This is a genomic window from Streptomyces sp. NPDC045021, assembly GCF_056432645.1.
Map to the genome: position 1 here is coordinate 1 of NZ_JBWKIQ010000004.1, position 56,806 is coordinate 56,806.

General features: G+C 70.2%; 51 protein-coding genes and 3 pseudogenes (1 of these 54 cut by a window edge). 30 read left to right on the plus strand and 24 right to left on the minus strand.

Translation table 11 applies throughout. The features are described 5' to 3' along the window. The first annotated feature begins 583 nt into the window (after nt 1-583). Both AC07DC_RS14115 and AC07DC_RS14120 read left to right on the plus strand, forming a co-directional pair. Nucleotides 584-1,666: a S1 family peptidase gene (locus AC07DC_RS14115; RefSeq protein WP_478914651.1), complete on the plus strand. Its 1,083-nt coding sequence runs from the start codon at nt 584-586 to the stop codon at nt 1,664-1,666. 150 nt (nt 1,667-1,816) lie between these two features. After that, complete coding sequence (locus AC07DC_RS14120) at nt 1,817-2,464, plus strand: hypothetical protein (protein ID WP_478914652.1); 648 nt, start codon at nt 1,817-1,819, stop codon at nt 2,462-2,464. A 21-nt stretch (nt 2,465-2,485) separates the two neighbouring features. Here AC07DC_RS14120 and AC07DC_RS14125 read toward each other — a convergent pair whose 3' ends face one another. Beyond that, nucleotides 2,486-3,112 carry a TetR/AcrR family transcriptional regulator gene (locus AC07DC_RS14125; protein WP_478914653.1) on the minus strand — a complete coding sequence of 209 codons (627 nt, stop codon included), beginning with the start codon at nt 3,110-3,112 and terminating at the stop codon, nt 2,486-2,488. Nucleotides 3,113-3,206: 94 nt separating this feature from the next. Here AC07DC_RS14125 and AC07DC_RS14130 point away from each other — a divergent pair, with 94 nt between their 5' ends. Next, nucleotides 3,207-4,514 (plus strand): MFS transporter, encoded by a 1,308-nt coding sequence (locus AC07DC_RS14130; protein WP_478914654.1) that lies wholly within the window; start codon nt 3,207-3,209, stop codon nt 4,512-4,514. 101 nt (nt 4,515-4,615) lie between these two features. Here AC07DC_RS14130 and AC07DC_RS14135 read toward each other — a convergent pair whose 3' ends face one another. Then, nucleotides 4,616-5,659 carry an NAD(P)-dependent alcohol dehydrogenase gene (locus AC07DC_RS14135; RefSeq protein ID WP_478914655.1) on the minus strand — a complete coding sequence of 348 codons (1,044 nt, stop codon included), beginning with the start codon at nt 5,657-5,659 and terminating at the stop codon, nt 4,616-4,618. Beyond that, complete coding sequence (locus AC07DC_RS14140; RefSeq protein WP_478914656.1) at nt 5,656-6,582, minus strand: helix-turn-helix domain-containing protein; 927 nt, start codon at nt 6,580-6,582, stop codon at nt 5,656-5,658. Before AC07DC_RS14140 ends, AC07DC_RS14135 begins: the two co-directional genes overlap by 4 nt. A gap of 151 nt (nt 6,583-6,733) precedes the next feature. Between AC07DC_RS14140 and AC07DC_RS14145 the strand changes: the two genes are divergently transcribed. Continuing rightward, complete coding sequence (locus AC07DC_RS14145; RefSeq protein WP_478914657.1) at nt 6,734-7,480, plus strand: type 1 glutamine amidotransferase domain-containing protein; 747 nt, start codon at nt 6,734-6,736, stop codon at nt 7,478-7,480. Nucleotides 7,481-7,492: 12 nt separating this feature from the next. On the opposite strand, the gene AC07DC_RS14150 is transcribed toward AC07DC_RS14145, so the two are convergent. The 8 genes from AC07DC_RS14150 to AC07DC_RS14185 form a co-directional block, all read right to left on the minus strand. Continuing rightward, nucleotides 7,493-8,506, minus strand: a complete 1,014-nt coding sequence (locus AC07DC_RS14150) for a LacI family DNA-binding transcriptional regulator (RefSeq protein WP_478915120.1) — start codon at nt 8,504-8,506, stop codon at nt 7,493-7,495. A 77-nt stretch (nt 8,507-8,583) separates the two neighbouring features. Next, nucleotides 8,584-9,615, minus strand: a complete 1,032-nt coding sequence (locus tag AC07DC_RS14155; protein WP_478914658.1) for a LacI family DNA-binding transcriptional regulator — start codon at nt 9,613-9,615, stop codon at nt 8,584-8,586. Nucleotides 9,616-9,695: 80 nt separating this feature from the next. Then, nucleotides 9,696-11,114, minus strand: a complete 1,419-nt coding sequence (locus AC07DC_RS14160) for an arabinose isomerase (RefSeq protein ID WP_478914659.1) — start codon at nt 11,112-11,114, stop codon at nt 9,696-9,698. Nucleotides 11,115-11,172: 58 nt separating this feature from the next. Next, entirely contained in the window at nt 11,173-11,508 is a 336-nt protein-coding gene (locus AC07DC_RS14165; RefSeq protein ID WP_478914660.1) for an L-rhamnose mutarotase, read from the minus strand. Nucleotides 11,509-11,579: 71 nt separating this feature from the next. Continuing rightward, nucleotides 11,580-12,665, minus strand: coding sequence for a rhamnose ABC transporter substrate-binding protein (rhaS, locus tag AC07DC_RS14170; protein ID WP_478914661.1), 1,086 nt, complete (start codon nt 12,663-12,665; stop codon nt 11,580-11,582). A gap of 66 nt (nt 12,666-12,731) precedes the next feature. Then, on the minus strand, nt 12,732-13,721 hold the full coding sequence (locus AC07DC_RS14175) for an ABC transporter permease (protein WP_478914662.1): 990 nt from the start codon (nt 13,719-13,721) through the stop codon (nt 12,732-12,734). Next, entirely contained in the window at nt 13,705-14,757 is a 1,053-nt protein-coding gene (locus AC07DC_RS14180) for an ABC transporter permease (protein ID WP_478914663.1), read from the minus strand. Before AC07DC_RS14180 ends, AC07DC_RS14175 begins: the two co-directional genes overlap by 17 nt. After that, entirely contained in the window at nt 14,757-16,286 is a 1,530-nt protein-coding gene (locus AC07DC_RS14185) for a sugar ABC transporter ATP-binding protein (RefSeq protein WP_478914664.1), read from the minus strand. The genes AC07DC_RS14180 and AC07DC_RS14185 overlap by 1 nt, the downstream gene beginning before the upstream one ends. Before the next feature lie 199 nt (nt 16,287-16,485). Here AC07DC_RS14185 and rhaI point away from each other — a divergent pair, with 199 nt between their 5' ends. From rhaI to AC07DC_RS14230, 9 genes and pseudogenes are all read left to right on the plus strand, one after another. Further along, nucleotides 16,486-17,652, plus strand: coding sequence for an L-rhamnose isomerase (rhaI, locus tag AC07DC_RS14190; protein ID WP_478914665.1), 1,167 nt, complete (start codon nt 16,486-16,488; stop codon nt 17,650-17,652). Between the two features lie 62 nt (nt 17,653-17,714). Next, nucleotides 17,715-19,760 (plus strand): bifunctional aldolase/short-chain dehydrogenase, encoded by a 2,046-nt coding sequence (locus tag AC07DC_RS14195; RefSeq protein ID WP_478914666.1) that lies wholly within the window; start codon nt 17,715-17,717, stop codon nt 19,758-19,760. Between the two features lie 80 nt (nt 19,761-19,840). Continuing rightward, entirely contained in the window at nt 19,841-21,325 is a 1,485-nt protein-coding gene (locus AC07DC_RS14200) for a rhamnulokinase (RefSeq protein WP_478914667.1), read from the plus strand. A 307-nt stretch (nt 21,326-21,632) separates the two neighbouring features. Beyond that, nucleotides 21,633-22,394, plus strand: coding sequence for a DeoR/GlpR family DNA-binding transcription regulator (locus AC07DC_RS14205; protein WP_478914668.1), 762 nt, complete (start codon nt 21,633-21,635; stop codon nt 22,392-22,394). 119 nt (nt 22,395-22,513) lie between these two features. Then, nucleotides 22,514-23,878 carry an ABC transporter substrate-binding protein gene (locus AC07DC_RS14210; RefSeq protein ID WP_478914669.1) on the plus strand — a complete coding sequence of 455 codons (1,365 nt, stop codon included), beginning with the start codon at nt 22,514-22,516 and terminating at the stop codon, nt 23,876-23,878. Between the two features lie 120 nt (nt 23,879-23,998). Continuing rightward, nucleotides 23,999-24,592: pseudogene (locus AC07DC_RS14215) on the plus strand (carbohydrate ABC transporter permease); the annotation flags it as partial. 25 nt (nt 24,593-24,617) lie between these two features. Continuing rightward, complete coding sequence (locus AC07DC_RS14220) at nt 24,618-25,439, plus strand: carbohydrate ABC transporter permease (RefSeq protein ID WP_478915121.1); 822 nt, start codon at nt 24,618-24,620, stop codon at nt 25,437-25,439. Beyond that, nucleotides 25,436-26,425, plus strand: coding sequence for a zinc-dependent alcohol dehydrogenase family protein (locus AC07DC_RS14225; RefSeq protein WP_478915122.1), 990 nt, complete (start codon nt 25,436-25,438; stop codon nt 26,423-26,425). Before AC07DC_RS14220 ends, AC07DC_RS14225 begins: the two co-directional genes overlap by 4 nt. 52 nt (nt 26,426-26,477) lie before the next feature. After that, complete coding sequence (locus AC07DC_RS14230; RefSeq protein WP_478914670.1) at nt 26,478-27,500, plus strand: carbohydrate kinase family protein; 1,023 nt, start codon at nt 26,478-26,480, stop codon at nt 27,498-27,500. Here the strand turns inward: AC07DC_RS14230 and AC07DC_RS14235 are convergent. Continuing rightward, nucleotides 27,479-27,736 carry a hypothetical protein gene (locus AC07DC_RS14235; protein WP_478914671.1) on the minus strand — a complete coding sequence of 86 codons (258 nt, stop codon included), beginning with the start codon at nt 27,734-27,736 and terminating at the stop codon, nt 27,479-27,481. The two genes, AC07DC_RS14230 and AC07DC_RS14235, sit on opposite strands and share 22 nt — an antisense overlap. Before the next feature lie 224 nt (nt 27,737-27,960). On the opposite strand from AC07DC_RS14235, the gene AC07DC_RS14240 reads away from it, so the two are divergent. From AC07DC_RS14240 to AC07DC_RS14265, 6 genes are all read left to right on the plus strand, one after another. After that, nucleotides 27,961-28,890: an ABC transporter ATP-binding protein gene (locus AC07DC_RS14240; protein WP_478914672.1), complete on the plus strand. Its 930-nt coding sequence runs from the start codon at nt 27,961-27,963 to the stop codon at nt 28,888-28,890. Next, nucleotides 28,887-29,735 carry an ABC transporter permease gene (locus AC07DC_RS14245; protein ID WP_478914673.1) on the plus strand — a complete coding sequence of 283 codons (849 nt, stop codon included), beginning with the start codon at nt 28,887-28,889 and terminating at the stop codon, nt 29,733-29,735. Before AC07DC_RS14240 ends, AC07DC_RS14245 begins: the two co-directional genes overlap by 4 nt. Before the next feature lie 229 nt (nt 29,736-29,964). Next, a complete protein-coding gene (locus tag AC07DC_RS14250) occupies nt 29,965-31,236 on the plus strand; it encodes a sensor histidine kinase (protein ID WP_478915123.1) in 1,272 nt (423 codons plus the stop codon). After that, entirely contained in the window at nt 31,233-31,910 is a 678-nt protein-coding gene (locus AC07DC_RS14255; protein WP_478914674.1) for a response regulator, read from the plus strand. The genes AC07DC_RS14250 and AC07DC_RS14255 overlap by 4 nt, the downstream gene beginning before the upstream one ends. A 105-nt stretch (nt 31,911-32,015) precedes the next feature. Next, nucleotides 32,016-32,156 (plus strand): hypothetical protein, encoded by a 141-nt coding sequence (locus AC07DC_RS14260; RefSeq protein WP_478914675.1) that lies wholly within the window; start codon nt 32,016-32,018, stop codon nt 32,154-32,156. Nucleotides 32,157-32,293: 137 nt separating this feature from the next. Continuing rightward, nucleotides 32,294-32,986 (plus strand): RraA family protein, encoded by a 693-nt coding sequence (locus AC07DC_RS14265; RefSeq protein WP_478914676.1) that lies wholly within the window; start codon nt 32,294-32,296, stop codon nt 32,984-32,986. An 81-nt stretch (nt 32,987-33,067) separates the two neighbouring features. Here AC07DC_RS14265 and AC07DC_RS14270 read toward each other — a convergent pair whose 3' ends face one another. The 3 genes and pseudogenes from AC07DC_RS14270 to AC07DC_RS14280 all read right to left on the minus strand — a co-directional run bounded on the left by AC07DC_RS14270 (nt 33,068) and on the right by AC07DC_RS14280 (nt 37,495). After that, entirely contained in the window at nt 33,068-35,215 is a 2,148-nt protein-coding gene (locus AC07DC_RS14270; protein WP_478915124.1) for a glycoside hydrolase family 3 C-terminal domain-containing protein, read from the minus strand. A 27-nt stretch (nt 35,216-35,242) separates the two neighbouring features. Continuing rightward, nucleotides 35,243-36,571: pseudogene (locus AC07DC_RS14275) on the minus strand (discoidin domain-containing protein); the annotation flags it as partial. Between the two features lie 288 nt (nt 36,572-36,859). After that, nucleotides 36,860-37,495 carry a DedA family protein gene (locus tag AC07DC_RS14280; protein ID WP_478914677.1) on the minus strand — a complete coding sequence of 212 codons (636 nt, stop codon included), beginning with the start codon at nt 37,493-37,495 and terminating at the stop codon, nt 36,860-36,862. 307 nt (nt 37,496-37,802) lie between these two features. Here AC07DC_RS14280 and AC07DC_RS14285 point away from each other — a divergent pair, with 307 nt between their 5' ends. Further along, entirely contained in the window at nt 37,803-38,564 is a 762-nt protein-coding gene (locus AC07DC_RS14285; protein WP_478914678.1) for a GNAT family N-acetyltransferase, read from the plus strand. Nucleotides 38,565-38,701: 137 nt separating this feature from the next. Continuing rightward, the gene (locus AC07DC_RS14290; RefSeq protein ID WP_478914679.1) at nt 38,702-39,538 is read left to right on the plus strand and encodes an SMP-30/gluconolactonase/LRE family protein; all 837 of its coding nucleotides are present in this window, start codon (nt 38,702-38,704) and stop codon (nt 39,536-39,538) included. Between the two features lie 117 nt (nt 39,539-39,655). On the opposite strand, the gene AC07DC_RS14295 is transcribed toward AC07DC_RS14290, so the two are convergent. The 3 genes from AC07DC_RS14295 to AC07DC_RS14305 form a co-directional block, all read right to left on the minus strand. Continuing rightward, a complete protein-coding gene (locus tag AC07DC_RS14295) occupies nt 39,656-39,901 on the minus strand; it encodes a hypothetical protein (protein ID WP_478914680.1) in 246 nt (81 codons plus the stop codon). An 82-nt stretch (nt 39,902-39,983) separates the two neighbouring features. After that, complete coding sequence (locus AC07DC_RS14300) at nt 39,984-40,565, minus strand: GNAT family N-acetyltransferase (RefSeq protein WP_478914681.1); 582 nt, start codon at nt 40,563-40,565, stop codon at nt 39,984-39,986. Between the two features lie 13 nt (nt 40,566-40,578). Further along, complete coding sequence (locus AC07DC_RS14305) at nt 40,579-40,863, minus strand: hypothetical protein (protein ID WP_478914682.1); 285 nt, start codon at nt 40,861-40,863, stop codon at nt 40,579-40,581. 170 nt (nt 40,864-41,033) lie between these two features. Here AC07DC_RS14305 and AC07DC_RS14310 point away from each other — a divergent pair, with 170 nt between their 5' ends. Next, nucleotides 41,034-44,462: a DUF3376 domain-containing protein gene (locus AC07DC_RS14310; RefSeq protein WP_478914683.1), complete on the plus strand. Its 3,429-nt coding sequence runs from the start codon at nt 41,034-41,036 to the stop codon at nt 44,460-44,462. Between the two features lie 16 nt (nt 44,463-44,478). On the opposite strand, the gene AC07DC_RS14315 is transcribed toward AC07DC_RS14310, so the two are convergent. Together AC07DC_RS14315 and AC07DC_RS14320 are read right to left on the minus strand one after the other, a co-directional pair. Beyond that, on the minus strand, nt 44,479-44,919 hold the full coding sequence (locus tag AC07DC_RS14315) for a GNAT family N-acetyltransferase (protein ID WP_478914684.1): 441 nt from the start codon (nt 44,917-44,919) through the stop codon (nt 44,479-44,481). A gap of 154 nt (nt 44,920-45,073) precedes the next feature. Then, nucleotides 45,074-46,597 carry a chitinase gene (locus AC07DC_RS14320; RefSeq protein ID WP_478914685.1) on the minus strand — a complete coding sequence of 508 codons (1,524 nt, stop codon included), beginning with the start codon at nt 46,595-46,597 and terminating at the stop codon, nt 45,074-45,076. 220 nt (nt 46,598-46,817) lie between these two features. Here AC07DC_RS14320 and AC07DC_RS14325 point away from each other — a divergent pair. The 4 genes and pseudogenes from AC07DC_RS14325 to AC07DC_RS14340 form a co-directional block, all read left to right on the plus strand. Next, nucleotides 46,818-46,970 (plus strand): annotated as a pseudogene (locus AC07DC_RS14325) (steroid 3-ketoacyl-CoA thiolase); the annotation flags it as partial. 90 nt (nt 46,971-47,060) lie between these two features. After that, a complete protein-coding gene (locus AC07DC_RS14330; RefSeq protein WP_478914686.1) occupies nt 47,061-47,747 on the plus strand; it encodes a hypothetical protein in 687 nt (228 codons plus the stop codon). A gap of 59 nt (nt 47,748-47,806) precedes the next feature. Then, a complete protein-coding gene (locus AC07DC_RS14335) occupies nt 47,807-48,886 on the plus strand; it encodes an NAD(P)H-dependent amine dehydrogenase family protein (protein ID WP_478914687.1) in 1,080 nt (359 codons plus the stop codon). Next, nucleotides 48,883-49,362 carry a carboxymuconolactone decarboxylase family protein gene (locus AC07DC_RS14340; protein ID WP_478914688.1) on the plus strand — a complete coding sequence of 160 codons (480 nt, stop codon included), beginning with the start codon at nt 48,883-48,885 and terminating at the stop codon, nt 49,360-49,362. Before AC07DC_RS14335 ends, AC07DC_RS14340 begins: the two co-directional genes overlap by 4 nt. A 109-nt stretch (nt 49,363-49,471) precedes the next feature. Here AC07DC_RS14340 and AC07DC_RS14345 read toward each other — a convergent pair whose 3' ends face one another. After that, nucleotides 49,472-51,100: a GMC oxidoreductase gene (locus AC07DC_RS14345; protein WP_478915125.1), complete on the minus strand. Its 1,629-nt coding sequence runs from the start codon at nt 51,098-51,100 to the stop codon at nt 49,472-49,474. A gap of 234 nt (nt 51,101-51,334) precedes the next feature. On the opposite strand from AC07DC_RS14345, the gene AC07DC_RS14350 reads away from it, so the two are divergent. The 3 genes from AC07DC_RS14350 (at nt 51,335) to AC07DC_RS14360 (ending at nt 53,902) form a co-directional block, all read left to right on the plus strand. Beyond that, nucleotides 51,335-51,964, plus strand: a complete 630-nt coding sequence (locus tag AC07DC_RS14350) for a TetR/AcrR family transcriptional regulator (RefSeq protein WP_478914689.1) — start codon at nt 51,335-51,337, stop codon at nt 51,962-51,964. Between the two features lie 130 nt (nt 51,965-52,094). After that, nucleotides 52,095-53,048, plus strand: coding sequence for an alpha/beta hydrolase (locus AC07DC_RS14355; protein ID WP_478914690.1), 954 nt, complete (start codon nt 52,095-52,097; stop codon nt 53,046-53,048). A 5-nt stretch (nt 53,049-53,053) separates the two neighbouring features. Further along, nucleotides 53,054-53,902, plus strand: a complete 849-nt coding sequence (locus AC07DC_RS14360; RefSeq protein ID WP_478914691.1) for an alpha/beta fold hydrolase — start codon at nt 53,054-53,056, stop codon at nt 53,900-53,902. Nucleotides 53,903-53,937: 35 nt separating this feature from the next. Here AC07DC_RS14360 and AC07DC_RS14365 read toward each other — a convergent pair whose 3' ends face one another. After that, on the minus strand, nt 53,938-54,801 hold the full coding sequence (locus AC07DC_RS14365; protein ID WP_478914692.1) for an alpha/beta fold hydrolase: 864 nt from the start codon (nt 54,799-54,801) through the stop codon (nt 53,938-53,940). 136 nt (nt 54,802-54,937) lie between these two features. Between AC07DC_RS14365 and AC07DC_RS14370 the strand changes: the two genes are divergently transcribed. Then, nucleotides 54,938-55,852, plus strand: coding sequence for a hypothetical protein (locus AC07DC_RS14370; RefSeq protein ID WP_478914693.1), 915 nt, complete (start codon nt 54,938-54,940; stop codon nt 55,850-55,852). 84 nt (nt 55,853-55,936) lie between these two features. Here the strand turns inward: AC07DC_RS14370 and AC07DC_RS14375 are convergent, their stop codons facing one another. Continuing rightward, entirely contained in the window at nt 55,937-56,521 is a 585-nt protein-coding gene (locus AC07DC_RS14375; protein WP_478914694.1) for a DUF6817 domain-containing protein, read from the minus strand. 150 nt (nt 56,522-56,671) lie between these two features. Beyond that, nucleotides 56,672-56,806, minus strand: partial view of a response regulator gene (locus AC07DC_RS14380; RefSeq protein WP_478914695.1) — the final stretch only. 255 nt of this gene lie beyond the right edge of the window; the window shows 135 of its 390 coding nt (coding positions 256-390); its start codon lies beyond the right edge, outside the window; the stop codon is at nt 56,672-56,674.

The following is a 56,806-nucleotide window of genomic DNA, read 5'->3' on the forward strand; positions in this document are numbered from 1 at the left end:
GGGGTTGGACCGTTCTATGGGTCCACCCCCCCCCCCACGGCGTCTCAAAACCCCCCGCCGGGGGGGGGGGGCCCCCGCGCGGGGGGGGGGGGCCCCCCCCCCCCCCCGGGCCGGGGGGCCCCCCCCCGGCGGGTCCATGAGGGAAGGCCCGGCGGGCCCTTGGGGGAAGAACGGAAACCAGCCGGGTGACCCTGAGCGGGCGGCGTCTTCGAGGTCGCCGATCAGGCTTCGTGCGCAAGGACTTTGCTCCGACGGATCGGACAAATCGGTCTCCACAAACGGAATCCGAGCGTCGGTTCTCGGACAGGTGTAGTCCTCACCCCGGGCACACAGGCCGTCGCACCGCGCTCCGGTAACCCCCGATCGGGGCCGTCAATGGGGAGGGTTGCGAGGTATATCCGCCCTGTTCACAGATGTGCAGACGGGGCTTGATCATGACCTTGCAGGATACCGGCGGGTATCGGGATACTCGCCGCACCAACTGGCACGGACGAGCAATCCTTGCTGTTTCGCCCGTTCGTGACCGCACATCCTGCGGGCCCGCTGTTGACTGCCGGGCCCACCCCCCACAGGAGGCACTGAGTTGAAGCACCGTCGGATAACCAGGCGTCGTATCGCGATCGCCGGGACAAGCGCCGCCGCCGTAGTCGCCGCGGCCGTTCTCCTTCCCCACGCCAACGCCGCCCAGCCGACCGCACCGACCCCCAAGGCGTTCGCCCCTGCCGCAGCGGCCCAGCTCGCGGGCGACCTCACCTCCCGTCTGGGTGACCGCACCGCGGGCTCGTACTACGACGCGAAGACCAAGCAGCTCGTTGTCAACGTGCTGGACGCCACCGCCGACCAGAAGGTGCAGGACGCGGGAGCCGTTCCCCGGACCGTTCAGCACACCATGGCCGAACTGCACCGCTCGACGCAGACGTTGCGGGCCCAGCCCCGTATCCCCGGCACCTCATGGGCGATCGATCCACGCACCAATCAGGTGGTGGTGACCGCCGACCGGACCGTCAAGGGCGCCCAGCTCGACAGCCTCACCAAGTCCGTCAAGGCACTCGGCGGCACCGCGCAACTGCGGCGCTCGGCCGGCCGGTTCACCCCGTTCATCGCCGGTGGGGACGCGATCTTCGCCAACGGTGCGCGCTGCTCCCTCGGCTTCAACGTGGTCAAGGACGGTCAGCCCTACTTCCTGACCGCGGGCCACTGCGGCGTGGCGTTCAAGAGCTGGTCGGCGTCGTCCGGCGGGCAGGAGATCGGCAACGTCGAGGCCGCCACCTTCCCCGGCCATGACTTCGCGCTGGTCAAGTACACCGACACGAGCGTGGCCCACCCGAGCACCGTGGACCTGTACAACGGCAGCACGCAGGCGATCACCAAGGCCGGCGATCCGACGGTCGGCCAGGCGGTGCAGCGCAGCGGCAGCACCACGCAGGTGCACGACGGCACCGTCACCGGACTCGACGCCACCGTCAACTACGAGGAGGGATCGGTCACCGGACTGATCCAGACCAACGTCTGCGCCGAACCCGGCGACAGCGGCGGTGCGCTCTTCTCCGGGGACACCGCGGTGGGTCTTACCTCCGGCGGCAGCGGCGACTGCACCAACGGCGGAGAGACGTTCTTCCAGCCGGTAACGGCCGCGCTCACTGAGTACGGCGCGCAGATCGGCTGATTCTCCCGCTCGTGCACGTGCTGAGGGGCGGTCCTGCCACGGGGCCGCCCCTCGGTGCGTGCACCGCCTCGGCCGGCAGGGTGGGTGGGGGTCCGGCGCCGTAGAATTGGGGGCGACCAACGTACTGCGGGGGGTAGTAGGAGGTCCCCCATGCGATACGTACCGCTCACCGGTCTGGTGGCCGTGGTGCTCACAGTCGTCGGTTTCCTCGTGGGAGGCGATACGCCCGGGATCAATTCCTCCGGAGTCGCCGTCAGGTCGTTCTACGACGACCATCGCGCCCAGCAGGCGGTGAGCCTGTATCTGCTGGTCATCGCCGGCGTGCTCTTCGTCTTCTTCGCCGCCTACCTGGCGCGGACCCTTCGCGACGCCGCGGACGGCAGCGGCTGGCTGCATCATGTGGTCCTCGCGGGCGGTGTGCTGATCGCCGCGGGCTTCTGGACCGGCGCGACCGTTGTCCTGGCGCTGCTGGACCTCTCGGACGAGGCGGTGGCGGGAAACCAGGCACTGCAGGCTCTGAACGCGGTCACTGAGGACTTCTTCATCCCGTTCGTCGCCGGGCTGGGCCTGCTGCTGCTGGCGGCGGGCGTGTCCGGGGTCCGCACCGCGGCCGGTGTCCTGCCGCGTTGGCTGAGCTGGGTCGCTGTCGGCCTCGGCGTGCTGGCCTTCATTCCCTGGGTCGGCTTCTTCGCCTTCATGGCCGCGGGGCTGTGGGTGATCGTCGTCAGCGTGCTGCTGACGCGCCGTCCGCAGACCGCTCAGCCGGTGACCGGGACGGCTCCGGCCCCTGGCGTGTGACGGCTCGACCGGCTCCGGTTGCTACTTCGTCGCCACGTCGACGTGCGCTGTGTCGCCGAGCGCTGCGTCGATGAGTGCGGTGGCGACCGACCGGGCCTCGGCGGCGGCGCCGGGGTTGCGGTCCATCCGGGCGGCGACACCCGCGCCGTCGTAGAGCAGCACCAGCCGACCGGCCAGCTGCTGCGGGTCGGGCGCTCCGGCGGCCCGGGAGAGGTCGGTGAACAGGGAGCGCACCCATCCGCGGTACGCGTCGGTGGCCTGGATGACCGGGCTGTCGGGACCGACCTCGGCGCTGGCGTTGAGGAAGGCGCAGCCGCGGTACGTGGGCTCGGCGAAGGCTTCGCCGAGCGCGTCGAAGATGGCGAGCAGCTGCTCCCGCGGTGCGTCATGGCGGGCGATGGCCGCGGTCACCCGGCGGCGGCGGATCTCGTGCCGGCCGGCCAGATAGGCGCTGATGAGCCCGTCCTTGTTCCCGTACGCGCTGTAGAGGGTCGCTTTGGCGACACCGGCGCGTTCGATCACCCGGTCGATGCCGACGACATGGATGCCCTCCTCGTAGAAGAGCTCGTTGGCGGCGGCCAGCAGACGCTCGCGTGCCGTGGGGCGCCCGGGGGTGGCGGGGCGGTCTGCGATCGCTTTCGTAGCCATGACTTGACAGTACCAGACCGGTCTGTCTACCGTAAGGCGACTAGACAGACCGGTCTGATCGGACTGGCGCCCGCTAGGCGAAAGAAGTCCTCCGATGTCCTTGCCGCCGACGTTCCCCGTGACCGACCCCTTCGTCCGCAGAACCTGGCGGCTCGGCTCCGGCGCCGCCTTCTACCTCCAGGCGTCGATCGTGGTGGCCTTCCTCGCCGCCTCCAGCGCCCCCACCCCGCTCTACGCCGTCTACCAGGGCGAATGGGGTTTCTCCCCGATCACCACGACCGTGGTCTTCGGCATCTACGCGCTCGCCGTGCTCGCCGCACTGCTCACCGTCGGATCGCTGTCGGACCACATAGGACGGCGTCCCGTCCTGCTCGCGGCGATCGTGCTGCAGGTCGTCGCGATGATCGTGCTCACCACGGCGGGCGGGGTGAGCGAGCTGATGATCGCCCGGGTCGTCCAGGGGCTGTCGACCGGCGCGGCCGTCGGCGCGGTCGGCGCGGGGATGCTCGACCTCGACAAGGTCAAGGGCACCATCGCCAACGCGATCGCCCCCATGACCGGCACCGCCACCGGGGCTCTCGCCTCCGGCCTGCTGGTCCAGTTCCTGCCCGCACCGACCCACCTCGTCTACGTGGCTCTGCTCGCCGTGTTCGTCCTGCAGGGAATCGGTGTCGCCCTGATGCGGGAGACCTCCGAGCCCAAGCCGGGCGCGCTCGCCTCGCTCCGCCCCCGCTTCGGCGTCCCGAAGGCGGCCCGCGGACCACTGCTGGTGGCCGCCCCCGTCCTGGTCGCGGTCTGGGCGCTGGCCGGACTCTACGGATCCGTCATCCCGGCGGTCGTCCGCAGCGTGGTCGGTTCCGACTCGCTGCTGCTCGGCGGCCTGGCGCTGTTCGCCCTCGCCGGAAGCGGCGCGATATCGGTGCTGCTGCTCCGCAACGCCGCCCCGGCCCGGGTGATGCTGCTCGGCATCGTCGCCCTCATCGTGGGCGTCGGCGTCACCCTGCTCGCGATCGACCACAACGCGACGGCCGCCTTCTTCCTCGGGACGGTAATGGCGGGCGTCGGCTTCGGCGGCGGCTTCCAGGGCGCGATCCGCACCATCGTCCCGCTGGCCGCGCCGCACGAGCGGTCCGGACTGCTGTCCACCATCTACGTGCTGTCCTACCTGGCCATGGGCCTGCCCGCGGTGATCGGCGGCTTCCTGGTCGTGCACGGCGGGGGACTGCTGCCGACGACGCGGGAGTACGGGATCGCCGTGATGGCGCTCGGGGTGCTCGCGCTGCTGGGGCTGGCGGTACCGCGCCGGGTAACCCGCGGATCGCAGGAGTCCCTCGTGGTGAGCAGCGGTGTTCCGGCGCTGCGGAAGGTTGCCGTCCAGGAAGCGGAGTACGCGAAGCGTTAGCCGAGGACGGTGCCCGGAGGTCGTTCGGGCGCTGACGACAAAGGCCCTGCCGCCCCGCCGAAGCGGGGCGGCAGGGCCTTTGTCGCAGCCGTGAGCTGCCGTCAGATGGTGGCGGTGTCGATGACGAACCGGTACCGGACGTCGCTGGCGACGACACGGTCGTACGCCTCGTTGATCCGGTCGGCCGAGATCACCTCGATCTCGGCGCCCAGGCCGTGCTCGGCGCAGAAGTCCAGCATCTCCTGCGTCTGCCGGATGCCGCCGATCATCGAACCGGCCAGGCTGCGCCGGCCCCCGATCAGCGAGAAGACGTTCAGCGAGACGGGGTGCTCGGGCGCGCCGACATTGACCAGGGTGCCGTCCACCCGCAGCAGCGACAGGTACGCGTCCAGGTCGAGGTTGGCCGAGACGGTGTTCACGATCAGGTCGAATGTCCCGGCGAGCTGCTGGAACGTCGACTCGTCGTTGGTGGCGTAGTAGCGCTCGGCGCCGAACCGCTTGGCGTCGTCCTGCTTGCGCAAGCTCTGGCTGAGAACGGTGACCTCGGCGCCCAGAGCGGCGGCGATCTTGACGCCCATGTGGCCGAGACCGCCCATACCGACGATGGCGACCTTCTTGCCGGGGCCGGCGTTCCAGTGCTTCAGCGGTGAGTAGAGGGTGATCCCGGCGCACAGCAGCGGGGCGGCGACATCGAGCTCGACGCCCTCGGGAATGCGCAGGACGAAGTTCTCGTCCACGACGACGTGGGTGCTGTAGCCGCCGTAGGTGGGCTCGCCGTCCCGGCCGATGGCGTTGTAGGTGCCGGTGCCGCCGTTCAGGCAGTACTGCTCGTCACCGGCCAGGCAGTTCTCGCACTCGCGGCAGGAGTCGACGAAGCAGCCCACGCCGACCCGGTCGCCGACGGCGTACTTGGTGACGCCCGGGCCGACCTCGCTGACGATGCCGGCGATCTCGTGGCCCGGCACCATGGGGAACTTCGCGCCACCCCACTCGTCGCGGACCTGGTGGATGTCGGAGTGGCAGATGCCGGCGAACTTGATGTCGATCAGCACGTCGTGTTCACGCACGGCGCGGCGGGGGATCGTGGTGCGCTCCAGCGGCGCCTTGGCGGAGGGAGCGGCGTAAGCGGAGACGGTGGTCGTCATCGTGCGGATTTCTCCAGAGAATCGTCGGGGTCGGCGGGCGCGGGCCGTGCCGCGGCCGCCTTCGGTGAGCTCAGGGGTGCGGTGGTGAGGTGGGCGAGCAGCCGCAGTGCGGTCTCGGAGGGCGAACCCGGCTCGGTGGTGTAGACGAAGAGGGTCTGGTCCGCGTCGCCCGGCGGTGTGAGGGCCTCGTACGCGACGGTGAGCTCCCCGACCTGGGGGTGGCGGTAGCGCTTGGTGCCGTGCGTCCGGCGGCTCACGTCGTGCGCGGCCCACGCGGTACGGAACTCCTCGCTCTTGACCGCGAGCTCGCCGATCAGCTCGCAGAAGGACCGGTCCTCGCAGTTGCGCCCCGCGTCGAGACGCAGCACGGCAGCGGTCTCCGCGGCGATCTGCTCCCAGTCCGGATACAGCTGCCGGGCGGACTCGTCCAGGAAGATGAACCGGGCCAGATTCCGCTCCCGGTGCGGCAGCGCCTCGAAATCGGAGACCAAGGAGCGGGCCAGTCGATTGCTGGCCAGCACCTGCAAACCGCGGCCGACGATGAAAGCCGGTGTCAGTCCGTCCAGCGTCTCCAGCATTCTGTGCAGCCCCGGCCGCACCCGCTGCGGGCGGGCCGACGGACGCCGTGCGGCGCGCGGCTGCGGGCGGGCGAGCTGTATCAGATAGATGTGCTCGACCTCGTTGAGCTGGAGCGCGCGGGCGACGGAGTCCAGCACGCTTCCGGAGACGTTGCGGTGCCGCCCCTGCTCCAGCCGCGCGTAGTAGTCGGTACTGACTCCGGCCAGCCGGGCCAGCTCCTCCCGGCGCAGCCCCGGCACCCGGCGGGCGGATCCATTGACGGCGACCCCCGCCTCCCCGGGACCCAGCCGGGCCCTGCGGGAGCGGAGGAACTCGCCCAGTTCGACGTTCTGGTCCAGACCCATGACTCAAGTATTGACGCAGTCGGAGCTCTTTCAGGGCCCCAAGGTAGGTCTGCCAGACCCACCCCTCGTCCTCGGCGGACAGCCTCGGTGCCACTGACCGGCTGGGAGCCATCGCGTAGGGTGGCGCGGGCATCGGCATGAGGGAGACTCCGTGGCTCGTATCCTGCTACCCCTGCCCGACCGGGACTTCGACGTCACCGAGGTCGCGGTCCCCTGGCGGCTGCTGACCGACGCGGGCCATGACGTGGTGTTCGCCACCGAACGTGCGGGTACCGTCCCGGCCGCGGACCCCCGGCTGCTGTCCGGAGTCGTCTTCGGCAAGCTCGGGGCCGAGGCTGACGCCAAGCGCTGTTACGCGCAGCTGGTCGAGGACGACGCCTTCCGTGCCACGGTCGCCTGGCAGGACCTCGACCCGGCGGCGTACGACGCGTTGCTGCTTCCGGGCGGTCACGCCCCGGCCATGCGCCAGTACCTGGGCTCGGAGCTGCTGCAGAGCAAGGTCGCCGCGTTCTGGGCGACCGGCCGACCGGTCGCCGCCATCTGCCACGGAGTGCTGGTGCTGGCGCGCGCCCAGGACCCGGCGACCGGCCGCAGCGTGCTGCACGGCCGCCGGACCACCTGCCTGCCCGCCTACATGGAGCGCTCCGCGTACTTCGCCACCGCGTGGCGGCTGGGCACGTACTACCGGACGTATCCGGTCTACGTGGAGGCGGAGGTACGCGGGGCGCTGGCGCGGCCGGATGATTTCGAACGGGGTCCGTTCACGCTCTCCCGGCGGGGCACCGCCACGGACGACACCGCCGCTTTCACCGTTGTCGACGGCTCGTACCTGTCGGCCCGTTGGCCGGGCGACGCGTATCTGCTCGCCCGCAGGTTGATCGCGCTCCTCGACGACTGACCCCCGCAGGCGTCAGCGCTGCTTGCCCAGCGTCGAACCCCGGACCACCAGCTCCGGCTGCAGCACGATCTGCTGGTGTTGGTGCTCGCCGGCGCGGTCGCCGGTCTCCGCGATGAGCAGCTCGGCGGCGGCCCGGCCCATGCGGTGGGCGGGCTGGCGCACCGAGGTCAGCGGGACCGCGGCCGCCGCCGCGAACTCGATGTCGTCATAGCCGACGAGCGCCAGCTCCTGCGGCACGGCGATCCCCGCCGCGTACAAGGCCTGCAGCACGCCCAGGGCGAGAAGGTCGTTCGCGCAGAACACCGCCGTGGGCCGGCCGGCCATGCCCAGCAACCGGGCGCCCGCGTCCCGACCGGCGGCGACGTCCAGCCGGTCCGTCTCGATGTGGGACAGCGCCTCTGGTGGCAGTCCCGCCGCGGCCAGCGCGTCGAGCGCCCCGGTCCGCCGGTCCCGGCACTGGGTGAGATGCATCGGGCCGCTGACGTACACCAGCCGCTGGTGGCCCTGGTCCAGGAGGTGGCCGGCGGCCAGCCGCCCGCCGGCGATGTCGTCGACCGACACCGAGCACGCCGACGCGCTCGGCACGACACGGTCGACGAAGACGAAGGGGATGTCATGGCGCCGGAAGGAGTCGAGATTGCGCCCCGTGGTGTCGGCGGGCGTCACCAGCACCCCGCGAACCCGGTGCTCGGCGAAGAGGCTCAGATACTCCGCCTCCTCCGCCGCGCTTCCGGCGCTGTTGCAGAGCATCACGCCGAGCCCCGCCTCGCGGGCGGCGCGCTCGGCGCCCGACGCGACGTCGACGAAGAACGGATTGGCCATGTCCAGCACGAGCAGGGCGATGATCCGGCTGTGACCGGCGCGCAGCTGGCGCGCCGACTCACTGCGCACGTAACCGAGTTGGTCTATCACCTCGAGCACCCGGATGCGGGTCTGCTCCGAGACCATGTCAGGGCGGTTGATCACGTTCGATACGGTGCCGACGGAGACCCCGGCCTCCCGTGCGACGTCCTTGATGCCCATCATGCGCGCCACGAGCTCCGAACCACCGTCTTCCGCGGCTCTCCGCGGCCGCGGTCTCATGCTACGCACATCTTGTGTGATCAGCCTCCGCCACGAACACCGAGCGAGGACGTCCTGACGACCAGTTCCGGCTGGAACACGATCTTCCGGTGCACATGGGTGCCGGGACGCCCGTCCGTCTCCTCGATCAGCAGCTCCGCGGCGGTGCGGCCGATCCTGAACGAGGGCTGGCGCACGGAGCTGAGCGGGACCGCGGCGCCCGAAGCGAACTCGATGTCGTCATAGCCGACGAGAGCGATGTCGGCCGGGACCCGGACGCCGGCCGCGTAGAGGGTCTGCAGTACGCCGAGGGCGAGCAGGTCGTTCGCGCAGAACACGGCGGAGGGACGGTCGGTGGCGTCCAGCAGACGAGCCCCCGCCTCGCGGCCGGCGGCGACGTCGAACCGCGGTGCCCCGATCTCGGTCAGGTTCTCCCGTGCGACCCGCGCCTCGTCGAGGGCGTGCAGTGCGCCCTGAAACCGGTCCCGGGACTGGGCCAGGCGCGGGGGACCGCTGACGTAGGCGATGCGGCGATGGCCCGCGGCGAGCAGATGCCGCACGGCGAGGCTGCCGCCGGCCACGTCGTCGACCGACACCGAGCACGCCTCGGCGGCGGACCATTCCCGGTCGGCGACGACGAAGGAGATGCCCCGGCCGCGCAGCGCCCGCAGATTGCGGCGGGTGGTGTCGGTGGGGGTGACCAACACCCCGCGGACCCGTTGCTCGGCGAACATCCCCAGGTACTCGGCCTCCTGCGACGGGTCACCCGCGCTGGTGCACACCATGACGGCGAGTCCCGCCTCGCGGGCGGCCTGCTGGGCTCCACGGGCCAGTTCGGAGAAGAAGGGGTTGGCGAGATCCAGGACCAGGAGCGCCAGCATCCTGCTGCGGCCGGCCCGCAACTGGCGGGCCGACTCGCTGCGGACGTAACCGAGCCGGTCGATCACCGCGAGCACCCGCCGTCGCGTGGGCTCTGCCACCGTGTCGGGCCGGTTGAGGACGTTCGAGACCGTGCCGAGCGAGACGCCCGACTCTTCGGCGACGTCCTTGATGCCGACGGCGCTGCGCTTCACCCGGCTTCCCGGCGCGCGCCCGAGGCGTCGGACGGATCCGCCGGCGCCGTCCGCGGGACCGGGGAGCGACCGCTCCCCGGTCAAGAGACCTCGACCAGTTCCAGGCCCGTGAGGTCGGCCACCGCGCGCAGTTCGGGCACGATGTGACCGGTGGCCAGCGCCCAGTGGTGGGCGACACCGGTGGCGCTCCAGGCGTCGGTCCACTCGCCGGGATCGGTGCCGAAGTCCACCCGGGAGGTGGTGTTGCCGATCTTCAGCAGCGGGCCGCCGACCACCTCGCCCTGGGAGGTGACCAGCTTGTAGCGGCCGTCGCGGGTCTGGCCGAGACCGACCAGGGTGACCGGGCCGTGCCGCACGTCGAACTCCACGGACACACCCCAGCCACGTTTGCCGTGGAAGACCCCGAGGCCGCGCAGGAGCGGCCGGTGCTGGCTGATGCCCAGGTGCGCGGGCCCGTCGTGGCCCATCTCCACCACGCCGTCACGGAAGTTGAGCGCCTGCAGCTCGGTGAAGGAACCGCCCGCGCCGAGCCGGTCGGCGATGAGCATCGCCAGCGACGTACGCAGCTCGTACTCGCCCGCGGCCGGGACCCCGCGGGCGGTGAGCAGCGACGCGCCGAGGATCATGCCGGCGCCCAGCCGCTCGTGGATCTCGCCGTCCAGGCCCCGGTGGTAGTACGCGAGGCTGTCGAGGTCGAAGTCGGCCACCAGTCGGTCGAGCCCGGCGGACACCCGGGCCGCCCACTCCACATCGTCCGCGACGACGGAATCGTCGAACTCGAAGGTTTCCCTGGCCTCGGCGAGCTTGTCGGCGACCTCCGCCTCGGTGACGCTGTCCACCCGCACGCGCAGGTCGTCGAACTCCAACACCTCCACATGGCCGCCGAGGTTGCCGGAGACCATCGCCAGGTCGGTCGAGACGTCGTACATACCGGGGTAGAGGTGGCCCATCAGGCCGTGCCGGCCGTGGCGGAGCACCGACCGCACCCCGGCCGCGCGAATCCACCGGCCGATCCGGGCCCAGGCCCGGTCGTCCTCCAGATAGCCGGACACGGAGCGGAACGGGACACCGGCGCGCTCGAAGGAGTTGGCCATCTCGGGCAGCGGGCAGGCGCCGCAGTACGCGAGCCACTGACCGGTGTCGAACGTGGCGTGGTCCATGGCCTCATTGGGCTGCAGATTGATCAGCAGGACCGGGGCGCCCGAACGCTGGGCCACCGGTGCCAGCATCGTCGCGGTCATGTACGTGGTCAGGAATCCGACGATGAGGTCGCATCCGGCGGCCCGCAGCTTCTCCGCGGCCGCCGCGCCCTCCTGGGCGTCCGAGATGAAGCCGACGTCGACGACCTCGGCGTCGAACTCCTTCATGCGTTCGGTGACGCGTGCGGCGGAGCGGCGCAACTGGGGCAGCAGGTCGGGGAACTGGGGCCAGTAGGCGCCCAGTCCCCCCGCCACGAGACCGATCTTCGGCCTGCGCGCGGTCGCGGGGGTGCGGGTCATGGCGGGTGTCTCCGTTCACGGGGTCGGCCGGGGTGGGGGTCGGCCGGATAGCCGGCCGTCACACGAGGTGGAAGATTTCGGTGAGGGGTCGTATGCCCTGGTCGGGCCGGTCCGGCCGATCGGTGTCGGTGTCGGAGTCTTCGAAGAACTCGGCCATCTCCGTCTGCCAGCGGGTGTTGACCTCGGTGCCGGCCATGGCGCTCCGGGCCGCGGTGAAGTCGTCGGTCTCCAGATAGCCCACCAGCAGCCCGTCCTCGCGGAGGAAGAGCGAGTAGTTGTGCCAGCCGCAGGCGGACAGCGCGGCGGTCATCTCCGGCCACACCGCGGCGTGCCGGCGGCGGTATTCGTCGATCCGGTCCTGGCGGACCTTGAGCAGGAAGCAGACACGCCGCATGTTCTCGGGCCTTTCGCCGTTGACGGCCGGCCGTGCCGCGCGCGGACGGCGGGCCGGGATGCCGGCAGCTGTCAGAAGTCGAACGCATCGATGTTGGCCGCGTCGAAGACGGTGGGCTTGCCGAGGATGACCTCACCGTTCTTACCGACCGTGAAGGTGCCCAGGTCGCCGGCCTTGAAGGACTGCCCCTCCGCGCCGGTGATCTGGCCGGAGCACAGCGCGGACGCGGCGTACGCGGCGAGGCGGCCGAGCTTCTTGGGGTCCCACAGGGAGAACTGCGCGACGGTTCCGTCCTTGACGTACTTGCGCATCTGGTTGGGGGTGCCCAGCCCGTTCACCACCACCTTGCCCTTGTACGACGAGGAGCTGATGTAGCGGGCGGACGCCGCGATGCCGACGGTGGTCGGGGCGATGATGCCCTTGAGGTCCGGGTAGGCCTGCAGCAGCCCCTGCGTCTGCTGGAAGGACTTCTGGTCGTCGTCGTCCCCGTAGGCGACCTTGACCAGCTCCATCCCCTTGTACGCCGGAAGCGCCAGTTCCTTCTTCATGAAGTCGATCCAGGTGTTCTGGTTCGTGGCGTTCTGGGTGGCGGACAGAATCGCGATCTTGCCCTTGAAGCCGAGCTGCTTGCCGAGGTTCTGCACCAGGCTGCGGCCGATCTGTTCGGAGCTCGCCTGGTTGATGAAGAGCTGGCGGCACTCCTTGGCGGTGTCGGAGTCGTAGGCGACGACCTTGATGCCCTTGCCCATCGCCTGCTTGAGCGGACCGCACACCGCGTTGGGGTCGTTGGCGGCCAGCAGGATGGCGTCCTGCTGCTGCTGGATGAGCGTGTTGATGTAGGAGACCTGCGAGGACGCGCTGGCGTCGGAGGGCCCGACCTCCTTGGCGGTGCTGCCGAGCTCCTTCGCGGTCGCGATGCCGGAGTTGTCGACGATGGTCTCGTAGGGGTTGTTGATCTGCTTGGGGAGGAACGCGAGCTTCAGACCCTTCTTCAGCGCGGCGCCCGGGTCGGCCGAGGCCGTCGAGGCCGTGCCGGGGCCCTGGTCCGCGTTGGACTTCTTCGTCGTGCCACCGCAGGCGGTCGCGGTGAGGGCGAGAGCGCAGACGGCGGTCACCGCGGTGAGCGCGCGCACCGTGGCGGTGGAGGGGAGGGACATGGCGAAGCCCTTCTTCGGGGAGATGTTCGGGAGGAACGGTGGTGCGGTGGAGTGCGGTGCGCGCCGTCAGGCCGTCGCGGCTGCGCGCCGGTGGCGCCGTTCGAGTGCCGCGGCGATCACCCGCGGGGTCAGTACCGAGGCCACCAGCAGGAGTCCGGTGACGATCACCTGGACCTCGTTGGCCACGTCGTTGAGGATGAGCAGGTTCTTGAGCAGGCCGATCAGCAGCACCCCGGCGACGGCGCCGAAGAGGGTGCCCTTGCCGCCGTCGAAGTCGACGCCCCCCAGCAGCACGGAGGCGATGACGAGCATCTCGAAGCCCTGGCCGTTGTCGGCGCGGGCGCTGCCGTAGCGCAGGGTGAACACGATGCCCGCGAAGGCCGACAGCAGACCGGTGAGGACGAACAGCAGCAGCTTGATCCGCTTGACCCGGATACCGGAGAAGTAGGCGGCCTCCTCCTGGGCTCCGGTGGCGAACAGCGAGCGGCCCAACCCGGTGGCGTGCAGCACCACGCCGGTGACGGCCGCCAGGACGATGAACAGGGCGAAGGGGTAGGGCAGGATCCCGAGCACGGTGTCGGTGTCCGACGTCCATCGGGCGTACGTCTCGGGGAAGTCGGTGACCGCGTTGCTTCCCAGCGCCACCGACGCCAGGCCCCGGTAGAGCGTCAGCGTGCCGATGGTGACGGCCAGCGAGGGCAGCCCGACCCGGGTGACCAGCCAGCCATTGAGCAGGCCGCCGAGGATGCCGATGGCCAGCACCACCGGAATGATGGTCTCGAACGCCCAGCCCGATTCCCACAGTTTGCCGCTGACCGCGCTGGCCAGGCCCAGCATGGAGGCGACCGACAGATCGATCTCGCCGGCCACGACCAGCAGCGTCATCGGCAGCGCGATGATCGCGACCTCGGCGATGTCATTGAGGGCGAAGGACAGGTTGCCGGCGGTGGCGAACCCCTCGGTGGTACCGGCGCCGGTGGCGAAGACCGCCACCAGCAGGACGCCGACCGCGACGTCCCAGCGCAGGAACCTGCTCAGTTCAGGCTTGGTGGACATGGCGCGCGTTCCTCTTCCTCAGGGCGCTGGTCATGCGCAGGGTCACGATCCGGTCGACGCTGATGGCCGCGAGGAGCAGGGCTCCGGTGATGGCGCTCTGCCAGAAGGAGCCGACCTTCAGGACGACCAGGACGCTTCCGACGGTGGTGAGCAGCAGCGCGCCGAGGGCCGCACCCCAGACGCTGCCGGTGCCGCCGGTGATGGCGACGCCGCCGACCACCACCGCGCTGACCACCGTCAGTTCCCAGCCGTGGGCGTTGTCGGCGACCACGGTGCCGAAGCGGGCCAGCCACAGGGCGCCGGCGAATCCCGCGACCGCGCCGGAGAAGACGTAGGCGGCCAGGATCCGGCGGCGGATCGGGATGCCCGCCAGCCGGGCGGCCTCCGGGCTGGAGCCGATGGCGTACAGCTCCCGCCCGCTGCGGTAGGACCGCAGGTAGTACGAGGCCGCGGCCAGTACGGCAACGGCGATCAGCGCCAGGTACGGGACGCCGAGGACGCTTCCGCTGCCCAGGTCGAGGACGGAGGCGGGGACGTCGGCGGCGTTGATCTGCTCACCGTGCGCCCACCAGTAGTCGGTGCCCTGGATGATGTAGAGCATCCCCAGCGTGACCACGAGCGCCGGTACCCGCCCGAAGCTGACGAGCACTCCGCTGATGAGGCCGCAGAGGGCGCCGACGCCGATCCCGAGCAGCAGGGCGAGGACGGCGTTGCGGTCGGTGCCGGAGACGAACTTTCCGCAGGCGAAGGCGGACAGCCCGACCACCGAGCCGACCGAGAGGTCGATGTTGCGGGTGAGGACCACGACCGACTGGCCGACGGCCAGCAGGATCAGGATCGACGCGTTGAGGAGCAGGTCCTTGATGCCCTGCTCCGACAGGAAGCGGTGATTGGCCGCCCAGGTGCCGAGGACGAGCAGCACCAGGCACCCGGCGATGCTGATCTCCCGGGCCCGGAAGACGGTCTCGGTGAGCGAACGCGCCGTCACCTTGCGGGCGTCGGGCGCCGCCGTGGGCTGTTCCACTGTCGCTGTCATCAGGCTGCCTTCTCTCCGCCGGCTTTCCGGCCGGTGGCCGCGGCCATGACCGATTCCTCGGTGGCCAGTGCGCGCGGGAGCTCCGCGGTGATGCGTCCCTCGTGCATGACCAGCACCCGGTCGGCCATGGCGAGAACTTCGGGCAGGTCGGAGGAGACCATGAGGACGGCGAGTCCTTCCGCGGCGAGCGAGGACAGCAATCGGTGGACCTCGGCCTTGGTGCCGATGTCGATGCCCCGGGTCGGCTCGTCGACGATCAGCACCCCGGGTTCGGTGGCCAGCCATTTGGCCAGCACGACCTTCTGCTGGTTGCCTCCGGAGAGCACCCCGACCGGGTCGGAGAGCCGGTTGTACTTCAGTTGGAGTCGCACCGCCCAGTCCGCGGCCCGGCCGCGCTCCAGCGTTCTGCGGACCAGGCCGCCGCGGCCGAGCCGGTCGAGTCCGGTCAGGCCGATGTTCCGTTCGATGGACAGTTCCATCACCAGCCCCTGCTGGCGCCGGTCCTCCGGGACCAGGGCGACGCCGGCGGCCATCGCGGCGGAGGGCGAGCCGGCCGGAAGTCTGGTGCCCGACACGTGCACGTCGCCGGCGTCGGCCCGGTCGACACCGAAGACGGCGCGGACGACCTCGCTGCGGCCGGCGCCCACCAGGCCGGCCAGCGCGACGATCTCTCCGCGGCGGACGTCGAACGAGACATCGGTGAAGACGCCCTCGCGGGTGAGCCGGCGTACGGCCAGGGCCGTTTCGCCGATCCGTGCGGGCTGTTTGGGGTAGAGGTCGTCCAGGTCCCGGCCGACCATCCGGCGCACCAGGTCGTCCTCGGTCAGGCCGTCGATCGTGTCGCTGGAGATCAGCCGGCCGTCCCGCAAGGTGGTGACGCGCTGGCAGAGGGTGAAGATCTCCTCCAGCCGGTGCGAGATGAACAGCACGGCGGTGCCCTGCTCGCGCAGCGTCCGCACCACGCCGAAGAGCCGGGCCACTTCGGCGCCGGTCAGCGCCGCGGTGGGTTCGTCCATGATCAGGACGCGGGCGTCGAAGGAGAGCGCCTTGGCGATCTCGACGAGCTGCTGGTCGGCGATGGACAGCCCGCGGCAGAGCTGCCCGGGGTCGAGGTCGACGCCGAGCCGTTCGATGAGGGCCTGGGTCGCGTCGCGTACCGACCGGTGGTCGACCCGGCCGAGTGAGCGGCGCGGTTGGCGGCCCATGAAGATGTTCTCGGCGACGGTGAGGTCGGGAAAGAGCGTCGGTTCCTGGTAGATGACCGCGATGCCGGCGTCCCGGGCGTCGGAGGGTCCGTGGAAGGTGACGGCCTCGCCGTCGACCAGGACCCGCCCGGCGTCGGGCCGGTGCACTCCGGCGAGCATCTTGATCAGGGTCGACTTGCCGGCCCCGTTCTCGCCGGCGAGAGCGTGTGCCTCCCCGGCGAACAGGGCCAGGGACACACCCTGCAGGGCCCGGACCGCACCGAAGGACTTGCTGGCGTCCTCCAGCGAGAGTACGGGCCGTTCCGCCGACTTCGGCTGGTCCATGGTGAGGCCTCACATGAAAGGTTTCAACTGAGTTGCACGGACGTTAGGCCAGGGTGACATGACGCGTCAATGGTTTCGATTCAAGTTTCCCGCTCCGGAATATGCAGAGGGCCGAACTCCCGTAACCAGGAGGTTGACACCCCCTTCTCGTGCACCTAGCTTCCCTTCAGTGAAACGATTCACGGCGGGAGCGATGCACATGACCGACCTGTCCACGGTGAAGGCCGCGCTGAGGGCCCAGTCCATCGAGACGCCGTCCTGGGCGTACGGCAACTCCGGCACGCGCTTCAAGGTGTTCGCGCAAGCGGGCGTGCCCCGCACCCCGCAGGAGAAGATCGACGACGCGGCGCGCGTCCACGAGTTCACCGCGGCCGCGCCCTCGGTGGCGCTGCACATCCCGTGGGACAGGACCGACGACTACCCGGCTCTGGCGGCCCACGCGGCCGAGCGCGGTGTACGGCTCGGAGTGATCAACTCCAATGTGTTCCAGGACGACGACTACAAACTCGGTTCAGTCACCCACCCCGATCCCAAGATCCGGCGCAAGGCCACCGACCATCTGCTGGAATGCGTCGACATCATGGACGCCACCGGCTCGCGCGATCTGAAACTCTGGTTCTCCGACGGGACGAACTACCCCGGACAGGACGATATCGCCGATCGTCAGGGACGGCTGGGCGACGCGCTGGCGGAGGTCTACGAGCGGCTCGCCGACGACCAGCGGATGCTGCTGGAGTACAAGCTCTTCGAGCCCGCCTTCTACGCCACGGACGTGCCGGACTGGGGCACCGCCTACGCCCACTGCCTCAAGCTCGGCCCGAAGGCGCAGGTCGTCGTCGACACCGGCCACCACGCGCCGGGCACCAACATCGAGTTCATCGTGGCGACGCTGCTGCGCGAGGGAAAGCTCGGCGGATTCGACTTCAACTCGCGCTTCTACGCCGACGACGACCTGATGGCCGGCGCGGCGGACCCTTTCCAGCTCTTCCGGATCATGTACGAAGTGGTGCGCGGCGGCGGGCTCGCGGCCGAGACCGGAGTGGCCTTCATGCTCGACCAGTGCCACAACATCGAGGCGAAGATCCCGGCGATCATCCGATCGGTGATGAATGTGCAGGAGGCCACCGCCAAGGCGCTGTTGGTCGACCCCGAGGCGCTGCGCGCCGCCCAGCAGGCCGGTGAGGTGCTGGAGGCGAACGCCGTGCTGATGGATGCGTACAACACCGACGTCCGCCCGCTGCTGCGCGAGGTCCGCGAGGAGCAGGGCATCGACCCGGACCCGCTCGCCGCCTACAAGCGCTCCGGCTGGGCCGATCACATCGTCGCCCAACGGGTCGGCGGGACGCAGGCGGGCTGGGGGGCGTAGCCCCGCACCCTGCCCACTCCGTCCGCCCGATGATTCCGCCCCCATCCGCAAGGGATTCCACGATGACCGCAGAACTCCACCCGCAGGCGGCGGAGCTGCTGGCGCGCAGCCACCGACTGGGCGCCGATCCCCGCAACACCAACTACGCCGGCGGCAACACCTCCGCCAAGGGGACCGCCACCGACCCCGTGACCGGACAGGACACCGAGCTGATGTGGGTGAAGGGGTCCGGCGGCGACCTGGGCACCCTGCCGGCGTCCGGGCTCGCCGCCCTGCGGCTCGACCGGCTGCGCGCACTCGTGGACGTCTATCCGGGCGTCGACCGCGAGGACGAGATGGTGGCCGCCTTCGACTTCTGCCTGCACGGCAAGGGCGGGGCGGCGCCCTCCATCGACACCGCGATGCACGCCCTGGTCGGAGCCGCACATGTCGATCATCTGCACCCCGACTCCGGCATCGCGCTGGCCTGCTCCGCCGACGGCGAGGCGCTGACCAAGGAGTGCTTCGGCGACCGGGTGGCCTGGGTGCCGTGGCGCCGCCCGGGATTCCAACTGGGCCTGGACATCGCCGCCGTGAAGGAGGCGAACCCGCAGGCCATCGGCTGCGTGCTCGGCGGTCATGGCATCACCGCCTGGGGCGCGACCTCGCAGGAGTGCGAGCAGAACTCCCTCGACATCATCCGTACCGCCGCCGCGTTCCTCGACCGGCGCGGCCGCGCCGAACCGTTCGGGCCGGTGCTGCCCGGCTTTGAGCCGCTTCCCTCGGAACAGCGCAGGGCGCGGGCGGCCGCGCTGGCTCCCGTCCTGCGGTCCATCGCCTCCGCCGACCGCCCGCAGATCGGCCACTTCTGCGACTCCGACGCGGTGCTCGACTTCCTCGCCCGGGGAGAGCACCCGCGTTTGGCCGCACTCGGCACCTCCTGCCCCGACCACTTCCTGCGCACCAAGGTCCGCCCGCTGGTCCTGGATCTGCCCGGCGACACCCCGCTCGACGAGGCGGTGGCGCGGTTGCGGCACCTGCACACCGAGTACCGCGAGCAGTACGCCGCCTACTACGCGCGGCACGCCACGCCGGACTCACCTCCGATGCGCGGCGCCGACCCGGCGATCGTGCTGGTCCCGGGCGTCGGGATGTTCTCCTACGGCAAGGACAAGCAGACCGCACGTGTCGCGGGGGAGTTCTACCTCAACGCGATCAACGTGATGCGCGGCGCCGAGTCGGTCTCGTCCTACCTGCCGATCGACGAATCCGAGAAGTTCCGTATCGAGTACTGGGAACTGGAGGAGGCGAAGCTGCGCCGGATGCCCCGGGCGCAGCCGCTGGCGACCCGGATCGCGCTGGTGACCGGCGCCGGCTCGGGCATCGGCAGGGCCATCGCCCACCGGCTCGCCGCCGAAGGCGCCTGCGTGGTCGTCGCCGACATCGACGCGACACGCGCCGGCGCGGTCGCCGAGGAGCTCGGCGGGCCGGACCGAGCGGTCTCCGTGACGGCCGACGTCACCTCCGAGGAACAGATCCTGGCGGCGTTCGACGCGGCGGTCCTCGCCTTCGGTGGCGTGGATCTCGTGGTCAACAACGCGGGCATCTCCATCTCCAAGCCGCTGCTGGAGACCACCGCGGCGGACTGGGACCTGCAGCACTCGATCATGGCCCGCGGATCCTTCCTCACCTCCCGGGAGGCCGCGCGGATCATGATCCAGCAGGGCCTGGGCGGTGACATCGTCTACATCTCCAGCAAGAACGGGGTCTTCGCCGGTCCCAACAACATCGCCTACGGCGCCACCAAGGCCGACCAGGCCCACCAGGTGCGGCTGCTCGCCGCCGAGCTGGGGGAGCACGGCATCCGGGTCAACGGCATCAACCCCGACGGGGTGGTCCAGGGTTCGGGGATCTTCGCGGGCGGTTGGGGCGCCCAACGCGCCGCGGTGTACGGGGTGAGCGAGGAGAACCTCGGCGCGTTCTACGCCCAGCGCACCCTGCTCAAGCGCGAGGTGCTGCCCGAGCACGTGGCCAACGCCGTCTTCGCCCTGACCAGTGGGGAACTCAGCCATACGACGGGGCTGCACATTCCCGTCGACGCCGGGGTGGCAGCGGCGTTCCTGCGGTAGCGGGGCCCGGCCGGCGGCGGGGCGAACCGTCCGCGCCGGCCGGTGAGATCCCCTCCCCACGACTTCCTGTGAGGCTCCTCATGTCACCGAGCGACCCCCGTGCCTTCGCCGCCGTCGACCTCGGCGCATCCAGCGGGCGGGTCATGGTCGGCCGGGTCACCGCGCGGTCGGTCGGCCTGGACGAGGTCCACCGCTTCCCCAACATCCCGGTCAGGGTCGGCGGCACCCTGCACTGGGACGTGCTGGCGCTGTACCGCGGGGTCCTGGAGGGCCTGCGGGCGGCCGGTCAGGTGACATCCGTGGGGATCGACACCTGGGCCGTCGACTACGGGCTGCTGGCCGCCGACGGTTCGCTGCTCGGCAACCCCGTCCACTACCGCGACGCCCGGACCGAGGGTGTTCCGGAGCGGATCTGGCAGACGGTTCCGCAGGCCGAGCTGTACGCCGTCACCGGTGTGCAGCACGCACCGTTCAACACCCTCTACCAGCTGGCCGCCGCCCGGGGAACGCCCCAACTGGACGCCGCCGCGCAGCTGCTGCTGATGCCGGACCTCATCGCGTACTGGCTCACCGGAACGGCCGGCACGGAGCTGACCAACGCCTCCACCACGCAGCTCCTGGACCCCCGCACCGGCGACTGGGCGCACGCGCTTGCCGGGCGGCTCGGCATCGAGCTGTCGCTCTTCCCGCCCCTGCGCCGGCCCGGCGACCCGGCGGGCGAGCTGCTGCCCGAGGTTCTGGAAGCCACCGGGATGGCACACCCCGTGCCGGTGGTCACGGTCGGATCGCACGACACCGCCTCGGCGGTCGTCGGGGTGCCGGCGGACACCGACCGCTTCGCGTACATCTCCTGCGGAACCTGGTCGCTGGCCGGAGTAGAACTGGACGCCCCCGTCCTCACCGAGGACTCGCGCGCCGCGAACTTCACCAACGAACTGGGTGTGGACGGCACCGTCCGCTATCTGCGCAACATCATGGGCCTGTGGCTGCTGCAGGAGTGCCTCCGCTCCTGGCAGGCCGCGGGCCTTCCGCACGACCTCGGCCGGCTGCTGGCCCAAGCCGCGCAGGCCCCGCCGCTGCGCTCGGTCGTGGACGCCGCCGACCCGGGACTGCTCGCGCCGAACGGCATGCCAGACCGTATCGCCGCATTTTGCCGCAAAACCGGACAGTCGGTACCGCGGGATCCCGCGGAGACGGTGCGCTGCATCCTGGACTCCCTCGCGCTGGCGCACCGCGCGGCGATCGAGGACGCCCAACGTCTGTCGGGACGGCCCGTCGACGTCGTGCACATCGTGGGAGGAGGCGCGCGCAACGAGCTGCTCTGCCAACTGACGGCGGACGCCTGCGGGCTGCCGGTGGTGGCCGGTCCCGCCGAGGCGGCGGCCCTGGGCAACGTCCTGGTGCAGGCCCGGGCCGCGGGAGTGATCGGCGGCGGCCTCGCGGACATCCGCTCCCTGCTGCGCCGCACCCAGCCGCTGCGCCGCTACGAGCCGGCCGCCGACCGCGCCCGGTGGAACGCGGCGGCGGCCCGGCCGGCCGCCGCGAAGGACACGGTCCGCACGTAGCCGTCTCCACCTTCCTGCCGGTACGGGGGCCCCTGTCATGGGTGCCGGTCGTCGTTCGTTCTCCGGTGTCCGGTGTCCGGATCCACCGCAATCGGCAGCTCATCGGGGGCAGCCGGGCACACGTGTCGCGTCCGCCGATGAAGCGGACGCCGCTGACCTGCGCTCTTGTGGTTGCCAACCCGGGCACAATCGGGCAACGTCTTGCCCGGAACGGGGCGGTGCACGGCCACGGCGCGACGGTATAACTCATGGACGGGCCCATTCGGGCCCCGAATGCCCGAACGGGCGCAGGAGGGCGGGTGCGGTGATGCGGTCGGAAGAGCGGCACCACCGGCTGCTTGCCCTGGCGCGCCAGACCGGGCGCGTCGAGGTCGCCATCGCGGCCGCCGACTTCAGGGTCGCGCCGGAGACCATCCGGCGGGACCTGAGTGCACTGGAGCGCAGAGGGCTGGTCCGCCGCACCCACGGCGGCGCCTACCCCGTCGAGAGCGCGGGCTTCGAGACCAATCTGGCCCAGCGCGTCACGCTGCACGTCGAGAGCAAACGCCGTATCGCCGCGGAAGGAGTCAAGCTCCTCGACAGCGCGGAGACCATCTTCGTGGACGAGGGGTACACACCTCAGCTCCTGGCCGCTCTGCTGCCGACCGACCGGCCGCTGACCGTGGTGACGGCATCGCTGTCGACAGCCGCGGCGATCGCCGAGTCCGACAACACCACCGTCCTCCTGCTGGGCGGCCGGGTCCGCGCACGAACGCTGGCCACCGTGGGCTCCTGGGCCTGCGCCATGCTCTCGGGCTTCGTCATCGACCTGGCGTACCTGGGATCGAACGGGATCTCCCGGGAATTCGGGCTCACCACGCCCGACCCGGTGGTGGCGGACGTCAAGGCCAAAGCCATCGAGGTCTCCCGCCGACGGATCTTCCTGGGGCACCACGGCAAGTTCGGAGCGAGCAGCTTCTGCCGGTTCGCGGAGGTCTCCGACTTCGAGGCCATCGTCACCGACACCGGACTGTCCAGCGCGGAAGCGCACCGCTACACCCTCCTGGGCCCTCAGGTCATCCGCGTCTGACCCGACCGCTCTCCACCTCGCTGCAGCCGGCTGCCCCGCAGTGACGGGCACCTGTGGCGTGGGCGAAATCAGCTGACACCCGGTCCCACCCGGCCGGATCACCAACGAAGGGATCCAGCGTGACGACAAGACCGAAGAACGCACCTCGCACTGTTGCGATGGGAGCCATGATCCTCTGCACCAGCCTGCTCGCGGCATGTTCGGGCGCCGGTGGCGGGGGCGGCGGCTCCCAGGCGCACTCCATCAACGTGCTGATGGTCAACAACCCGCAGATGGTGGATCTGCAGAAGCTGACCGCGGACAACTTCACGAAGTCCACGGGCATCAAGGTCAACTTCACTGTGCTGCCGGAGAACGATGTCCGCGACAAGATCAGTCAGGACTTCGCCAGCCAGGCCGGACAGTACGACGTGGCGACCATCAGCAACTACGAGGCACCGATCTACGCGAAGAACGGCTGGCTGTCGCCGCTGACCGCGCAGTCCAAGGCCGACACCGCCTTCGAGCAGGGCGACATCCTGCCCAGCATCCAGCAGTCCCTGACCTCGGGCGGACAGATATACGCCGAGCCGTTCTATGGCGAGTCGTCGTTCCTGATGTACCGCAAGGACGTCTTCGCGGCGAAGAACCTGACCATGCCCGCCAACCCGACCTGGACCCAGGTCGCGGACCTGGCGGCGCGGGCCGACGGAGCCCAGCCCGGTATGAAGGGCATCTGCCTGCGCGGGCAGCCGGGATGGGGTGAGCTGATCGCGCCGTTGACCACGGTGGTGAACACCATGGGCGGCACCTGGTTCGACAAGGACTGGAAAGCCCAGGTCAACAGCCCGGAGTTCACCAAGGCGACGAAGTTCTATGTCGACCTGGTGCGGGCGCACGGTGAGGCGGGCGCACCGCAGGCCGGCTTCACCGAGTGCCTGAACAACATGGAGCAGGGCAAGGTCGCCATGTGGTACGACGCCACCTCCGCCGCCGGCCTGCTGGACGGCACGGGCTCACCGGTCGCCGGGAAGATGGGTTATGCGCCCGCGCCGGTCGACCGAACCAAGAGCTCGGGATGGCTCTACACCTGGGCCTGGGGTCTGCAGAAGGCCAGCAAGCACCAGGACGACGCATGGAAGTTCATTTCCTGGGCGTCCGGCAAGCAGTACGAGAACCTCGTCGGCAGCAAGCTCGGCTGGTCCAAGGTCCCGGCCGGCAAGCGCACCTCGACGTACGCCAACGCCCAGTACCTCACCGCCGCATCGGCGTTCGCCGCGGCCACCAAGACCGCACTGACCAACGCCGACCCCCTCGATCCCGGTGTGCAGGCACGACCCGCACCCGGCATCCAGTTCGTCGGCATCCCCGAATTCACCGATCTCGGCACTCAGGTCTCGCAGGAGATCAGCTCCGCCATCGCCGGCCGGACCAGCGTCGAGAGCGCCCTGAAAACCAGCCAGGCCCGCGCCGAGGCGGTCGCCGCCAAACACGCCGGCCAGTGACCGGCCCCCACCGGCCGACCCACTCCCGACCCGGACAGCACACCTCCCGACCCACGCCGATCCACTCCCGACCCGCCCCCCGCGGGTCGGGAGGCCACCCGCGCGAAGCGGAGAGACACCATGACCGTCCCCCTCACCGCAAAACGCCCGCGACTCCTGCGACAAGGAGTGCGGGAATCGTCCCCTCCCGCCAACCGGCCCCGCGGCGCCTGGGCCCGCCGGGCACCACTCCTCCCGGCGCTGGTCTTCCTGATCGCGGTCACCCAGCTGCCGTTCCTGGGAACGCTGGGCATATCGTTCATGCGCTGGAACGCCCTGGACCCCGGCAACCGGGGCTTCGGTGGCCTGGCCAACTACAAGACCGCTCTGACTGATCCGACGCTGCGCTCGTCCATCACCACCACTGTCATCCTGACCGCCGCGGTCGTCCTGGTGAGCCTGCTGTTCGGGCTCGGCCTGGCCCTGCTGCTGGACCGGCAGTTCCGCGGCCGCGGCATCGTCCGCACGATGCTCATCACTCCCTTCCTCGTCGTGCCGGTGGCCTCCGCGCTGCTGTGGAAGCACGCCCTGTACAACGCGTCCTACGGGCTGATCAACGGCACCCTGACCTGGATCTGGAGCCTGTTCGGCAGCTCCGACGCCCCGCAGACCGACTGGCTGTCCACCAACCCCCTCATCGCGGTCGAGGCCTCACTGGTCTGGCGCCCCGGCCCGCCAACCACGCCGTCGTACCGGCCTACTGCGCCACCGCGGCAGCATCTGGGGCCTGCTGGCCTGGGTCTGCGGTCTGCTGTTCTTCGCGCCGTTCGGCTGGATGCTGCTCACCTCGCTGCACAGCGAACCGGCCGCCGCGACGAACCCGCCCGACATCGGGGCCGGCCTCACCCTCCAGGGCTACCGCGAGTTCTTCGGCGCGAGCACCGGCGTCAGCCCCTGGCCGCCGTTGATCAATTCGCTGACGGCGAGCGTCGCCTCCACCCTTCTGGTGCTGGCGCTGGCCATTCCCGCCGCCTACGCGTTGTCCATCAAGCCGGTCCGCAAGTGGACCGATGTGATGTTCTTCTTCCTGTCCACCAAAATGCTCCCCGCGGTGGCCGGGCTCCTGCCCGTCTACCTCATCGCCCAACACGCCGGCCTGCTCGACAACATCTGGCTGCTGGTCATCCTCTACACCTCGATGAACCTGCCGATCGCGGTATGGATGATGCGCTCCTTCCTCGCCGAAGTCCCCAGGGAAATCCTCGAAGCCGCCTCCATCGACGGAGCGGGACTGCTGACCACGCTGACGCGGATCGTGGCTCCGGTCGCGGCACCCGGTATCGCGGCCACCGCACTGATCTCCTTCATCTTCAGCTGGAACGAGCTGTTGTTCGCCCGGGTCCTGACCGGCGTCGTGGCCGGCACCGCACCGGTCTTCCTCACCGGATTCGTCACCAGCCAGGGCCTGTTCCTCGCCAAGGTGTGCGCCGCCGCCGTCTGCGTCTCCCTGCCCGTACTCATCGCCGGCTTCGCCGCCCAGGACAAACTCGTCCAGGGCCTGTCCCTTGGAGCAGTCAAGTGAAAGCAGCCGTCATCAGCGCCCCCGGCGTCGTCGCGATCGAGACGGTCGACGATCCGACACCCGGCCCGCGGGACGTGGTGGTCCAGGTCGCCGCCGTCGGCCTGTGCGGTACCGATCTGCACATCCTGCAGGGGGAGTTCGCCCCCACCCTGCCGATCGTCCCCGGCCATGAGTTCGCGGGCGAGATCGTCGCGGTCGGCAGCCTGGTCCACGAGTTCGCACTCGGCGACCGGGTCGCCGTCGACCCGTCCCTGTACTGCCACGAATGCCACTACTGCCGCATCGGACGCAACAACCTCTGCGAACGCTGGGCCGCGATCGGCGTCACCAATCCCGGCGGAGCCGCCGAATACGCCCTCGCCCCGGCCGCCAACTGCGTGAAACTGCCCGACCACATACACACCCAGGACGCCGCTCTGATCGAACCCCTCTCCTGCGCCGTCCGCGGATACGACATCCTCCGAAGCCAACTGGCCACCAACGTCCTCATCTACGGATCCGGCACGATGGGCCTGATGATGATGGAACTCGCCAAGCGCACCGGCGCCGCCACCGTCGACATCATCGACATCAACCCCGACCGCCTCGAAACCGCCAGAACCCTGGGCTGCACGCACGCCGTCACCTCGGCCGACGAGATCGAGCAACCCCGCGGCTGGGACGTCGTCATCGACGCCACCGGAAACGCCAAAGCCATCCAGGAAGCCATCGGCCGGGTCGGCAAGGGGGGAACGTACCTCCAGTTCGGCGTGGCGGACTACGCGGCGCGCGCGACGATCGAGCCGTACAGGATCTACAACCAGGAAATCACCATCACCGGCTCCATGGCCGTCCTGCACAGCTACGAGCGCGCGGCGCGGCTCTTCGCCGCAGGGGTCCTGGACCCGCAGGTCTTCATCAGCGACCGGCTGCCACTGATCGACTACGCCGCCGCGCTCCAACAGTTCCAGGACGGCAAGGGCCGAAAGATCCTGGTCACTCCCTGACCCGGGACGCACCCCCGCCGCTACGGAAACCCGTCCTCCCCTGGAGCTGCCCATGACGACGCCCCTGCCGACACCCGAAGCGCCGACGCTCGTCATCGGCGAGGCACTGACCGACATCCTGACCGGCCCTGACGGGTCCCGGCGCTGCCGTCCGGGCGGGAGCCCGGCCAACGTCGCCCTGGGCCTGGCCCGGCTCGGCCATCCGGTCCGCCTCGCCACCCGCATGGGCCGCGACCCCTTCGGCCAGGTGCTGCGGACCCATCTGGGCCGCAGCGGGGTGGTCCTCACGGAAGGCTCTGTTGCGGACGTCCCGACGTCGACCGCCACCGCCCGTCTCGATGCCGACGGGGTGGCGAGCTACACCTTCGACATCTCCTGGGAACTGCCGTCCAGCGCCCTCGAGTCCGCCCGTACCGGGGCGACAGGCCACCTCCACACCGGATCGATCGCCGCGACGCTCGCTCCCGGCGCCGATCAGGTGCTCGGCGCCATCGAGTCCGCACGCGACACAGCCACCGTCTCCTACGACCCGAACCTCAGACCCGCGCTGCTCCGCAAGCCCGGCGACGAGCGTCCCCGCATCGAGCACCTGGTCTCGGTCAGCGATGTGGTGAAGGCCAGCCAGGAGGACCTGGCCTGGCTCTATCCGGGGCAGGACATTCACGAGGTGGCGGAACGCTGGGCGCGCAGCGGGCCCTCGCTGGTGGTCCTGACCTTCGGCGCCGATGGCGCGCAGGTCTGGTGGCGACAGGGCCGACACGCTCTGCCGGCCCCGTCGGTCGAGGTCACCGATACGGTCGGAGCAGGCGACGCCTTCATGTCGGGACTGATCAGCGGCCTGCTCCGGGCCGGAATGCTCGGCGCGGAGAGGTCCACCGGGGAACGCGGCGAATCCCCGCGTACGAGACTTCGCACCGCGACCTCCGCCGCCCACCTGCACCAGGACGTACTGCACGCCCTTCGACTGGCCACCGGTGCCGCCGCCCTCACCTGCACCCGAGAGGGCGCCGACCCGCCGACCCGGGCCGACATCGAGGAGTGGTCCGGTGCCGCTCAGGCCGGGCGTATTCGCTGACGCGCCACCCGCGCGGCCGCGCACAGCGCTTCGTCCTCCAGGATGGGCCGCGCCCGCAGGCGGTATTCCCGGGCGAAACGGTGTTCGGAGGCCAGTACCGCGTCGAGCAGCGGGAGTGCTTCCGCCGCGGGTGCGCCGATCTCCCCGAGACAGCGCACCGCCGTGCGGCAGCGCGCGTCCGAGACCCTTGACCGCAGGGGTTCCAGCGCTGCCAGCAGGACAGGTACCGCAGGCACCCGTTCACCATGGCCCGAACAGTAGAGTGCCGGCTTCGTGGAACTGCGGGCCGACCGGGACGGCGGCGCGCCTGTGCGACGTAGGTGCAGGTCGGGGTGGTACCGGGGTACTACCGCCGGTTTGTGGATCAGTCCGGGGTACCACGGATTCGGGGGCCGCGGCTCCTAGCGTTACGGGTGAGGCGGCCGGGGAGGCCCGGCGCCCGTGAGCGAGGGAAGACGCGATGATCGAGGCGCAGCAGCTGACGAAGCGGTACGGGGAGACGACAGCGGTGGACCGGCTGGACTTCACCGTCAAGCCGGGCACCGTCACCGGCTTCCTGGGCCCCAATGGCGCGGGCAAGTCGACCACGATGCGGATGATCGTCGGTCTGGACGCTCCCACTCACGGGACGGTCACCGTCAACGGCCGCCGCTATGCGGAGCACACCGCCCCGCTGCAGGAGGTCGGGGCCCTGCTCGAAGCCAAGTCGATCCACCCGGGTCGCTCGGCCTTCGACCACCTGATGGCGCAGGCGTACACCCATGGCATTCCGCGCCGCCGGGTGGAGGAAGTCATCGGGATGACGGGTCTGGACTCGGTGGCGAAGAAGCGCGCCGGGGCCTTCTCCCTGGGAATGGGCCAGCGGCTGGGCATCGCTGCCGCGCTGCTCGGCGATCCCGCCACCGTCATGCTCGACGAGCCGGTCAACGGGCTGGACCCCGAGGGCGTGCTGTGGATCCGCAACCTCCTCACCGGGCTGGCGAGCGAAGGCCGCACGGTGTTCGTCTCCTCGCACCTGATGAGCGAGATGGCGCTGGTCGCGGACCACCTCATCGTCGTCGGACGCGGCCGGCTGCTGGCCGACACCACCGTCCAGGATCTGATCAGTCAGGCCGGCGGGGACACGGTGCAGGTCGCCACGGCGGATCCCGCCCGGCTGCGCGAGATTCTGGCGGGCCCCGGCATCGAGATCACCGGCCGGGCCGGCTCCGAGGAACTGCAGGTGACAGGCGCGTCGGCCCGCTCGATCGGGCTGAAGGCCGCCGAGGCCGGCATCGCGCTCTTCGAGCTCACCGCGAAGGCGCTCTCCCTGGAGGAAGCCTTCATGGAGCTGACACGGGACGCGGTCGAGTACCACGGCACCACTGAGATCTCCGGGAGTGCAGCATGAGCACCATCACTTCGACCCTCGCCCCCGTGCCGAGCCCCGTGCAGGTCGCACGGCCGGTGTACCGGGTGACCGTACGGCGCGTGCTGCGCTCGGAGTGGGCCAAACTGTGGTCCCTGCGCTCCACCTGGATCACCCTGGGTCTGGGTCTGCTGTTCCTGGTGGCCTTCGGTCTGATCGCCTCGTGGCAGTTCAAGTCGAGGATCACCTCCGGCCATCACATGGACGGGGACTTCGCCAGCTCCACCGCGGTGAGCCTGTCCCTGTTCGGCACGAACTTCGCGCAGCTGGCGCTGGGTGTGCTGGGCGTGCTGGTGACCGCCGGCGAGTACTCCACGGGCATGATCCGCTCCACGCTGGCCGCGGTACCGCGCCGGCTGCCGGTGCTCTGGTCCAAGTCGGCGGTCTTCGGTGCCGTCGCCCTGGTGCTCGGGACGGTGGGAGTGTTCATCGCCTTCCTGTTCGGCAGCGGCATCGTCTCGGGCACTTCCGCGGCGCTGTCGATCTCGGACTCGGGTGTGGTGCGCAGCCTGCTGGCCGCAGGCCTCTACCTCGGTCTGGTCGGGGTGCTCGGAACCGCCCTGGGCGCACTGTTGCGATCGGTGGCGGGCGGCATCTCGGTCCTGGTGGGTGCGCTGATGCTCGTCCCCGGACTGATCTCGCTGCTGCCCAGCTCCTGGCAGGACACCGTCAGGCCCTATCTCCCCAGCGAGGCAGGCGGGTCGATGTTCGCCCTGCACCACACGCCGCATACCCTGACCCCGACGGCCGGACTGCTGGTCTTCCTGGGCTGGGTCGCACTGGCCATGGCAGGGGCCTCGTGGCGCCTGATGCGCACCGACGCCTGACGCCGACGCCTGACGCCGACACCGACTGCGGGGTCGGCTTCACGGCCGACACCCGCGGCCGAATCCCAACCCTGACTCCCGTGCCTGACGACCCGAGAACACGGTGTCGGCGCGTCGACCCGCTTGCTCGGGTGCCGTGCCGACGCCGTTGGCCCACGATGGGCAGGTGACCCCCGTGACCGCCGACACCCCCTCCGGGGCAGCCCCCTTCGCGGGCCCGCTCCCTCCCGTGGAACCCGATCTGCTGTGGGGACACCCCCTGGTGGTCGCCCTCAACCGGTTCGTCCAGCGTCTGCGCTCGGCGGACCTGCGGCGGCCGTGGGTGCTGGACACGTCTGTGACGGTCGGGGTCTTCCTGCTGTTCGGTGTGGCGGACCTGGTGCACGACGGCGATCGGCACGAGACGGCCGTGAGGTTCACCCACCTGCCCCTGGCCGGGGTGCTGGCACTGCAGGTCGGGCTGGTGCTGCCCCTGTTGTGGCGGCGCCGCATGCCGTCGGCGACGTTCGCCGCCGTTCTGGCCGTCTTCCTGATCCAGTGGCTGCTGGGGGCGTGGCTGCGCGCCGATGTGGCACTGCTCATCGCCCTGTACAGCCTGGCCCTGCACGGGCGACTGCGGCATCTGCCCTGGGCCTGCGCGGCCATGGCCGGGGTCCTGGGCCTGGTGTCCGTGCGCGTCTCGGCGGCGGTGTCCGTGGGAGACGCGCTGTTCTTCCTGTTCAGCGCTGTGACCGCGGCCCTGGCCCTGGGGCTGGCGGTGCGCATCCGCCGGTCGCAGCTCGCGGGCCTGCGCGAGCGCGCGGCCCGACTGGAGATCGAACGGGACCAGCGCAGCAGGCTCGCCGCGGCCGGCGAACGCACCCGGGTGGCGCGCGAGATGCACGACATCGTTGGCCACAACCTGTCCGTCATGATCACGCTTGCCGACGGCGGCGCGTACGCGGCCCTCATCACTCCGGAGCGGGGTAAGGAGGCGCTGGAACTCATCGGCGAGACCGGCCGTCAGGCCCTGGGTGAGCTGCGGCGCATGCTCGGTGTGCTGCGCGAGCAGACGGACGCCCCCGAACTCAGCCCGCAGCCCGGCATCGCGGACATCGACGCGCTGTGCACGCGTATTCGTGCCGCAGGACCCACGGTCCGCTACCGCACGATCGGGGAGTTGGACGCCCTGGACCGCGGTGTGCAGTTGACCGCCTACCGGATCGTGCAGGAGGCACTCACCAACTCCCTCCGACACGCCGGCGCCGACACCCAGGTTCAGCTGGCGCTCACCGTCCACAACACACAGCTGCGCATCAGCGTCGAAGACACCGGTCCGCCCACCGCCACCGGGCGGCCCGCACCGGAGAACCAGGAGGGACACGGCCTCGCGGGCATGGCGGAACGCGCCGCGCTGTACGGCGGGAGCATCGTCGCCGGACCACGGCCCGGCGGAGGATGGACCGTACAGGTCACCCTCGACCTCACCCCGCTCACCGGTCCCCCAGGAGAGACCTCATGACCACCGTCCTGATCGTGGACGACCAGCCCATGCAGCGCCTGGGCTTCCGCATGCTGCTGGAGTCCGTCCCGGACACCGAGGTGGTCGGTGAGGCCTCGCACGGAGCCGACGCCGTACGCCAGGTCGCCGAACTGCGCCCCGACGTCGTCCTCATGGATGTGCGGATGCCCGGCATGGACGGTATCGAGGCCACCCGCCGCATCGTCGCCACCGGCGGACGCTCCCGCGTCCTGGTCATGACCACCTTCGACCTGGACGAGTACGCCCACTCCGCGCTGCGCGCAGGAGCCAGCGGCTTCCTGCTCAAGGACGCGCGCCCCGAAGAACTCCTGGCCGGCATCCGGGCCGTCGCCGCGGGCGACGCCGTCATCGCCCCCGCGCTCACCCGGCGGCTCCTCGACGCCTACGCTCACCACCTGCCCGGTCACCTGCAGGACCACGAGGCCCACGACAACCCCAAGCTGAGTTCCCTCACAGGACGCGAGCGGGAGATCCTGGTCGCCATCGGCCGGGGTTGGACCAACGCGGAGATCGCGGAACGTCTGGTGCTGGCGGAGTCCACCGTCAAGACCCATGTCGGACGGGTGCTGGCGAAGGTCGGCGCCCGCGACAGGATCCAGGCCGTCATCTTCGCCTACGACCTGGGCCTCACCCGCCCCCGCACCACCGACTGACGGCAAGTCGCCCTCTGCGACGAGTGGACCTTCCCACTGGGGGAGGGTCCACGATGGGGATGTGCAGGACGTTACAAGCAGCTCTACACCGCCACCCTGGAACCGGTGGTGATCGACGTGTTCCTCGACGCCGGCGGCTGCACCGTCGCCGGGCGCCACCACGAGATCTACCTGTCGAACCCCAACCGCACGGCCCCGGACAAGATGCGGACCATCATCCGCCACCCGGTCAGGCAGACAGCCTGAAGCGCAGGGGCATCGAAGCAGTCGTGCTGCCTCTCGTGGTGGCGCCCTGAACTGTCATGATGGGTGCGTCATCACTCCGGCGGCCGAAGAAGGGCGCGGCCCGCACACCGTGCCGGTGCCGAGCCAGGGAGAACGCGATGCTCAAGGCTTTCGCCGACCTGTCCACGCCGCTGGTCGCCGATGCGTGCGTCCGCGCCGACGTGCCCCTGCGCGTCGCACCACCGGGCATCGCCGCGGTCGTCCCAGGACACCGCATCGCGGGACATGCACTGCCGGTGCGGCACTACGGCAGCGTGGACGTGTTCCTGGAGGCGTTCGGCCAGGCCGCGGACGGTGACGTGCTGGTCATCGACAACGGAGGCCGGTCCGACGAGGCCTGCGTCGGTGACCTCGCGGTGCTGGAGGCCGAAGCGGCGGGCTTGGCGGGCCTGGTGGTGTGGGGACTGCACCGTGACACACCGGAACTGGCGGAGATCGGCCTCCCGGTGTTCAGCTACGGCACCTACCCGCCCGGCCCGGTGCGGTTGGACGAGCGAGAGCCGGAAGCGTTGACCACCGCTCGGTTCGGGCCGCATGTGGTGAGCCGCGCCGACATCGTGTTCGGTGACGCCGACGGCGTGCTGTTCGTCGCGGCGGAGCGCGCCGAAGAGGTGCTGGCGACGGCGCACGGTATCTGGCAGACCGAACGCGAACAGGCCCGCAGGATCAGGGCGGGTGAGACGCTGCGCCGGCAGACGTCCTTCGACGATTACCTGGCACGCCGCGCCGCCGACCCCTCGCTCACCTTCCGGCAGCACCTCCGGCGGATCGGCGGAGCCATCGAGGAGTAGACCGGTTCCGGCCGCCGCGCTGCGACGGCCGCACCGCTGTGGGCGGTACGGCCGTCGCGGATCCGTGCGTGCGCGGTGGTGCTAGTTCCAGCCGGTCAGACCGGCGCCGTAGGGATAGAGCGGGTTCCCGTACGTGGTCGGTACCGGCTGCCCGGCATCGATCTTCGCCCGGATCTCGGCGCGCTGGGCGTCCGTCGCGCCGAGGTCGTAGGGGAGGTCCCAACTCTCGTTCGCGTCCGCGACCGTGTCGGTACCGCCGGGCTTGAGAACCTGATCCAGGCTCCTGGGAAGTTGCCAGGGCAGCTTCCCCCTGGGCGTGTAGTCCCCGAAGAGCAGACTGGCCGTTGCCGGACCGGTCTCCTCACCACCGCGATAGGTCACCACGATGGCGTCCGCCAGGCCGTTCCAGTCGCTGATCACGATCGGCCGGGGCAGTGTCAGGACCACCACGACCGGGATCCCCTGGTTCTTGAAGTTCTGGATGACGGCGAGCTGGTCCGGCGGCAGATACGGCTGGGTGTCCACCCACGCGGTGGCGTGGGTGTAGGACGGCTCTCCCACGGCCACGACGGCGAGCTTGGGGGAGGGGCCGGTGTCCTGGTAGACGTTGACGCCGGCTTTCGCGGCTCTGGCCCGGATGGCCTCCAGCGGAGTGAGCGAGCCGTAGTCCGCGTGGAAGTAGCTGGACCAGATGCAGCACGCGGCGCCGTCGGTGGCGCGGGCGCCGGCGACGACGATGTTGTCTCCCGCGTTGAGCTTGACCGGGAGCACTCCGTTGTTCTTGAGCAGGGTGTTGGATTCGCGCGCGGCCTGGTTGGCCAGTGCGGTGTAGGACGGCTGGTGGAAGCGGTAGGGGCCGTTGACCGGGTCGCCGTAGGGGTGGTCGAAGATGCCGAGTTCGAACTTCAGCCGCAGGATCCGCGTCACCGCGTCATTGATCCGTGCGAGCGGTACCTGGGATTCGAAGCCGGCCATGGTGAACCCGACCGCGCCCGGGTCGGCGCCTCCCATCACGTCCGAGCCGGCGTTGGCCGCGTTCACCCAGGCGCCGGAGGGCAGCCAGTCCGTGGTGATCAGGCCGGTATAACCGATTTTCTGCCGCAGGTAGTTGAGGATCTTGGCGCTGTCGCCGGCGCCGGGGCCGCCCGGGTCGAGATAGGAGCTGCCCGCATAGCCCGGCATGATGTTGACCGCTCCGGCCTCGATCGCGGCCCGGAACGGGATCATGTGGTACTTGATCGTCACCGCGTCGTAGACGATGCCGGCTTCGCCGCCGGCGCCTTCGCCTGGCCAGTGCTTGACGGTGGCGAGGACGGAGCCGGGGTTGAGTTCCGGCCCTCCCTGGAGACCGGCGACCTGGGCCCGCAGTTGGGCCGCCGCGACGTCGGCGTTCTCACCGCCGCCCTCCTGGATGCGCGGGTAGAGCACCTTGGTGCCGACCTCGGCGAGCGGTGAGAGTGTGCCGCGTGCGCCGACCTCCAGCTCCTCCTTGCGCTGCATGTCGCCCAGTTGGTAGTCGAGTGGATAGTCCTTGCCCGCGGCCAGCGTGCTCTGCAGCGGGTACGTGGTCTGGTATCCGGCCGTGGTGTCGCCCGCGGACACGGGCGGGATGCCCAGTCGGGTGGCCGCAGTGGAAAGCAGCACGTTGTTCAGGTCGGCGGGTTGTGCCGGTCCGAAGTGCCAGCCCGACATCGGGTAGGACTGGACGTTGTAGAACATCTGGAAGGCCTTCTCGTCCAGGGTCATCCGGCCCAGGAGATCGGCGGTGCGGGTGTCGATCGGCAGGCGCCAGTCCTCGTACGGCTCGATGGTGCCGTTCTTGTTCAGGTCCCGTGCGCCGTTGACGATGCCGACACCGTCGTTCACGGTCTCGATGTCGGGCAGGTACAGGCTGAAGGTGCGGATGTTGGAAGTGCTGCGCGCGCCGGAGCCGCTCACCGCGACGACGAACCACTTGTAGGTCCACCGGTCGGTGATGTCCCAGGTCGGGGTGTAACCGGTGCCGGTGGGTTCGGCGACCTTGGTGTAGAGGTCGAGCAGGTTGCCCGTGGCGGCGAAGTCGTAGTCGGTGCGGCTGATGTTGAGCCAGACCTCGTAGTGGGCGGTCCCGGGGACGGCGGACCAGGACAGCGCCGGCCTGCGGGTGTTGGTGACCATGGCCTTGTCCGCGGGTGCCGACAGGGCGAACTGGTTCACGGTGGCAGGCGCCTTGGTGGGTCCGGAGAGCATGGGCGCGGTGACGGTGGACGTGTCGAGCGTGCCGAGGACCTGGAGTTCCCACAGCGAGTAGCCGTAGCCGGTGGCGCGGGCGGTGCCCGTCAGCCGGACGTAACGGCCCTTGCCGTTGACGGTGAGGTTCTCGACGCCGCCCTTGCCGCTGGTGGTGCTGTAGAGGGGTGACCAGGTGGCGGCGTCGTCGGACACGTCGATGTGGTAGCCCGTGGCGTAGGCGGATTCCCAGTTCAGCGTGATGCCACTGACCGTGGCCCGGCCGCCGAGGTCCACCTGCAGCCACTGGCTGTCGGTGTACAGGCTGGACCAGCGGGTGTTGGTGCGCCCGTCCAGCGCCGCCGCCGGAGCGTTGGCGCCCTCCCACGAGGAGGCCGAGACCTGTTTGTACGCGGAGATGACCGCGCCCGGGTCACCGGGGCCGCCGCTTCCTCCGGTGTGGATCGCGAACTCCCACAGGGAGTAGCCGTATCCGGTGGCGCGGGCCGTGCCGTACATCCGGACGTAGCGCCCGGTCCCGCTGACCGTGAGGTTCTGGGTTCCGCCGCCTCCGGCAGCGGTGGTGTAGACGGTGGTCCAGTTGCCGGTGCCGGTGTCGGAGACCTGGATCTGGAAGGACGAGGCGTACGCCGTCTCCCAGGCCAGGGAGACCTGGCAGATGTCCTGCGTGGAGCCGAGGTCGACCTGCAGCCACTGGGGGTCGGCGGCGGCGCTCGACCAACGGGTCGCGGCGCTTCCGTCCACCGCCGCCGCGGCCGGGGTGCCGCCGTTCTCGGTCGAGGACGCGGTCGCCGGACGGTTCAGCGCGGCGTTGTCGGTGCCGCAGCCGCCGGGTGGGGCGCCGCCGTCGCCGTAGACCTGGAACTCCCACAGGGAGTAGCCGTAGCCGGTGGCCCGGACGGTTCCGTACAGGCGGACGTAGCGCCCGGAGGCGGTCACATCGAGAGCCTGGTGGCCGCCCGTGCCGGTGGTGGTGGAGTAGGCGTCGGTCCAGGTGGTGCCGTTGGCGGAGACCTGGATGGTGAACGCCGTGGCGTACGCGGCTTCCCAGTTCAGGGTGACCTGGCTGATCTGCTGCGTCGAGCCGAGGTCGACCTGGAGCCACTGGGGGTCGGCGGCCGCGCTCGACCAGCGGGTTCCGGCGTCGCCGTCGAACGCCGCCGATGCCGGTGTGCCGGCGTTCTCGGTCGAGGACGCGGTCGCGGGCTTGCCCTGCGAGAGCAGGGTGGTGGCCGCGTTCGCGGTGACGTTCGAGGCGCCGAGCGCGCCGCCGGTCGCGAGGACCGCCGCGAGAACGGCAGCGACCAGCCGTCGACGTCGTCCGGTGTGGTGAAGGAGGAGAGACAGGAGGCTCATGCACATCTCCGTGGGGTGGGGTGTGATGCCTCTTGCCACCGCCACGCCGTCACGTTCCCGACGACGGTGCGGCGGCTGCGGGCCACTGAGGGTGTTGAGGGTTCGGACAATGACGCCAAGATTGCTGGAGAGCGCTCTCCCGGGGGGAGTTTCTTCCAATGCCCGAACACTGTCAACAGATTCGACAGACCCCGTGCGGAGACGGGGTGCGGAGCAGGACGTCACCGGCCGAGCGCAGGGATCTTCACCGCCGTGGTGCGGGGGCGCCGCGGCTCGGGCGCCGGCGGGTCATCGGGGCCGGGAACGTCCGCGGGCCTCGAACAGCAACGGAAGGACCGAGACGACGACGATCAGCGCGACGATCAGCAGCAGATAGCGCTCGATGCCCGGCACGGTGGCCCCCAGCCAGTACCCGGCCAGCACCAGGCTCTGCGACCAGGCGAGGCCGCCCACGATCTGCCAGATCGTGAAGGTGCGCACCGGCACCTTCAGCGCACCGGCCACCGGGCTCAACACCGTACGGACCAGAGGGATGAAGCGGCCGATCACGATCACCTTGCGGTATCCGTAGCGGCGCAGCAGCTGGTCCGAGCGGGACACCGCCGACTTCAGCCGTTCGCTCCTGCTGCGGGCCAGCGCCGCACGACCTCCGTGCCGTCCCAGGTAGAAGCCGAGCTGCGCGCCGGCGACCGATCCGACAGCGGCACAGAGCAGCACCTGCCAGAGCGAGAGATGGGGGCCGGAGCTGACTCCGCCGGCGCAGAGCACTCCGGCGGGGAAGAGCAGGGTGTCCCCGGGCAGGAAGAATCCGACCACCAGCAGACCCGACTCGGCGAAGACCACCACAAGGACGGCCAGCGCGCCGAAGGCCGCGAGCAGGGAGGAGCCGCTCGTCGGGTCGACCGCGATGAGGTCCCAGCTCATGGCGTCCCGGCTGGATGGCGCCAAGGATCCGCGTGTCGTCCTGCAAGGGAACTGAACACATCTTGAACGGTACCTGCGCGGCCGGAGGTCGGCCCGGCGAGGCCCTTGCGCCAGGGAGCGTCCACGGCGAACGTGCGACAACACTCCGTAGTCGCTCTGTCGTGCCCGCGCGACCGCCAGGCCGACCCCGCAGAGCCGATGCACCCAGTTGCCACTGTGCACGGGCTGTGCCGGAGGCATCAGACCTGACTTCGGCGCTGCGGCAAATGAGAGGCGACCATGGTCCATGGCTGTCTAGGCTCTCCCTATGCCAAGCCCAGAACTCCGGCGGATCAACGCCTTCCTGTCGGCGTTCGCCCGCCGCCAGGCGGAGCGCATCGTCGACCTTCCGGGAGGGTTCGCCGTACTCGACGACACCTTCTCCCTATCCCACGCGAACAACTGCGTGATCTTCGACGGAGCCGTCGACCCCGAGGCGGTGGCCGCCCTCGCGGACGAGGCGCTGGGGCATCTGTCCCATCGCCATGTCCACGTTGTCGACGACGGCGTCGGGGCGGCGTGCGCGGAGCCGCTGATCCGGGCCGGCTACACCCATTCCACCGAGCTGATCATGCTGCACGCGGGCCCGGTGCCCGCCGGTGACCGTGCGGAGGAGGTGGATCTCGACGCGCTCCGGACGCCGCTCGCCCGGCGCTGGCGGGGCTTCCTGCCCGATGTCGACGACGAGGTCATACGCCAGCTTGTCGACCGGCGCGAGGCCCGCCGTCGCGGCGCCGACGTCGTGCAGTTCATCGGTGCCCGCACGGAGGAGGGTGAGGCGGCCGCCTGGGCCGATCTGTATCTGGACCCGGCATCGGGCACCGCCCAGTTCGAGGACCTGATGACCTCGGAGGCCCACCTGGGGCGCGGCTACGCCGACGCCGTCCTGGCCACCGCGCTGCGCCGGGCCTTCGACGCGGGCTGCACCACGCGATTCCTGACCGCGGATGCCGCGGACTGGCCGCGTCACTGGTACGAGCGCCGGGGCTACTCGGTCATCGGCCGGTCTCACAGCTTCGCACGCGTCTGACGTCGGGACGTCTTGCTCCAAAGTCGGGACGTCCTGCTCCAAAAGTGCTCCCGGGGATGTCGATATGAGCGGTCCTCATTCGTGTAGAGGGTGAGACGGCGGCACCGGGCCGGCGCGGGAGAAGGGACGTGAGGCGGATGAACGAGGTCAGGACGTTGCTTTCCGGCCGAGGGCTGCTGGAGTCGCCGCGCTGGCACGGTGACCGGTTGTACTTCTCGGACTGGTCCGCCGGCGAGGTCGTCGCCGTCGACCTCCAGGGCCGCAGCGAGGTGATCGCGCACGTGAAGTCACTGCCGCTGTGCACTGCCTGGCTGCCGGACGGCAGGCTCGTCATCGTCTCGTCCCCCGACGGAGTGCTGCTGCGCCGAGAGCCCGATCACTCCCTGGTCGTCCACGCGGAGCTGGGCAGGCCGGGATGGAACGACATCGTGGTGGACGGCCGGGGCAACGCCTACGTCAACCGGGCCGGCTTCGACCCGATGGCCGGCGACGAGGTCAAGCCCGGGTTCGTCGTTCTGGTGACGGCGGACGGGTCGGTACGCCAGGTGGCCGACGACATCGCGTTCCCCAACGGGATGGCGGTGACCCCCGACAACTCCACCCTGATCGTCGCCGACTCGTACCGCCACAGCCTGGTGGCCTTCGACATCGGCATCGACGGCGGGCTGTCCGGCCGGCGCGTGTGGGCCGACCTCGGCGAGGGAGCCCCTGACGGCATCTGCCTCGACGCCGAGGGTGCCGTCTGGTGCGCCGATGTGCCCAACCAGCGATGCGTACGCGTCGCCGAGGGCGGCGAGGTGCTGCAGGTCGTCGAGGTGGACCGCGGCGGCTTCGCCTGCGCGCTCGGCGGACCCGACGGGACGACGCTGTTCATCGTGGCGGCGAAGTGGCGGGGCATGTCCGAACTGGTGGCCCCCGGAAGCGGTCAGGTGCTCAGCACACAGGTCGACGTGCCGGGGGCGGGTTGGCCGTGACGGCCGGGCCCCTGACCGTGCCGGGAGGTGGGCGACGCGTTCGCCCGTCCCGGCATGTGCCGGGACGGGACGTCATGACATCGCGGGCCCGCGCCGGCGGCCGGGCCCGAGGCCTTCTCAGGTCTGGTCGAGGAACCGGACGGACCACGCGTAGCCGCTGGTGCTGCCGGAGGGCACCTGGCGGACCTCTGTCACCCGGCAGCCGTCGTGCGCGTACTTGCGGGCGAACCGGTCAAGGCGCTGTGCCTCGTCGAGTGCTTCCATGGACAATGGCGCGCCCACGACGAGGTCTTCGTGCAGCGTCGCTCCGTCGTCGGCATCGGTGGAACAGGTAAGGCACTGGTGCGTTGCGGGTAGGGGCATACCCCCAGTGTGCGCCCGATGAGCCGCATCACCCGCTGGCGCGCACGCCTGCGGCCGACTGCGACCGCTCCGGGGAAGATCATCACCAGAGTTTGTCGATCTCCCCCGGGTACAGCTCGATGCGGGAGCGGGGGAACGACGCCCGCGCCCGGCGTCCCGCGGACGAGAAGAAGTCCGCCATGGTGACCTTGTCGAAACCGGGCCGGTCGCTGGGGAAGGGGGCCTGCGGCGTGCCTCCGACGAGTACGGCCCCGGGAAGCGGCTGCCAACCGGCGCGCTCGTAGAACGCCTGGAGCGGTCGGTCGCAGGTGAACAGTCCCAGGTCCAGATCGCGGGCGATCATCGTCTCCCGGGCGGCGGCCACCAGGATTCGGCCAAGTCCGCGACCGCGTCCCTCCCGGCGCGTCACCACCGTGCTCAGCCCGCCCACGGCGAAGCGCCGACCGACGTGGACGATCTCCTTGGACAGGATGTCCAGCGAGGACAGCACCGTGCCGTCCTCGACGAGCAGCATCGACCACGGCCGAAGCGCCGGATCATGGGTCGGCGCCCCTCCGGGAACGGGCGTGGTGTCCTCGGCCGGCCACGCTTGGTGCTGGATTTCCAGCACCTGGACACGCAGTTCGGACGGAGTGGCCTCTTCGGGGAACGACAGGATCTGCACCTGTTGATTCTGTTCACGCACCGCGCCTGCGCAAGCCGTCGCCCGGTCGTGGCCGGAGATCATCCTCGTCCGAGGCCTGATCAGGGCTGCCGGCCACTCGGGTGTCGAGTGTCAGGGTGAGGTGGTGAACCGCACGGTGGGGGACCGAGATGGCGTGGTATTCGCTGTAGCGCACCGCGGGACCCGCACGGAAGTGCAGGCGCAGCAACTCCTCGATCGCGGCGACCGTGGCCTCGTCGGGCGCCTCGATACTCACGTTGCCATGGCCGTCGGGAAGCTCGTCCGTCCTCATGCTCATGTCTCTGTTGTAGGGCGACTCCGGCCGTCGCGCCCGGCGGGGTGAACGACGTCGGTGTCCGGGGCCGTGTCGGGGCCGCTGGCCGGATCCGGTGTCCGGGGGCCGGTGCCCGGGGCCGGAATGGATCACTCCACCGTGCCGAGCCGGGCGTGCTGTCCCACCCTGGGCCTATGAGCCCAGCTGAGTCCGGTCCTCGCAGCTCGGAATTGCGCCTCGCCCTGGCGATGCGCGGCGGAGTGAGCCTCGCGGTGTGGATGGGCGGATCGTGCCGCGAGACAGCCGATCTGCGGCACGCGGCGCGCACCAGGGCGGGGATCTACGGTGCTCTCCTTGACAGGATCGGGTACACGACGGTCAACATCGACGTCCTGGCCGGCACCAGCGCCGGAGGTCTCAACGGCGTGCTGCTCGCCTGTCATCTGGTCTACGGGATGAAGTTCGACCAGGCCGTGCGCAACGTGTGGCTGCATCTGGCGGACCTGGAGAGCCTGATCCGCCCGTCCTCCCGGTGGGGGAGGGTCCCGGATTCGCTCTTGCGGGGCGACGAGGTCTTCTACGCAGGGCTGCGGACGGAACTCGAGCGGCTGATCGACGAGGCGCGGTCGCCCGGCGCGAAGCCCGCCACCGCTTCGGTGCGGCTGATCCTGACCGCCACCAGGCTGACACCGCGGCAGGACCGGGTACGACCCACCCTCGGGCAGCCGCTGCTGACCGGCCGGTCCCGCGCCTATTTCCGCTTCCGGCACCGGAGCACCGAGGGCGACCCCTCGCCCCAGCTCACCGACTTCTTCCCGGCCGACGGGACGGGCGAGGCCCTGGACCGGCTGGCCTACGCGGCCCGCACGTCCTCGTCCTTCCCCGGGGCGTTCGAACCGGCCCAGCCCGTCGTCGGTGATCCGCCGGCGACCGTCGGACGATCGGCCCCGGCGGTGGACCTGCGGGGGATCAGCAGCGAGACCGGCTACCCGGATCCGGTCTCCGACGGCCGGGTCGAGCTGGTCGACGGAGGGCTGCTGGACAACATCCCGGTGGCCTGGGCGGTCCGGGCCATCGCGGGCGCGCCGGCGCAGGCGCCCGTCGACCGATGGCTGCTCTTCCTGCAACCGGTCCCTCCCTATCCGCCGAAGCCCGTGAAGGCGGACGGCCGGCGACGGGTCACCAGACTGCTGCGGCTGGCGGCGCGGTCGCTGTCCATCAAGGCCGGGTCCGAGTCGTTGCTGGACGACGCCGGCGAATTCCAGGCCGTGGAAGCTGCCGTTGAGCGGCAGAGGGGTCTGGCCGGACTGCTGCCGCCCACCCCTCACGATTGCCGGGTCGCAGCCCACGCGCAGCTGGCGGTGTACCGGGAGAGAGTGGGGAAGTCCGAGGCCGCGCGGTTGGTCCGGCTGCTCGAAGACCCGGCCGACGTCACCGGCCCCGACCCGCTGCCGATGCCGTCCGGCCCGGGGCCGCTCGACCAGCTGGACATCGGCCTGGCGGGCGGCTCGGTGCCGTACCTCGCGTGGCTGCGTTCGGTGGGTGACGAGCTCGTCCTGCCCGCGGCGGCGTCCTTCGAGACGATCCACCGTGAGGGCCGCTCGCCGATGGCGCTGGCGCGTGCCGTGCGGCTGCTGCTGGACTGGGTGTCCGCGTTCGAGGCCGGGGGAGGGACCTCGGCGGAGTTGAAGGGGTGCCGGCAGCGCCTGTACGCCTGCCGGTACGCCATTGCCACGCTCATCGCCGCACGGGACCGCCTGATCGTGAGGGAGTTCAGCGCGGCCCTCGCGGGTGGGGTGATCGACCCGCGGGAGGTGATGAGGCGGGTGGCCGTGCAGCTCAGACGGCGAATGTCGCCGCTGCCGGAAACGCAGGTGCCGGTGGAGTGGGAGGCCTGGGCGGCCCGGCTCGCCGATCGGACAGCCGACCCCGACGCGCCGGACCCGGCCCTTTCTCCGGACACCGCGCCTTCCCCGGGTGTCGCCTCGTCCCCGGGCCTGGAGTCGACCTACGGCGACCTGTACGCGGACATGTGGAACCACCTCGGCGAGTTGGGCCGGTCCATCGGCCTGGCGATGACCCCCGGCCCCGGATTCCTCGGCCGGCTCCAACGCAACCATGTGCGGGGCTTCGAGGTACTCCATGCTGCTGCCGCCCGTAAGAGCGCTGACGTGGTCGGCGCACTGGTGATGGCAGAAGTGCTGCTGGGACCCGTGCGACCGGATCCGCTGGCCGAACCGACGAACATCAACTTCCACACCATCTCCGCGGCCAACACCAGTTGGGCTACCGACCGTCTGCTGCCCGGGGCCGGTTCCACGAAGGAAATGGTCGACGGCAAGCTCAGCGGCAACCAGCTGAACAACTTCGCCGCGTTCCTCAGCACCCGCTGGCGCATGAGCGACTGGACCTGGGGGCGGCTGGACGCCGCCGCCTCCATGGTGCCGGTCATCGCCACCGACGCCCGCCTGGAAGCCGCGTTCAAGGGCCTCAGCGACGAGGAGCTGATCACCGAACTCGCCGGGATGCTCCCGCTGAAGTGGCTGGACGAGCAGGTGCGGAGCGATCTGCGCCGGACATCCCCCGCACCGCCGACCGCGTCCGCCGCACCGGGCGCCACACCCGAGGCACCGGACGGCGAACCCGCCCCGTCGGGCACCACGGGCTTCGCCAACCTCTGGACGCTCTGGCAGACGGCCGCGCCGACCGCACCGGATGCCACCCGTTGGGATCGGGTGCGCTACCTGCTGGTCGAACTCCGCCAGCGGGAGATCCTCCATGAGGAGCTCCCCATGGTCGTCGCGCTCGACCGGCAACGCGGCGGCGGGAACCAGCCGCCGATTCCGGACGGGACCGAGATCCCGCAGCCCGACTTCGCCGCCGCCATGACGACGTTCCACGACATCGGCGCCGAAAGCGTCCCCCATCTGCTCCGGGCGCGCGACCCGCGCCGGGCCGCTCTGCGGCTGGGCCTCCTCGCCTGGCCGGCGCTCCAGCCGTCGGGCACGGGAGGTGCTCGTCTCGTGCGGGCGGGACTGGGGTTGGCCAAGCCGTTCCTCTGCCTGCCACCCGTCCTGTCGATGTTCGCGCCGCTCTGGGCGTTGTGCGCGGCGGCACTGATGTGGGTGGGGGTCGCGTTCAGTGCCCAGCAGTGGTTCTCGCGGCCCGCGCACATCACTCTCCTGTGCGTCTTCGTCGTGCCCTTGGTGGTGGGCATCAAGTGGCGGAGCCCTCGGCGATGGTGGCGTCAATGGCGTGCGTGGCTTTTCGGTCCCGTGAAGCTGCTGGCGGCGCTCGCTCCTGCCGCCTTTCTCACGGCCCTGCTCTGCCTGTTGTTGGGCACCTGGCCCTCCGACGTGCCGGACGCCACGGAGTACTGGCAGCGGCTGTTGATCGTCGGCGGCGCCATGATGCTGGCCGCCGGGGCCACCATGTTCGTCTGCTCGAACCGGAAGCCGCACATCGGGATCACCGCGGTGACGGCGGGCGGCGCCGCCGCCTTCCTGCAGAGCCTGCCCACGGCGTCGAGTTCCTGGTGGGCGGTCCTCATCACCTATGCCGCTCTGGGCCTGGTCGTCCTGTCCCTCGGCGGGGGGTACCCGCAGTCACGGTCAGACGGGTGAAGGGGGAGAGCCCTGGTCAGGACAGTCGGAGCGTGACGAAGGGAATGCTGTCACCTGGGAGGACGTACCTCTCGAACTCGACGAAGCCCTGCGCCTGCGCGAACCGCAACCCATCGACGTTGGATGCCAGGACGATCGTCTCGATCACGTCGGCGCCGAGCTTCCGTGCCTGTGCCAGCCCCGCCGCGTAGATCTCTCCGCCGAACCCCTGCCCACGGTGCGCGGGCAGCACCCGGGCGATCACCGTGGCGGTCGACGTGTCGTCCGTGGGCGGGCGCACCGTCGAGCAACCCACCAGAACGTCGCCGAGGTACGCGACGTCCAACCGGTTGCGCCGGACGCGTTCGCGCACGTCGTCGAGGGACAGGACGTCGGTGGGGATGATCAGGTTGTGGACGTACTGCCAGTCGTGAATACCTGACTCGCCGTCGACCTGTTCGATACGGAGGTTGGACACCGGAACAGGGAATCGCACGCCTCACGGGGCGTCAAGCCGAGGGACGGCCCTTTCGGCGTGCGGTGAAGAGCGGCGGGGCGAGGGGTGGTGCACAGCGGTGCTGCCCGGCAGGGAGTCTGCCGGGCAGCACCGCGTGCGCGTGGGTTTTTCAGGGTCAGCAGGCGCCGAGGTCCTGCCAGACGCCCCACTCACCGGTGGTGCCGGGCTCCTCGCCCGTGGTCCACCACTTGGCCTTCCAGGTGTGGCCCTTGTGGGAGACCAGCTGGCCGTTGGTGTAGATGGCGCCGCTGGCCCAGGCGGCGGCGGTGCACTGATGACCCGTCCCGCCGGTGACGGTCAGGGCGTAGGTCGCCGTGTGGCTGCCGGAGGTACCCGAACCGGTGACGCTGATGGTGTAGGTACCCGATACGGCCGCCGTAGTCGTGGAGACCGTGAGCGTCGAGGACCCGCCCGCCGTCACGGAGGTGGGACTGAGCGAGGCGGTGACACCCGCGGGGGCTCCGCTAATAGTGAGGTTGACCGTCTGCGCCTGGCCCGCCGTAACCGCGGTCTTCACCGTGCTGGTGGCCGAACTGCCCGCGACCACGGACCCGGAGGCGGGGGTGGCCGTCACCGAGAAGTCGTTGGTCGGGGTCGTGGTGCCGCTGGTGAAGGGCGCGAAGATGTGGGTGAAGTCCCAGGTGTTCTGCTGGATGCCGGAGCAGTTGTCGGCGGCCGCGCCGCCCGGGCAGCCGCCGTTGTCACGCTGCAGCGCCCAGAACGAGAGGGTGTTGACGCCCTTGGAGACCGCCCAGTTGTAGACCTGGGTGGCGTTGGCCAGTGTGAAGGTCTCGGCCGGCCCGAAGTCGTCGACGCCCGGCATCTCGGTGATGCCGACCATGCCCCAGAGCTGGGCGGAGGTCTTGCCGGGGTAGAGCTGCGCGAGCTGGTTGTACAGGCCCGTGGCGGCGGTCTGGGTGTCGTTCGCCATGTTGTGGGTGGCGTTGTCGTAGTAGTCGAACGTCATGAGGTTCGCGACGTCGACCCGAGCGCCGTTGGCCACGGCGTTCCGCAGCACCGCGAGTCCGGTCGCGCCGAGGCCACTGGTGGTCGTCGGGAGCGTGTAGGAGACCTCGACCTTGCGGCCGTTGGCCGCCGCCCAGTCCTGGACCAGCTTGATGGCCTTGTTCCGCCGGTCGATGCCCGCGGTGTTGTCCAGGGAGTCGACTTCGACGTCCATGTCGAGCCGCGAGATGTCGTAGGTCGTGATGACCTTCTCGTACGCGGCGGCGATCTGGTTGACGTCGGTGCAGCTGTCGGCGATCTCGGTGCCGGTGCTGTCCGCGGTGTAGCCGCCGAACGAGGGGATGACGTCCCCGCCCCGGCCCTGAATGGTCTTGATGTCGGCGCCGAAGTTGGCGGCGGCGATCGGCATCCCGCTGTCGCCGTTCCAGTACACCGTGCAGGAGCCCTTGGTCGCTGCCTGGATGAACGCCATCGTCAGGTGCTTCGCACCGGACTGGGCGGCCAGGGCGGCGGGGCTCTCGCCGGTCCATGCCTCGAAGTAGGGGGCGAAGACGTGGGCCGGCAGGGGAGTGGCCGCCTGGGCGGTGCTGCCGCTGAGCGCGGCCAGGCCCATGGCGGCCACAGCGGTCACGGTCGCGGTGAGGACCGCGCGGAGGGATCGCATGCTTCTCATGCTTGTCCAAGCTGTGAGGGGGGTAACCGCCAATTCCCTTGGTACGCGGCGGCTTTGAGTATGGGACCCCTCGAGCAGGAGGCATGTCAATGGTCTGGACCTAGATAGGACTAGACCAATATCCGCAGGGCCCCGCCTCCTGCCAGGCCCGCAGGCGCTCGGCGCACTGGACCACTGGACGATCGCATGACCGGCGCTCCTCCGCCCCGGCCGTACACCCCTCGCGCTCGGCCACCCGCTCGGCGCCAGCGGCACCCGGCTCATGACCACGCTCGTCAACGCCATGCGGCAGCGGGGCGCGCGCTACGCCCTGCGGACCATGTGCGAGGCCGGCGGACTCGCCGACGCCACCGTCCTGGAGTCGCTCCGATAGGGCCGCCACCTCGGTGACGAGCACGATCCTCGCCGCCGTCCGCCCAGGTCGCCGCGATCATGCACCCCGTTCGTCTGGGAAGCTTCGGACATGAAGCCAACCGATGCCACGACCCAGGCCCCGCGCTCCGCGGAAGAGATCCGCGCGTACCTGGTCGGACGGCTGAACGCCGCGCTGCCCCGGCCGGAGATGTTCGGCGGGGAAATCGCCCTGCGGACCTTGATCGACAATCTGGCCTTCGTGGACAACCGCGAAAAGGCCTGGGACGACGAGAACCAGGCGTTGCGGGCCGGCGGGGCGTTCCAGTCCACCGGCGTCATCGGCGGATTCGCCCTGCTGCTGCCGGACCACCGCGACCAGAAGGCGGCGGCGTCCGTCTACGCCGAATTCGCCCATCGCAACGGCTGGCTGGAGCTGGACCGGGCACTCACCTCCGAGGAGTACCGGGCGCTGCGCGGTGAGGTGCCCGCCTGGTGCTCGGAGAACAGGTGGTTCACCGACGTGGTCGAGTCGTTCGGGGAGCCTTCGCTGCTCATCGGCGGCACGAACCCGCAGTTCTCGAAGACGCTGGGTTACGCCACCGAGCGCCCCGAGGATCCGATCGTCTTCTTCCACCTCTGGAACGGGGTCCGGCCGGGGAACCCTCCGTCGGGTCCGCCGATGTACGGCCAGCCGGTCGTGATGGCGGTGCGGTGCGACGACGGCGGCCCTTTTCCCGGCACCTTCACCTTCACTCCGGAGGGCGCGCACCGCAGGCCCCCGGCCCAGGAATACTGATCACGCACGGGATTGCGTGACCCTATGAAGTGTTGATGGCCCTTGCTACCCTCCGCCGCATGATTTCCACGGTTGTCTGGGGTACCGGCAATGTCGGCCGCGCGGCCGTCCGATCCGTCGAGGCCCACCCGGCGCTGAAACTCGCGAACGTGCTTGTCCACAACCCCGAGAAGGTCGGCCGCGACGCGGGCGACCTCGCCGGGCTCGACTACCGGTTGGGCGTCGCGGCCACCGACGACATCGACGCGGTACTGGCAGCCGGCCCCCAGGCCGTGGTGTACGCGGCATCCGGCGACATCCGCCCCGACGAGGCCCTCGCCGACATCGTCAGGGCGATCCGGGCCGGGGCCGTGGTCGTCACCCCCGCGCTGTACCCGCTCTACGACCAGCGCAACGCCCCGCCGGAGTTCCGGGAGCCGGTCCTCGACGCCATTGCGGACGGCGGCGGCTCGCTGTTCGTCTCCGGTGTCGACCCGGGCTGGGGCAACGACGTACTGCCCCTGCTGATCAGCGGACTCGGCACCACCGTGGATGTGATCCGCTGTCAGGAGATCTTCGACTACTCCACCTACGAGCAGCCCGACTCCGTCCGCTACCTCGTCGGCATGGGCCAGCCGATGGACTATGAGCCGCTGATGCTGATGGAGACGATCCCCACCATGGTGTGGGGCGGTCAGATACGGCTGATGGCCAGGGCGCTGGGCGTCGAACTCGACGAGATCCGCGAGACGATGGCCCGGCGGCCGCTGGAGACGACCGTGAGCACCAGGACGATGGGCGAGTTCGAAGCCGGTACCCAGGGTGCGGTGCGGTTCGAGGTGCAGGGCATCGTCGAGGGCGAGGCCCGCATCGTCATCGAGCACGTCACCCGTATCCACCCGTCGTGCGCACCGGACTGGCCGACGCCGCCGGACGGCACCGGCGCACACCGGGTGATCATCGAAGGGCGCCCGCGCATCGAGGTCACCATCGAGGCCAGTGACGAGGGCGAGAACCGGTCCGCGGGCGGGAACGCCACCGCGGTGGGCCGGCTGGTGAGCGCCATCGACTGGCTGGTGGACGCGGAACCCGGACTCTACGACGCACTCGATATCCCGCTGCGTCCCGCAGTCGGCAAACTCGGAAGGAAGCAACGATGAACATCGACATCCCCGAGGGCCAGGAGCCGATCGGGTACGTGTGGGGCGACATGGTCCCCGGCATCGGGATGGCCGCCGCGAACTTCTCGCTGTCCGTGTACGCCCACACGACCCTGGGACTGCGCGAGTTCGAGGCCGCCAGGCTGCGCATCGCGCAGATCAATGGGTGCATGTTCTGCCTCGACTGGCGTACCGACCGGGACGGGGAGAAGGTCGAGGACGAGTTCCCCGACGCGGTCACCGAGTGGCGCACCACCGACGCCTTCGACGACCGCACCCGCCTTGCCGCCGAGTACGCCGAGCGGTACGCCCTGGACCACCACGGGCTCGACGACGAGTTCTGGAACCGGATGACCGCTCACTACAGCCAGGTCGAGATCGTGGAACTGAGCATGAGCATCGGCTCGTGGCTGGCGTTCGGCCGGCTCAACCATGTGCTGGGCCTCGACGCCGTCTGCGTGCTGCCCACGGGTTGAGGTACTCCGGGGCCGCTCGGTGGGACCGGCCGGCCCCGGTTCGGGCGCGCCCCGCAGGAGGCACGTTCTGTCGTCTCCCACGGGGGCCGGCCGCCGCGTCGGGCCGTCGCTACAGGTCGGTAGCGATGATCTTCTCGATGTTCCGTTCGGCGAGTGCCGTGATCGTGACGAACGGGTTGACGCTGGTGTTGCCGGGGATCAGCGCGCCGTCGATGACGTACAGGCCGGTGTAGCCGTGCAGGCGGCCGTAGTTGTCGGTGGCCTTGTTCAGCACCGCGCCGCCGAGCGGGTGGTACGTGAGGGTGTCGTTCCAGATCTTGTAGACACCGAACAGGTCGGTCCGGTAGATCGTCCCCTCCTTCGCGTTGATCTTGTCGAAGATCGTCTTGGCCATGTCGATGGACGGCTGCTTCCAGGCGGTCTGCCAGTCCAGGTCGACCCGGTTGGCGCCGGCGTTCCAGGAGAACGTTCCGCGGTTCGGGTTCTTGGTGATCGACAGATAGAACGAGGCGAACGTCTCGATCCCGGTGGGCAGCGGCGCGACCTCGGCGAACGCGCCACCGGCGGCCCAGTTGTCGATGCCTCCGCAGGGGATGGTCGCCTGGAGGGCGCCGGTCGGGTCCCAGATGTGGTTGGCCCGGCCGCACATCACGTTGCCGTTGTCGCCCCAGCCCTTGCCTATCTCGCTGTTGAGGTTGGGCAGCGCGCCGGTGGCCTTCAGCTTGGTCAGCAGCTTGCTGGTGCCGACGCTGCCGGCCGCGAAGAACACCTTGTCCGCGGTCACGGTCTTGGTGACGGTGGTGTCGCCGTTGGTGTTGATCTGGTCGATGAGGACTGTGTAGCCGCCGCCGGAGGCCGGGGAGACCGAGGTGACCTTGTGCAGCGGCGAGATGGTGACCTTGCCGGTCGCCCTGATCTGGGCGATGTAGGTCTTCTGGAGCGACTTCTTGCCGTAGTTGTTCCCGTACAGGATCTCGCCGGCCAGCGCCGACTTGGTCGCGGTGCCGGCCGCCTCCTGCTTCATGTAGTCCCAGTCGTATACGTCCGGGACGAAGACGAAGGGGAAGCCGGAGCGCTGGGCCTGCTTGCGGCCGACCCGGGCGTACTGGTAGCAGTCGGTCGTGTCGAACCAGGCCGGGTCGATCGTGCCGACCCCGAGCCCGGCGTTGGCGCGCGGGTAGTAGGTGTTGTACATCTCGTCGGCGTTCACCGACGGGAGGATGGCGCCGAAGTTCTCGCGCTTGGGGGTGACGGCCATACCGCCGTTGACCAGCGAGCCACCACCGACACCGCGGCCCTGGTACACGGTGATGCCGCTGAAGTCCTCGGCGTCCAGGATCCCGGTGTAGCGGGGGATGGTCTTGTCGATGGGGATGCCGAAGAAGTTGCTGAGGGGCTGCTTGGTCTTGGTGCGCAGCCAGTAGGACCGGTTGTCCGGCGCGGTCGTGTTGCAGAAGATCTTGCCGTCCGAGCCGGGGGTGTCCCAGGCCATGCCCATCTCGACCATCTGTACGTCGACGCCCGCCTGCGCGAGACGTAGAGCGGCTACGGAGCCGCCGTATCCAGTACCGATCACCAGAACCGGAACGTGGGCGCCGTTGTCGATCGAGGCGGTTGCGGGGGTGACGGCGGCCTGGGCTGCGGTGACGTGCGCCGAGAGAGCCACGGCTCCAAGAATAGAACCAGTTCCTGTGATGAATCGGCGTCGAGAAACGCCCTCAGAACCGTTACCGCGCATGGTAGAGTCGCTCATGTGACGTTCCTCACTCTCGATGGAATGGGAACAAGTTCTACTGTTACCGGCGTGTGAAGTCACGACATACTTATAGGTAACTTCTGCTCGATCACCCACCTCGGGCGCCGGGTCGACGGCAGGTGTCCTGCTCGGAACCGGAGGGCGTCGCCGCGGGCAGGGAAGCGCGCCTGTCCGGGCGTGCGCGCCCGTGGGCGTCCGCTCGTGGAAACTGTCGCTGTGAACACCACTGCCGACGACGGCTCACCAGAACGAACGGGCTACCGGCGATCGGCGGGATCGCCGCGCGGCGAGGCCAGGCGCCAGGAGTTGCTCGACAGCGTCACCGAGGACCTTGCGGTCAACGGGCTCGTGGACTTCTCGCTGCGGCGTGCCGCGCGAGCGGCCGGGGCCACGCACAAGGTGCTGCTGTACCACTTCGACGGAGCCGACGACCTGCTCGTCCAGGCCATCGTCCAACTGCGTGAACGGCGCATCGCGAAGGCGTTCGCCGCGGCCACGGCGGGGCCGGCCCGTCGGCCGCTGGGGGAGTGGGTCCGCGCGGTGTGGCCCGTCCTCGTGGGGGAGGAAGCGCGGGTGCTCGATCAGGCCATCGGCCTGGCGATGTACGACCCCGACCGCTACGCGGCGCTCGGACGGGAGGCGTCGCAGCAGTACCTGCCGTTGCTGCTCTCCATCTGCCCGGAGCACTGGCCCGAGCCGCGCAAGCTCGAGGTCGCCGAGATGATCCTCGCGGTGTTGCGCGGATTCCTGGTGGACTCCCGGACCAGCGGTGACGCCGTGGGGATCGCCGCGGGGTTCGCGGCCCTGGTCCGTGCGCTGGATCGCGAAGAGGCCGCCGACGAGTAGCCGCCCACGTTCCGGGCCCCGTAGCCGCTCGGACCCAGGTCCCGGTGCGGCTGCGGGGCTCTGATGGACACGATGCGAACCACGTGGTTCACTTTTGGGAGAGAGTGCATTTCATCCACGGGGAGTCGACATGCATGTGCCCGCAGAGCGAGAGAAGGTCCGCTTCGTCAGCGGCGACACGGAGTGCGCTGCCTGGCACTATCCGGGCACCAACGGCGGCTGCGTGATCATGACCGGCGGTGGCGGGGTGATCAAGGAGCCCGGCACCGACGTGTTCGCCCAGCGGTTCCACGAGGCCGGGTTCAGCGTGCTCGCCTTCGACCACCGCCGGCTGGGCGAGAGCGGTGGTCAACCGCGCCAGATCGTGCGTGTCGACGAGCAGCTCGCCGACTGGCAGGCCGCGATCGGCTGCGCTGCCGGCCTGCCGGCGGTCGACCCCGCTCGGCTCGCGATCTGGGCCTTCTCGCTGTCCGGCGGTCACATCTTCCGGGTCGCGGCCCGCAATCCGCAGCTTGCGGCGGCGATCGCCCAGTCGCCGCTGGCCGATGGGCTGGTCGCCTCGCGCAGCGCGGGACGCCACCAGAAACCGCTCGCGATGCTGCGCTTCGCCGTCCGCGGCATCGTCGACACCTTCCGCGGCCTGTTCGGCCGTGACCCCCTGCTGATCCCGCTCGTCGGCGAACCGGGCACCGTCGCACTGCTCACGACACCCGACGGGCTGCAGGGCGACGCGGCACTCAACCCGGGCAACAAGTATCCGCACTGGCAGCAGGAGATGGCCGCCCGCTCAGCACTGCGCATCATTTTCTACCGCCCCGGCCGCTTCGCCTCCCGCGTTCGATCTCCGCTGCTCGTGGTCGCGTGCGACCAGGATCGGACCAACCCCGCCGCACCCGCCGTCCGAGCGGCGCGGCGAGCGCCCCGCGCGGAGGTGTTCCGTGTGCCCGGAGGACACTACGCACCGTTCCTGGAGGCACACGAACGGACCGTCGAGGCCGAGCTGTCGTTCCTGCACCGGCACCTTCTCGGTCAAGAGGCGGCGGACGGCCTCGCCTCCGACACCGCGGCCTCCACCACCTGGTGATCGGTATGAAGCAGCTCGAACTCTCCGCCGGGACCATCGAATACGAGGACACCGGCGGCGACGGCCCCACGCTGGTTCTGCTGCACGGGCTGTTGATGGACGCGTCGCTGTGGGGCGGACCGATCGCCGATCTCTCGGCCGACCACCGGTGTGTGGCACCGACGCTGCCCTTCGGGGCGCACCGTCACGCGATGCACCCCGACGCGGACCTGTCGTTGCCCGCGCTGGCCCGGCTCGTCGCGGAGTTCCTGGAACGACTTGATCTGCGGGACGTCACTCTCGTCGGCAATGACACCGGCGGGGCCCTCGTCCAACTGCTCATGCGCGACGGCGCCGAGCGGGTGGGACGGGTCGTGCTCGCCTCCTGCGACGCGTTCGACAACTTCCCACCCGGGCTGACAGGCAGGACGCTCCTGCTCACCGGAAAGCTCTCGCCCCGGATGTTCGGGCTGTTCATGCAGCAGATGCGGCTTCGGACGGTCCGCCGGCTCCCGATCGCCTTCGGGTGGCTGACCAAACGCGGGGACGCGGTCACCGCCCGGTGGATGAAGCCGGTGCTGCGGCAGCCGGCGATCCGCCGTGACACCGTCCGCATGCTGCGAGCAGCGGCGGCGGACACCGGCCTGCTGCTGGCCGCGGCCGAGTACCTGCCGGACTTCGACCGTCCCGTCCTGGTGCTCTGGGCGCGTGAGGACCGCGTGATGCCACTCGACCACGGCCGACGCCTCGCCGAACTCCTCCCGCACGCACGGCTGGTCGAGGTTGCGGACAGCTACACCCTCATCCCTCTGGACCAGCCGGCGGCGCTCGCCCGGGCCGTCCGGGAGTTCACCCGGGCCTTCGACACGACGTAGCGCTCTCGTCCGTGACGCCCGGCCGGGTCGTCGGCTCAGTGGATCGGCGCGACACGCTCCTGGGCCAGGAACGTCGCGACGGTCCGGGTGAATCGCTCAGGATCGTCGAGCCAGGGGAAGTGGCCTGCGCCGGGCTGGACGGTCAACTGGGCCCGGGGGAACAGATCCGCGATGTCGGCGGCGATACGGGGGAGCGGTCCGCTGTCCCGTTCACCCGCCAGGACCAGGACCCGTGCGTCCCATGCGGCGACGACGGCGCGGGCCGCGGCAGGGTCGAAGGCGCCGGAGGAGGCGTAGTGGTCGGCGGCCTCGGCATTGCTCTGCTCGACCTCGGCTGCGGAGTGGGCCTGCGCGACGGTGTCCCAACGACCGTAGAAAAAGGGGGCGATGGCATCCCAGTCGGCGTCGGTCGCGGAACCGGACCAGACCCGTTCGTAGGCGTCGTGCGCGACCGCGAACCACGGCTCGGCGGAACGCAGGGCAGCCGCCTCCCGGCGGTGTTCTTCGGTGAAGTCGACACCGAGGGCGCGAGCGCGGGCGGTGACCAGCGTGAGGGTGCGGATGCGCCGCGGGTGCCGGGCCGCGTAGAGCAGGGCGAGGTCGCCGGCGGCCGAATGCGCGAGAAGGTCGACCTGCTCCAGACCGAGGTGATCGCGGAACGCCTCGACATCGCCGACCTGCCGATCGCACCGGTACGTGGCCGGGTCGTCGGGGACACCGGAGTCGCCGGTGCCCCGCAGGTCGAGCATGACCAGCCGGCGCTGCTTCGACAGTCCGCCGAGATCACCGAGGTAGGACGATGCGCGCATGGGCCCACCGGGCAGGCAGAGCAGCGGTTCGCCGTCACCCACGACGTGGTAGGCGAGTTCTGTTCCGTCGGGAGCGGTGAAGGTAGGCATGGCCTGATCCTCATCGTCGCGTAACTACCAGTGCAAGTGTTTTGCACCCGTGCCGATCAAAAGCTGCGGCACACGGCGGCCGGAGGACTCGGGGCAGTCGGGGAACCCACGGGGATCGGCCTGCGTCGAAGGGCTGTTGGCTCTGATCCCATGGGGGGAATCCATGCGTCGTTCGTTACGCAGTCAGGTTGTGCCGGTCCTTTGCGGGACCGTGATGTTGATCGCGGCAGGTTGTGCGCGGCCGGGTGCACCGGCCGGAGCCGCGCCGCCGCCGGTCCAGAACACCTACACGGTGCCGCCCTCCTGCGTGGTGAAGGATGCACCCGGTGCATCCAAGGTGAAGGGCACACCCGGTGCCGGCGCGCCGGCCACCATGGCGGGGACCGCACTGGTGGGGTGCGACGACCGCACGGTGGTCGTGCAGGCCGATTACGGCCACATGCTGGCCTGCAAAGAGCGGGAGGACCTTGTCGCGGTCGAGGAACCGGGCCGCGTTCTGCTCAGCGTGCGGCCCACGCAGGAACCGGTGTCGCCGCAGACGCCCTGCCTTGCGGTAGCACGCCTGGGCGGGACGCTGCAGGCACGGCTGAAGGCTCCGCTGGGCGCGCGCGTGCTGGTCGACGCCGCGACCGGCCGTCAGATGGCACGGATCGACGACAGGAAACTCTGGCAGACGACGTACCTGCCGTCCGGCTACCACGCGGACTCGCAGGAACCGGTGGGGTTCGAGACGAACAGGAACCCTCAGCAGGCCGGACCGTCGACTGTCACGCATCACTTCGCCTTCGGAAGCGTCAAGACGCTGCAGACCCCTGAGGGTCTCCTGGTCGTCCAGAGCAACGGGACGATCGATACGCAGGGAGCCGTCCAGGTCGGCACCGTCACCGTGCACGGCAAGAGTGCGAAGGTCTGGGCCGGTCAGGGCAATCGGTCTGTGATCTGGCAGGAGGACGGTTGGACGCTGCAGGTCATGAGCCTCGGCGCCATGTACGGCGAGCCACTGCCCACCACGGAACTGCAGAAGGTCGCCCAGGGGCTGAGCGTGGCTTGAACCCGTCTTCGGGCCAGCCGGTCCAGCCGGCCGGACCGGACGCGGATCACATGAGGGTCAGCCGCATGCCGGCCCGCAAAGGGTTCACAGGAGCACGGTTCGGCATTCCTGCCAGGCGGGTTCGCTCAACAGCACGCGGATACGGGTGAACAGGGCCAGAAGATCGGGTCCCCACTGGTCGCGGAACGCGGGGTTGATCCGCACGAGATCCAGCTCGTTGGCTGCCGTGATCTCCGCGAAGTCCTGCCGTTGTCGCAGGCTGGGGGCGAAGGTGGTGCCGGTGAACCGGTCGCGGAAGCGCACATCGGCGTCCGCGAGCGTCGGGTAGGAGGCCTTGCGGTCACAACTGGCGTAGAGATAGATGAGCGTCTCGGCCTCGGCTCCGATCACCGCCGTCAGTTCCGACCGTCGCTCCACGGGCAGAAGCGCGGTGGCGAAGCCGTCGGTTCCGTAGAAGGCGTGACCCAGTCCCGCGAGCTGGAGCGCCGGGCGTGCTCCCCACATACCGAGCTGGGCCCGGACCCTCCGCAGGTGCGCCAGCAGGGTTCCACCGGGGTGCTCGAGGTCTTCGGCGCCCAACTCGCGCAGGAAGTCGTCGAGGTCGGAGGCTGCGGGGGGTTCCGGCACGGACGATTCGGGCCCGCGCGGTGTGGCTCCAGGTATGTCCATGAAGGAACAGCGTAGAGACCGACGACGGGTTCGTGGAGGGGGCCCGGGGCGGTGGTGACGCGCACCGATTCGTTCGGGCCGGGCCTTCGGCCGGAACGAGGGCTGCCCCCTTCGTCGGGGAGAACTGCTCCGGACCGGTCACCACCGAGGTCACATGGCGTCGGGATCGCAGTTGCTGCGTCGGACGCCGATCGCCCGCAGGGCGTTCACGACATCGGCCGGCTCGGCGCCGCGCAGCAGGTGGACGGAACCCTTCACGGCGAGCTGGTGCGCGGGCTCGGCGCC

Excerpts from the sequence above, each read along its gene's own strand:
- AC07DC_RS14245 (WP_478914673.1), top strand. The coding sequence starts at position 28,887 with ATGAGCACCATCACTTCGACCCTCGCCCCCGTGCCGAGCCCCGTGCAG.
- AC07DC_RS14355 (WP_478914690.1), top strand. The coding sequence starts at position 52,095 with ATGCATGTGCCCGCAGAGCGAGAGAAGGTCCGCTTCGTCAGCGGCGAC.
- AC07DC_RS14345 (WP_478915125.1), bottom strand. The coding sequence starts at position 51,100 with ATGCGCGGTAACGGTTCTGAGGGCGTTTCTCGACGCCGATTCATCACA.
- AC07DC_RS14305 (WP_478914682.1), bottom strand. The coding sequence starts at position 40,863 with ATGAGCATGAGGACGGACGAGCTTCCCGACGGCCATGGCAACGTGAGT.
- AC07DC_RS14255 (WP_478914674.1), top strand. The coding sequence starts at position 31,233 with ATGACCACCGTCCTGATCGTGGACGACCAGCCCATGCAGCGCCTGGGC.
- AC07DC_RS14200 (WP_478914667.1), top strand. The coding sequence starts at position 19,841 with ATGTCACCGAGCGACCCCCGTGCCTTCGCCGCCGTCGACCTCGGCGCA.
- AC07DC_RS14265 (WP_478914676.1), top strand. The coding sequence starts at position 32,294 with ATGCTCAAGGCTTTCGCCGACCTGTCCACGCCGCTGGTCGCCGATGCG.
- AC07DC_RS14285 (WP_478914678.1), top strand. The coding sequence starts at position 37,803 with ATGCCAAGCCCAGAACTCCGGCGGATCAACGCCTTCCTGTCGGCGTTC.
- AC07DC_RS14180 (WP_478914663.1), bottom strand. The coding sequence starts at position 14,757 with ATGACAGCGACAGTGGAACAGCCCACGGCGGCGCCCGACGCCCGCAAG.
- AC07DC_RS14360 (WP_478914691.1), top strand. The coding sequence starts at position 53,054 with ATGAAGCAGCTCGAACTCTCCGCCGGGACCATCGAATACGAGGACACC.
- AC07DC_RS14340 (WP_478914688.1), top strand. The coding sequence starts at position 48,883 with ATGAACATCGACATCCCCGAGGGCCAGGAGCCGATCGGGTACGTGTGG.
- AC07DC_RS14310 (WP_478914683.1), top strand. The coding sequence starts at position 41,034 with ATGAGCCCAGCTGAGTCCGGTCCTCGCAGCTCGGAATTGCGCCTCGCC.
- AC07DC_RS14330 (WP_478914686.1), top strand. The coding sequence starts at position 47,061 with ATGAAGCCAACCGATGCCACGACCCAGGCCCCGCGCTCCGCGGAAGAG.
- AC07DC_RS14130 (WP_478914654.1), top strand. The coding sequence starts at position 3,207 with ATGTCCTTGCCGCCGACGTTCCCCGTGACCGACCCCTTCGTCCGCAGA.
- AC07DC_RS14280 (WP_478914677.1), bottom strand. The coding sequence starts at position 37,495 with ATGAGCTGGGACCTCATCGCGGTCGACCCGACGAGCGGCTCCTCCCTG.
- AC07DC_RS14165 (WP_478914660.1), bottom strand. The coding sequence starts at position 11,508 with ATGCGGCGTGTCTGCTTCCTGCTCAAGGTCCGCCAGGACCGGATCGAC.
- AC07DC_RS14195 (WP_478914666.1), top strand. The coding sequence starts at position 17,715 with ATGACCGCAGAACTCCACCCGCAGGCGGCGGAGCTGCTGGCGCGCAGC.
- AC07DC_RS14270 (WP_478915124.1), bottom strand. The coding sequence starts at position 35,215 with ATGCTCTCCGGACCCACCAAGGCGCCTGCCACCGTGAACCAGTTCGCC.
- rhaS (WP_478914661.1), bottom strand. The coding sequence starts at position 12,665 with ATGTCCCTCCCCTCCACCGCCACGGTGCGCGCGCTCACCGCGGTGACC.
- AC07DC_RS14185 (WP_478914664.1), bottom strand. The coding sequence starts at position 16,286 with ATGGACCAGCCGAAGTCGGCGGAACGGCCCGTACTCTCGCTGGAGGAC.
- AC07DC_RS14160 (WP_478914659.1), bottom strand. The coding sequence starts at position 11,114 with ATGACCCGCACCCCCGCGACCGCGCGCAGGCCGAAGATCGGTCTCGTG.
- AC07DC_RS14125 (WP_478914653.1), bottom strand. The coding sequence starts at position 3,112 with ATGGCTACGAAAGCGATCGCAGACCGCCCCGCCACCCCCGGGCGCCCC.
- AC07DC_RS14365 (WP_478914692.1), bottom strand. The coding sequence starts at position 54,801 with ATGCCTACCTTCACCGCTCCCGACGGAACAGAACTCGCCTACCACGTC.
- AC07DC_RS14135 (WP_478914655.1), bottom strand. The coding sequence starts at position 5,659 with ATGACGACCACCGTCTCCGCTTACGCCGCTCCCTCCGCCAAGGCGCCG.
- AC07DC_RS14320 (WP_478914685.1), bottom strand. The coding sequence starts at position 46,597 with ATGAGAAGCATGCGATCCCTCCGCGCGGTCCTCACCGCGACCGTGACC.
- AC07DC_RS14230 (WP_478914670.1), top strand. The coding sequence starts at position 26,478 with ATGACGACGCCCCTGCCGACACCCGAAGCGCCGACGCTCGTCATCGGC.
- rhaI (WP_478914665.1), top strand. The coding sequence starts at position 16,486 with ATGACCGACCTGTCCACGGTGAAGGCCGCGCTGAGGGCCCAGTCCATC.
- AC07DC_RS14150 (WP_478915120.1), bottom strand. The coding sequence starts at position 8,506 with ATGATGGGCATCAAGGACGTCGCACGGGAGGCCGGGGTCTCCGTCGGC.
- AC07DC_RS14335 (WP_478914687.1), top strand. The coding sequence starts at position 47,807 with ATGATTTCCACGGTTGTCTGGGGTACCGGCAATGTCGGCCGCGCGGCC.
- AC07DC_RS14175 (WP_478914662.1), bottom strand. The coding sequence starts at position 13,721 with ATGTCCACCAAGCCTGAACTGAGCAGGTTCCTGCGCTGGGACGTCGCG.
- AC07DC_RS14240 (WP_478914672.1), top strand. The coding sequence starts at position 27,961 with ATGATCGAGGCGCAGCAGCTGACGAAGCGGTACGGGGAGACGACAGCG.
- AC07DC_RS14290 (WP_478914679.1), top strand. The coding sequence starts at position 38,702 with ATGAACGAGGTCAGGACGTTGCTTTCCGGCCGAGGGCTGCTGGAGTCG.
- AC07DC_RS14120 (WP_478914652.1), top strand. The coding sequence starts at position 1,817 with ATGCGATACGTACCGCTCACCGGTCTGGTGGCCGTGGTGCTCACAGTC.
- AC07DC_RS14375 (WP_478914694.1), bottom strand. The coding sequence starts at position 56,521 with ATGGACATACCTGGAGCCACACCGCGCGGGCCCGAATCGTCCGTGCCG.
- AC07DC_RS14295 (WP_478914680.1), bottom strand. The coding sequence starts at position 39,901 with ATGCCCCTACCCGCAACGCACCAGTGCCTTACCTGTTCCACCGATGCC.
- AC07DC_RS14140 (WP_478914656.1), bottom strand. The coding sequence starts at position 6,582 with ATGGGTCTGGACCAGAACGTCGAACTGGGCGAGTTCCTCCGCTCCCGC.
- AC07DC_RS14205 (WP_478914668.1), top strand. The coding sequence starts at position 21,633 with ATGCGGTCGGAAGAGCGGCACCACCGGCTGCTTGCCCTGGCGCGCCAG.